This is a genomic window from Kluyvera intermedia (genome assembly GCF_021440345.1).
GTDB classification, from domain to species: domain Bacteria; phylum Pseudomonadota; class Gammaproteobacteria; order Enterobacterales; family Enterobacteriaceae; genus Kluyvera; species Kluyvera intermedia_A.
In genome coordinates this window covers 1-57,671 of the sequence record NZ_JAKCNS010000014.1, presented here as the reverse complement: position 1 = coordinate 57,671, position 57,671 = coordinate 1, and the positions used below count along the sequence as shown (strand labels likewise).

The following is a 57,671-nucleotide window of genomic DNA, read 5'->3' as shown; positions in this document are numbered from 1 at the left end:
CATCCGCGCCATGGTAAACAGCGCAATCCCGGTTAACAGGTTCAACAGCAAAGCATTGAGTACCAGAATACGAATACGTTCCAGTACCGCATCCAGCGGCACCGAGTAGACAATACTCAGCGATGAAGGCGAAAGGGTTTTCTTCAGCACCAGCTCGCGATAGCCAGCGGTATAACCAAACCACAGGCGTTCCTGTAGCGCTCGCGTCGCGATATGCAGTTTGTTGTCCGGCCCGGAGAGCGAAATCAGCGTATTGCCATTATCATCAAGAATTGATACCCCCATTGGCATACTGCCTGGGGTGAAGAAGTTCTCCATGCGAATGGTCTGTTCAACGCCCAGCAGCGCCTGCAGGCGATTCGCCAGATACACCGGCGTCAAAGCATAGAAATAACCGACGCTGTGACGCGGCCCCTGCCCAACCCAGAACAAGTTGCCGCCACGCTCATCCTGCGGCGCATCGCGATAGGCCATAATGCGTTCGTGCAGCGAGTTAAGGGCTTCACTACGTTCAACCGGCATTTCACGCAGGCCAAAGTTAGCCATGCAAAGGTTATCGCTGCCGATTAAATAGACGCGGTTAAGATCGTAGGCAGCGGAGAAATTCTCCCGCCAGTAGCGCAGATACCACGACAGCGACTCCAGCGGGCCACGCCAGGTGGTATCGAGGTTGCCGCAGTCTGAATCCGGGAACAGCGGCTCAAAGTCGGGGATGTCGGCGCTATCTTTGATAGCACCGGTCGGCAGCGTACCATTCGCCGCGGTCAGCCGGTTTTCGGCGATATACTTCAGCTCCTTAATCACATCGGAGGTTCGCTGGAAATAGCGCTGGGCCTGATCGGAGTTAAGATTAAATTCCTGGCGGATTTCCGATTCTTTCTGATGCAGGGCATTCACAATATAGAATACCGAAATCAAGGCGATAAGCAGCCAAAGCAGCAATGCCAACGCGCGGAACAGGTAGCGTGAAACTTTCAGCGTGGTGCGAAAGGAGACAAGATATTTCAAAGTGGCGAAACTCCGCCGTCAAAGGCTAACAGGATGTGGTTAAGGTAGCGGGAAAAGCCCTTTACCGCAATGTTAATACATACAGAACAGCCGCCCGGACGCGCGCTGCAATGCTGAAAACAGCCAAACCGCAGATAAAAAAAGAGCCGGTATTCACCGGCTCTTTCATGCGACATAAGACGACGAATTACTCGTCTGCGTCTTCCGCAACATCATCATCGCTTTCGGTTTCCGGCGCGATATCATCATCGCCTTCCGCCACGCTACCGTCGATAGCGTCCAGCTCTTCGTCATCCACTGGCTCAGCAACACGTTGCAGACCCACGACGTTCTCATCTTCCGCAGTACGGATGAGGATAACGCCCTGGGTGTTACGTCCAACCACGCTGACTTCCGACACGCGGGTACGCACCAGCGTACCGGCATCGGTGATCATCATTATCTGGTCGCTGTCATCAACCTGTACCGCACCAACAACGGAGCCGTTACGCTCGGTCACTTTGATGGAGATAACGCCCTGAGTTGCACGCGACTTAGTTGGATACTCTGCCGCAGCGGTACGTTTACCGTAACCATTCTGCGTCACGGTCAGGATTGCACCTTCACCGCGTGGAATAATCAGAGACACCACTTTGTCTTCACCCGCCAGTTTGATACCGCGTACGCCGGTCGCAGTACGACCCATGGCACGAACGGCATCTTCTTTAAAGCGAACCACTTTGCCTGCGGCAGAGAACAGCATCGCTTCGTCAGAACCGGAGGTCAGGTCAACGCCAATCAGCTCATCGCCTTCGTTGAGGTTAACCGCAATAATCCCGGCAGAACGCGGACGACTGAACTCAGTCAGCGCGGTTTTCTTCACGGTACCGCTGGCGGTTGCCATGAAGACGTTCACGCCCTCTTCGTATTCACGAACCGGCAGGATCGCGGTGATGCGTTCGTTCGCTTCCAGCGGTAGCAGGTTGACGATTGGACGTCCACGTGCGCCACGGCTAGCTTCCGGCAGCTGATAAACCTTCATCCAGTACAGGCGACCGCGGCTGGAGAAGCACAGGATCGTATCGTGGGTGTTGGCCACCAGCAGGCGGTCGATAAAGTCTTCTTCTTTAATACGTGCCGCTGACTTGCCTTTACCACCACGACGCTGTGCTTCGTAATCGGTAAGCGGTTGATATTTGACGTAACCCTGGTGAGACAAGGTCACAACAACATCTTCCTGGCTAATCAGGTCTTCGATATTAATGTCGGCGCTGTTGGCGGTGATTTCAGTGCGACGCGCGTCACCGAACTGTTCACGTACCAGTTCCAGTTCTTCACGGATCACTTCCATCAGGCGCTCTGCGCTACCGAGGATGCGCAGCAGTTCAGCGATCTGCTCCAGCAGCTCTTTGTACTCGTCGAGCAGTTTTTCATGCTCAAGGCCGGTCAGTTTCTGCAGACGCAGATCCAGGATAGCCTGGGCCTGCTGCTCGGTCAGGTAGTACTGACCATCGCGCACGCCAAATTCAGGTTCCAGCCATTCAGGACGCGCTGCATCATCGCCCGCACGTTCCAGCATCGCAGAAACGTTGCCCAGATCCCATGAACGCGCAACCAGGCCTGCTTTCGCTTCGGCCGGAGTTGGCGCATGACGGATCAGTTCAATGATAGGATCGATGTTTGCCAGCGCAATCGCCAGTGCTTCAAGGATGTGCGCACGATCGCGAGCTTTACGCAGTTCAAAGATAGTACGGCGTGTCACCACTTCGCGACGGTGACGTACGAAGGCGGCGATAATGTCTTTCAGGTTCATGATCTTCGGCTGACCATGGTGCAGTGCCACCATGTTGATACCGAAGGAAACCTGCAGCTGAGTCTGGGAGTAAAGGTTGTTGAGAACCACTTCCCCGACCGCGTCGCGTTTCACTTCAATCACGATGCGCATACCGTCTTTATCAGACTCGTCGCGCAGCGCGCTGATGCCTTCAACGCGTTTGTCTTTAACCAGCTCGGCGATTTTCTCGATCAGGCGCGCTTTGTTCACCTGATAAGGAATTTCGTGGACGATGATGGTTTCACGACCGGTTTTCGCGTCAGCTTCCACTTCCGCGCGAGCGCGAATGTACACTTTGCCACGACCGGTACGGTAGGCTTCTTCAATGCCACGACGACCATTGATGATCGCAGCCGTTGGGAAGTCTGGGCCAGGAATGTGTTCCATCAGCCCTTCGATGGTGATGTCTTCATCATCGACGTAAGCCAGGCAGCCGTTGATCACTTCCGTCAGGTTGTGCGGCGGGATGTTGGTTGCCATACCTACTGCGATACCGGAGGCACCGTTAACCAGCAGGTTAGGAATTTTGGTCGGCATCACATCTGGAATACGTTCGGTACCGTCGTAGTTATCGACGAAATCTACCGTTTCTTTTTCCAGGTCAGCCATCAGCTCGTGGGCGATTTTCGACATACGGATTTCCGTATAACGCATCGCTGCGGCGGAGTCGCCATCGACAGAACCAAAGTTGCCCTGGCCATCTACCAGCATGTAACGCAGTGAGAATGGCTGAGCCATACGGACGATAGTGTCATAAACCGCGGTATCACCATGAGGGTGATATTTACCGATTACGTCACCCACGACACGGGCTGATTTTTTATAGGCTTTGTTCCAGTCATTGCCCAATACGTTCATGGCGTAAAGTACGCGACGGTGTACCGGCTTCAGGCCATCTCGGACATCTGGCAGCGCACGGCCAACAATGACCGACATCGCATAATCCAGATAAGAGTTCTTTAACTCTTCCTCGATGTTGACCGGTGTAATTTCTCTCGCAAGGTCGCTCATCTAACCGCTATCCCTCTACTGTGTCCCGGATTCAAAGGTCGAAAATTATAACACATCCGCGTAAAGACAGGTAAACCCAATAGCACCCGCCAGACGCTTTATTCGCTCGTCGGTGCTGATATACTCGCAGACAATAATGAAATAAGGAGCAGGAACACCCATGAATGCCGAAAAAGCTGCGGTAGCGCACAACGTTGACCACGAAGAGATTGCCAAATTCGAGGCCGTCGCGTCACGCTGGTGGGATCTGGAAGGTGAATTCAAACCTTTGCACCGTATTAACCCGCTGCGCCTGGGCTATATCGCCGAGCGCTCCAACGGTCTGTTCGGCAAAAAAGTGCTCGATGTCGGCTGCGGTGGCGGTATTCTGGCAGAAAGTATGGCCCGTGAAGGCGCAACGGTGACTGGGCTTGATATGGGCTTTGAGCCGTTACAGGTTGCGAAACTGCACTCACTGGAAACCGGTATTCCGGTCGATTACATTCAGGAAACGGTAGAACAACATGCGGCGAAGCACGCCCAGCAGTATGACGTCGTCACCTGCATGGAAATGCTTGAGCACGTTCCCGACCCGCAGTCGGTGGTGAAAGCCTGCGCGCAGTTGATCAAACCCGGTGGGCAGGTCTTCTTCTCGACCCTGAACCGCAACGGCAAATCCTGGCTGATGGCGGTCGTTGGCGCGGAATACATTCTGCGCATGGTGCCAAAAGGCACGCACGACGTGAAAAAATTCATTAAGCCTGCTGAACTGCTGAGCTGGGTTGACCAAACCGTGCTGAAAGAGCGTCACATGACCGGCCTGCACTACAACCCGCTGACCAACACATTCAAACTCGCACCGGGTGTGGATGTTAACTATATGCTGCACACCACCGCCAAAAGCGAATAGCCCGCCGCAGGCGGTGTAGGCCCGATAAGCGAAGCGCCNNGCTTCGCTTTTCGGGCCTACGCGTCACCTACTAATGATCGGGATATAGCCACAACAAAATTGCGCTACATCATATTGCGCAACAACGCCCTTCGACGAAGAAATCAGCACTCGATCAAATTTTCATTTTTTTTTGCAAATTATTGACATCCTCGCCAGCCCTTACGTGCCGTGGACTTAGCGTTTTTTACCCTTTCACAACCTCAATTCAACATCAAAATCAACTCTTGTACTCAAAAGAATCCCTACTAGAATAACTCACCATATAGCGTTCAATTAATCAACGACCCCCTACATATAGTATTTATCCACAGGTTTTCACACCACCGGTAATTGTGGATAAGCAGGGGACATTTTTCTTTTCACGGACAGGTAAAAATCACATGAATCAGAGTCTGCTGGTGACGAAGCGTGACGGCCGCACAGAGCGCATTAACCTCGACAAAATTCATCGCGTGCTGGATTGGGCTGCTGAAGGGTTGCATAACGTTTCTATTTCTCAGGTTGAGCTGCGTTCCCACATCCAGTTCTACGACGGGATGAAAACGTCCGATATTCATGAAACCATTATCAAGGCCGCCGCAGACCTGATCTCTCACGACGCACCGGACTACCAGTACCTGGCCGCACGCCTGGCGGTATTCCACCTGCGCAAAAAAGCCTACGGCCAGTTCGAGCCACCGGCGCTGTTCACCCATGTCAAACACATGGTCGATCTGGGTAAATACGACAATCATCTGCTGGAAGACTATACGGAAGAAGAGTTCAAGCAGATGGACTCGTTCATCGTTCACGACCGTGACATGACCTTCTCCTACGCCGCCGTGAAGCAGCTGGAAGGTAAATACCTGGTACAGAACCGTGTGACTGGCGAAATTTACGAGAGCGCTCAGTTCCTCTATATTCTGGTGGCCGCGTGCCTGTTCTCTAACTATCCACGTGAAACGCGCCTGAGCTATGTCAAACGCTTCTATGATGCGGTCTCCACGTTCAAAATTTCGCTGCCAACGCCAATTATGTCCGGCGTGCGTACCCCAACGCGTCAGTTCAGCTCCTGCGTTCTGATCGAGTGTGGCGACAGCCTCGACTCCATCAACGCCACCTCCAGCGCAATCGTGAAATACGTCTCCCAGCGCGCCGGTATCGGTATCAACGCCGGTCGCATCCGTGCGCTGGGTAGCCCAATTCGCGGCGGTGAAGCCTTCCACACCGGCTGTATCCCGTTCTATAAGCACTTCCAGACCGCAGTGAAATCCTGCTCTCAGGGCGGCGTGCGTGGCGGTGCGGCCACCCTCTTCTATCCAATGTGGCACCTGGAAGTGGAAAGCCTGCTGGTCCTGAAGAACAACCGTGGCGTTGAAGGCAACCGCGTTCGTCATATGGACTACGGCGTGCAGATCAACAAACTGATGTACACCCGTCTGCTGAAAGGCGGTGACATCACTCTGTTCAGCCCGTCCGACGTCCCAGGCCTGTACGATGCGTTCTTCGCCAATCAGGACGAATTCGAACGTCTGTACACCCAGTATGAAAACGACGACAGCATCCGTAAGCAGCGCGTGAAAGCGGTTGAGCTGTTCTCGCTGATGATGCAGGAACGCGCCTCAACTGGCCGTATCTATATTCAGAACGTGGACCACTGCAACACCCACAGCCCGTTTGATCCAACCATCGCGCCGGTACGCCAGTCTAACCTGTGCCTGGAAATCGCCCTGCCAACCAAACCGCTGGACGATGTAAACGACGAAAACGGTGAAATCGCCCTGTGTACGCTGTCAGCATTCAACCTTGGCGCGATTAAGAGCCTCGACGAACTCGAAGAGCTGGCGGTGCTGGCAGTACGCGCGCTGGATGCCCTGCTCGACTACCAGGACTACCCAATCAAAGCGGCAGAACGCGGCGCGATGGGCCGTCGTACCCTGGGTATTGGCGTTATCAACTACGCCTACTGGCTGGCGAAAAACGGCAAGCGCTACTCCGATGGCAGCGCCAACAACCTGACTCACCAGACTTTCGAAGCAATTCAGTACTACCTGCTGAAAGCCTCTAATGAGCTGGCGAAAGAGCAAGGCGCGTGCCCGTGGTTCAACGAAACCACCTACTCTCAGGGTATTCTGCCGATCGATACCTATAAGAAAGACCTGGATGCGATTACCAGCGAGCCGCTGCACATGGATTGGGAAGCGCTGCGTGAGTCGATTAAGACCCACGGCCTGCGTAACTCCACGCTCTCTGCCCTGATGCCGTCCGAGACCTCTTCGCAGATCTCCAACGCCACCAACGGCATCGAGCCACCGCGCGGCTATGTCAGCATCAAAGCATCGAAAGACGGTATTCTGCGTCAGGTGGTTCCAGACTACGAACATCTGAAAAACGCCTACGAACTGCTGTGGGAAATGCCGAACAACGACGGCTACCTGCAGCTAGTTGGCGTCATGCAGAAGTTTATCGACCAGTCGATTTCGGCGAACACCAACTATGACCCGACGCGCTTCCCGTCTGGCAAAGTGCCGATGCAGCAGCTGCTCAAAGATTTGCTCACCGCCTATAAATTTGGCGTGAAGACCCTGTACTATCAAAACACCCGTGACGGTGCGGAAGATGCGCAGGATGACATGGTGCCGTCCATTCAGGACGACGGCTGCGAAAGCGGCGCATGTAAAATCTGACAACGATTGCCGGGCAGCGCTGCGCTGACCCGGCCTTTGATTTCCGTTATTACCGGGTAGCGCCGCAAAAGTCTTACCCAGAACACGGATTTATACACTCAATCATGCGGGTTGCATTAAAATGCCGCAGACGAGATGACGTGTATATTTGCAACGATATTGTAAGCAGGTAAGTAAACGCCATCCGGCATTACTCTCCAGACAGGATTGACATCAATGGCATACACCACTTTTTCACAGACGAAAAACGATCAGCTCAAAGAGCCGATGTTCTTTGGCCAGCCGGTCAACGTGGCACGCTACGACCAGCAGAAATATGACATTTTCGAAAAGCTGATTGAAAAGCAACTCTCCTTCTTCTGGCGTCCGGAAGAAGTGGACGTTTCCCGCGACCGTATCGATTACCAGGCGCTGCCAGAACACGAAAAGCATATCTTCATCAGTAACCTGAAATATCAGACTCTGCTGGACTCCATTCAGGGCCGCAGCCCGAACGTGGCGCTGCTGCCGCTGATCTCCATTCCAGAGCTGGAAACCTGGGTGGAAACGTGGGCGTTTTCTGAAACCATCCACTCGCGCTCTTATACGCATATCATCCGTAACATCGTCAACGATCCGGCGATTGTGTTTGACGATATCGTCACCAACGAACAGATCCAAAAGCGCGCGGAAGGCATCTCCAGCTATTACGATGAGCTGATTGAGATGACCAGCTACTGGCATCTGCTGGGCGAAGGTACGCATACCGTGAACGGTAAAACCGTCACCGTGAACCTGCGCGAGCTGAAAAAGAAACTGTATGTCTGCCTGATGAGCGTCAATGCGCTGGAAGCGATTCGCTTCTATGTCAGCTTCGCCTGTTCTTTCGCCTTCGCCGAGCGCGAACTGATGGAAGGCAACGCCAAAATCATTCGTCTTATCGCCCGCGATGAAGCTCTGCACCTGACCGGCACCCAGCATATGCTGAACCTGCTGCGCAGCGGCGTGGATGATCCGGAAATGGCGGAAATTGCCGAAGAGTGCAAACAAGAATGCTATGACCTGTTCGTGCAGGCGGCGGTGCAGGAAAAAGAGTGGGCAGACTATCTGTTCCGCGACGGTTCGATGATTGGCCTCAACAAAGACATTCTGTGTCAGTACGTTGAGTACATCACCAACATCCGTATGCAGGCCGTTGGTCTGGATCTGCCGTTCCAGACGCGTTCGAACCCTATCCCGTGGATCAACACCTGGCTGGTGTCCGATAACGTGCAGGTAGCGCCGCAGGAAGTGGAAGTCAGCTCGTATCTGGTTGGGCAGATTGACGCGGAAGTCGATACTGACGATCTCAGCAACTTCCAGCTCTAATGAGCCGCGTTATTCTGCGCATCTCTGGCACGCGCTTGCTGTGCCAGGATGAACATCCGTCACTGCTGGCGGCGCTGGAATCTCACAACGTTGAGGTGGAATACCAGTGTCGCGAAGGCTACTGCGGCTCCTGCCGTACCCGGCTGGTGTCCGGCCAGGTTGACTGGCTGACCGAGCCGCTGGCCTTTATTCAGCCGGACGAAATTTTGCCCTGCTGCTGCCGGGCAAAAGGTGACATCGAAATAGAGATGTAACGGTGAGCGCGCCGTGCGTGCGCTCACTTCCACTTCAATCCTTCCTTCAACTCATCCCTCTACAAATAATCACCGCCATAACCGCCGGCAAAAGGCGATATACGCCACAAAACCCGGCATCATATTTTCGATTAACGCGCGAATATGTTCGATATCAAACAAAAATACGCATTCATGTGACTTAATGATCTCAAAACGAACATTGAGGACACAAAATGGACAGCGCCTCTGCACATGAATATGACGCGATTATCATCGGTGGCGGTGCTACCGGTGCCGGGATCGCCCGCGACTGCGCGCTCCGTGGCCTGAAGGTCGCTCTCGTTGAGCGCTTTGATATCGCCACCGGCGCAACGGGCCGCAATCACGGCTTGCTGCACAGCGGCGCGCGGTATGCAGTGACCGACGGTGAATCCGCCCGCGAATGCATCAGTGAAAATCAGATCCTGCGGCGCATCGCCCGTCACTGCATCGAACCCACCAGCGGGCTGTTTATCACTCTGCCTGACGATGACTTCGGCTATCAGCAAACCTTTATCAATGCCTGCGCCAGCGCGGGCATTCTGGCCGAAGCGATTGACCCGGCGCTGGCTCGACGTATTGAACCGGCGGTCAATCCCGCGTTGGTCGGCGCCGTTCGCGTGCCGGATGGTACCGTCGATCCTTTCCGTCTGACCGCCGCCAATATGCTCGACGCCCGCGAACACGGCGCCACGATTTTCACCGGACATGAAGTCACCGGCCTTATCCGCCAGGGCGACCGGGTACGTGGCGTCACGCTGTATCATCACGCCAACGGGCAAACGCGCGATCTGTATGCACCGGTGGTAGTCAACGCCGCCGGGATCTGGGGGCAACGCATTGCCGAATATGCGGATCTGAAAATCCGTATGTTCCCGGCCAAAGGTTCGCTGCTGATTTTCGAAAGCCGCATTAACCAGCACGTTATCAACCGCTGTCGCCCCCCGGCCGATGCCGACATTCTGGTGCCCGGCGATACCATTTCGCTTATCGGCACCACTTCCACGCACATCGACTACCAGGATATTGACCGCTGCCGCGTCACCGCCGATGAGGTTGATATTCTCCTGCGCGAGGGCGAAAAGCTGGCGCCCATCATGGCTAATACGCGCATTTTGCGCGCCTACTGCGGCGTGCGCCCGCTGGTCGCCAGCGATGACGACCCAAGCGGACGCAACGTCAGCCGTGGCATCGTATTGCTCGATCACGCCGAGCGTGACGGTCTGGAAGGCTTTATCACCATTACCGGCGGCAAGCTGATGACCTACCGGCTAATGGCCGAATGGGCCACCGATGCCGTGTGCCGTAAACTCAATCACGATCACCCCTGCACTACCGCCGACACGCCGCTGCCCGGCTCGCAGGAACCGGTCGAGAAAACGCTGCAACGGATGATTTCCCTGCCCGCACCGCTGCGCGGTTCCGCCGTCTATCGCCACGGCGACCGCACCCCGACATGGCTGGGCAACAGCCGTCTGCATCGCAGCGTTGTCTGCGAATGTGAAGCCGTCACTGCGGGAGAAGTTGAGTATGCGGTCGAAAATCTGGCGGTGAGCAATCTGCTGGATCTACGCCGCCGCACCCGCGTCGGCATGGGCACCTGCCAGGGAGAGCTGTGCGCCTGTCGGGCCAGCGGTTTGCTGCAGCGCTTTAACGTCACCACCTCGACACAATCTCTGGCGCAGCTTTCAAACTTCCTCAATGAGCGCTGGAAAGGCGTGCAGCCGATTGCCTGGGGCGATGCGCTACGCGAAAGCGAACTGACCCGTTGGGTCTATCAAGGACTGTGCGGGTTACAAAAGGAGCCAGAAGATGAAATTTGATAGCGTTATTGTCGGCGGCGGCCTTGCCGGGCTGCTGTGCGGACTCCAGCTGCAAAAGTCCGGTTTACGCTGCGCCATCGTCAGTCGGGGCCAGAGCGCGCTGCACTTCTCTTCAGGTTCTCTGGATCTTCTGAGCGCCCTGCCGGACGGGAAACCGGTCACCGATATCGCCCAAGGGCTGGCGGCATTGTCGCAACAATCCCCCAATCATCCTTACGTCCGCGTGGGTACCGACAATGTGCTGCACTATGCTCGTCAGACGCAGACGCTGCTGACGGAATGCGGAGTCAACATGCACGGCGATGTCCAGCAGGTTCATCAGCGCATCACACCGTTAGGTCTACAGCGTGCCGCCTGGCTAAGTCCGCTTGAGGTCCCCGTCTCACCGCTGTCCCAGGGGCATATCCGGGTGGTCGGTATCAGTGGTTTTCTCGATTTCCAACCGCATCTGGTCGCCGGTTCACTGCAACAGCAGGGGCTCAGCATCGATATCGCCGAAATCGATTTACCGGAGCTGGATGTGCTACGTGAAAACCCGACCGAATTTCGGGCGGTGAATATTGCCCGAGTGCTGGATGAGAAATCACTGTGGCAGCCGCTGTATGAAGCGCTGCTACCGCTGTGCGAAGGCTGCGATACGCTGCTGATGCCGGCCTGCTTTGGCCTGCGCGATAGTTCGCTGTTTGACTGGCTTAACGCTCATCTTCCCTGCTCACTCTCTCTGCTCCCCACTCTGCCACCTTCAGTACCGGGAATGCGTCTGCATTCGGCCTTACAAAGGCAGTTTATCGCCCAGGGCGGTACCTGGATGGCAGGTGATGAAGTGGTTCGCATAAGCCATAGCAACGGTGAAATTAGTGAAATCTGGACCCGCAACCACGGGGATATTCCGCTGCGTCCGCGCTTTGCCGTACTCGCCAGCGGCAGCTTCTTCAGTAACGGTCTGACCGCCGAGCGCGAATGCATTCGCGAAACGATTCTGGGGCTGGATATTCTCGCGCCTTCGCCGCGCGCACAGTGGTATCAGCAGGACTTTTTTGCCTCACAGCCGTGGCAACAGTCCGGCGTCGTTGTTGACGATGCCCTGCATCCTTCGCTGCACGGGGTTACGCTGTCCAACCTGTTTGCCATCGGTTCAGTGCTGGGTGGATTCGATCCTATCGCGCTGGGCTGTGGCGGCGGGGTTTGCGCTATCAGCGCCATGCATGCCGCACAGCACATTATTACGTTAGCCGGAGGTGAGGCATGAGCCAGCAAAGCTTCGAAAACTGCATTAAATGCACCGTCTGCACCACCGTCTGCCCGGTAAGCCGGGTGAATCCCCGCTATCCGGGGCCGAAACAGGCCGGGCCGGACGGTGAACGCCTGCGGCGTAAAGACAGCGAACTGTACGATGATGCGCTGAAATACTGCATTAACTGTAAGCGCTGCGAAGTGGCGTGCCCATCCGATGTCAAAATTGGCGATATCATCCAGCGCGCCCGCGCCGACTACGGCAACACGAAACTGGGGCTGCGCGACACCATTCTCAGCCATACCGATCTCATGGGCACCCTTTCCACACCGTTTGCCCCCATCGTTAACGCCGCCACCGGCCTGAAACCGGTACGCCAGCTGTTGGATACGGCGCTGAAAATCGACCATCGCCGCAGTCTGCCCAAATATTCTTTTGGCACCTTCCGCCGCCGCTATCAGCGCATCGCCAAAAGCCAGGCGCAGTATGCCGAGCAGGTCGCCTTCTTTCACGGCTGCTATGTGAATTACAACCACCCACAGCTGGGGCTGGATATGATCCGCGTGCTTAACGCACTGGGTATTGGCGTTCAGCTACTGAGTAAAGAGAAGTGCTGCGGCGTGCCGTTAATTGCCAATGGTTTCTTTGATAAGGCGCGGCGTCAGGCGCAAAGCAATGTGACATCGCTGCGGGAAGCGATTGTTGAAAAGCACATTCCGGTGCTGGCGACTTCGTCCACCTGTACGTTCACGCTACGAGATGAATATCCGCACCTGCTGGATGTTGATAATCATGACCTGCGTGACAGCATTGAGCTCGCTACCCGCTGGATTTGGCGCAAGCTGGATGCGGGTGCAGAGCTGCGGCTAAACCCGCTGCCGCTCAAAGTGGTCTATCACACGCCGTGTCATATGGAGAAAATGGGCTGGTCGCTGTATACGCTGGAATTACTGCGGCGCATTCCGGGGCTGGAACTGCAGGTGCTGGAGTCGAACTGCTGCGGTATTGCCGGGACCTACGGCTTTAAATCCGAAAACTACCCGACATCGCAGGCGATAGGCGCCCCGCTCTTCGCACAGATTGAAGCCAGCGGCGCAGACCTCGTCATCACGGATTGTGAAACCTGTAAATGGCAGATTGAGATGTCCACCAGCAAGCGCTGTGAACATCCCATTACGCTGCTGGCGCAGGCGCTTACAGCACCAGCGAATCAACCACGTTAATCCAGCCGTGTTCGCTGGCGACCGGGCGACCGTTCAGCCAGCGACGCAGCATGTTTAACGCCATCATGGCACACACCTCCTGGCGCACCACCAAACCGTGGCGCGTGTTGCTGAACTTCAGCTGAAGCGCGTAGGTTTTGTCGGAAGTGGAAAGCGCCACATTGATGTGTTCCGATTCTAGCCCACTCACCGCCAGCGCCAGCCCGGCAAAATGGTTAATCCGCCGCTCTTCCGCCCAGCGCGCGGTTTGTGCCAGGGTTTCATCCTGGGCGGGAACCACTTCACTGGCCAGTAACGGCGCACCGGCGCGGGAAAGCTGAAGCGCCAGCAGACCGCTGGTGAACTGCTCGCTTAGCGTCAGGCTCAGCTGCTTTTCTTTCAATACGCGGGCAATCTGCGCGGGCAGACCTTCGGTGCCTTCAAAAATCAGACTTTCGCCAGCCACTTTCTGCACTTCCGGCCACAGCGCCAGCATTGCATCGCGATGTTCAGCAGGCCCGGTGAGCTTCAATTCGATAATCGGCATTGACGAGCGGTAGCCCATGGTAACGCCCGGCGGCAGGTCCAGATGTTGCAGACTCTGGGCGAGGTCGCTTTCGGAACGCCCAAAGGTGGTCAGACGCAGACAGACCGGCGGTTCCCCTACGGGATAACGCTGGCGAATACGCGGCAGGATCTCTTTTTCGACCATCACTTTAAATTCGGACGGTACGCCAGGAGTGAAGAACATCAGGCAGCGATTGAGTCGTACGGCAAAACCGCAGGCGGTACCAACCGGGTTATCGATAAATTCGGCGCTGGCGGGGATTTCCGCCTGCTTGCGGTTGCTTGGCGCCATCACGCGGCCACGTTCGGTAAAAAAGCGCTCCATGCTGGCCAGCCACTCTTCATGCAGAATCAGCGATTCGCCCTTCGCCGTCGCGGCGGCCAGCGCGCTTAAGTCATCGCTGGTTGGGCCCAGACCGCCGTTGACAATTAAGACATCAGCCTGCGTGCTACGCTCCCGCAGGATAGCCACCAGATCGTCCAGGTTATCGCCTACGGTGTTACGCCGTGACAATGGAATGCCCTGCTGAAAACAAAAATCGGCAAGCCAGGCCGCGTTTGTATCGACAATCTGTCCCGATAAAACTTCGTCGCCCGTTGACAGCATCTCAACCGTTATCATTACTTACTCCAGTAAAAAGAGAACGGTTTACTATAGCGCAAGGTAGGGATTTAAAAAGGGAAAACTGGCGCAGCAGGGCTGCTGCGCCGGGGGATATTAGAACGAAGCGCTCACGCCAACATATGGGCCATCGGCCACGGTGTTGTCACGGTGACCGTCTTTACCCGCGAGGTTCAGGTAACGGTAACCGGCTTCAATGCTGATTGGACGCATGATCGTGTAGCGTGCGCCAGCATTCGCTTCGGTGTAGCTTTCGATGCCGCTGGAGAGTGAGTCTGGAGAGTAGTAGTACTCACCAAACAGACGCAGGCTATCGCCGATTTTCCACTGCAGGCCGCCGCCGACCGCAGCCGCATAGCCGGAATCGCTGTCGTTCGGATCGGTGTAAAGCGCCTTACCACCAACCGTTGCCATCAACGGCCCCAGAGGGATATTCAGACCCAGCCCCAGGCCGGCAACGTCGCCGTCATCGTCGCTGTGCGTCCAGTTACCGGTTAACGCCAGGCCCGATGTTTCGGTGCCAACGCCAAAGCCGAGGTTGGTATAATCTTTACCCGCCTGGCCATTAAAACTGATTGCACTCGCTGACGCTGAGACAAACATCAAACCTGCGAGGCCAAATAACACGCTCTTTTTCATCTTAATCCTTTCACGCAAACGCAAAAAATAAATGCCCATAAACAGCTGAATTGTACTGGGATACAGTCAGGATTCAATGTCCTGAACGGGCAATAAACGATGGGATTGTAACCAAGTACAACCCCATATCCGGGACAATGATAATTGATATTTATTCAATAATGCAGAACTATTATACGCTACGGGATTTGTTGACTAACCCACAGCTTAAGCTGATGGCGAGAGACTTTAATTCCCGTTCCCTTCATCGCGTCGGGTAACACCAGCCAGCGGTAGGGTTGCTGAAATCCTGCCAGCTTATCCTTCACCCATATGGCTATTTCGGACAAATCCAGCGTAGTTTCAGCATCCACGACGGCAACCGGGCGCTGCCCGAATTCAGGGCTGTCAACCGGCACCACAAAGACCTGCGATACCGCCGGATGCTGAGCAATCACCTTCTCCACCGTTTCGGGCTGAATGCCTTCGCCGCCGCTGAAAAAGAGATTATCCAGCCGCCCTATCACCCGCAGCTTGCCCTCACATATTTCACCGCGGTCGCGGGTGGCGAACCAGCCTTGTTCATTCACCAGCGCGACTAACTCTCCGTTGCGCCAGTAGCCTGCCGCCATGCTCGTTGCCCGCAGCCAGATTTCGCCGTCCACCAATCGCAGTTCGCGCCCCGGAAGCGGCGCGCCAACATCATCACCACCGTTGGCCTCCCGCGCACATACCGTAGAGGCAAACTCGGTCAGGCCATAGCCGCAAAAGGTGCGAATCCCCTGCTGCGCCGCCCGGGTGGTTAGCTCAGCAGGAATGGCGGCCCCGCCAAGCAGTACGGCTTTCAGGCTTAACGGTTGGTTATCGTTGAGCAACCGCCACAGCTGCGTGGGGACTAACGAGGCATGAGAGCAACCGGCCAGCGCCTGCGCCAGCGGATGTTCGCTAATTGCCATCTGCCCGCCCGCCAGCAGCCAGCGCCAGAAAATACCCTGCCCGGAGACATGAAACAGCGGCAGCGACAGCAGCCAACAGTCGTTTTCACTAAAGGGGATCAGGCTTAACACCCCATCTGCGCTGGCCAGATGCGCCGCGGCGCTGTGCACGGCGGCCTTGGGTAGCCCCGTCGAGCCGGAGGTGAGCGTCATAGAAACATAACGCTGTGCCTGCCAGTCGACATCGGCATATCCGGATGTCAAATGCAGGCGTAACGGTGCCAAACCGTAGTGCTCGTCTGCTTCAAGGTTCAGAAAATAATGCAGCGTTAAACCCGGCAGCAGTTCACTAACCAGCGCCGACGGTAAACGTGGATTCAGCGGCAGAATACGCGCCCCGCACTGCAGCAGCGCCAGCCAGGCCAGCACCGCTTCAGGGCGGTTTCGCGCGCACAGCGCAACGCCATCGCCAACGTTAACGCCTTGCGCCTGAAAGCCCGCGGCCAACTGGTCGATACGCTGGCACAGCGTCGACCAGCTTAGGGTTTCATCATCCAGACGTAGCGCGGGCGCCTCGCCGCGCAGTGCTCGCCAATGCCGCCACGGCCAGGTAGCAAACATCACAGCAGCGGCTCCATATCCTCTATCGCCCCGCACGGCAGCGAACTTTGCGGCCAGCAGCGAATCAGCTGAGTCTGCATCAGATTTAGCGTATCCAGTCCAGGCATGGTCTGCGGCGTTAGCCAGGCGGCAATCCGCGCCAACTGGGTTAAGCCAAGGCTCGATTCAAGGGAAGAGCTGATCACCGCCGTCAGGCCGAGCGCGTGCGCGGCGGCTACCTGCTCTTTCACGCGTGCCAGGCTACCGGTGAGCGTGGGTTTTATCACCACCGCCCGAAGGCCCGGTTCGGCTTCAAAGCGGAAATCCGCTTCACGCAGGCTTTCATCCCAGGCGATAGCGATACCCGTTTCGCGGGCAAAGGCGCGGGAATCGTCGCGGGTTTTGCACGGTTCTTCGAGGAAGTCAATACGTGCGCGGTGATCCGGGTTGACGTATTTGGCGAACTGCTGGGCTTTAAGCGGCGTCCAGGCGCGGTTGGCGTCAAGGCGAAGCGTCAGATCGGGAATGGCTTCCAGCAGCAGGTTCACCACCATGCCATCGCGCACCGCTTCGTAGAGCCCCACTTTCACCTTGGCCACCTTCTCGCCGGACATTTCAGCCAGCTTCAGCACCAGCTCGTCCGGGTCTCCGGTGCACAGCGGCGCCGCGCGATAGTCCGCTGCCTGCGGCAGTTCACCGTTAAGCTCCGCCAACGCGCAGCTAATGCCGAAAGCCACGGAAGGCAGCGCAGGCAGAACAAGAGCATCGCCCTGCCGCCAGCTTGCAGCCCAGGCGAGCAGTGCCGCCTGCGCCTCATCCAGCGTTTCCAGGCTGAATCCCGGCAGGGGGGAGATTTCTCCCCACCCATCGCGCTCGCCGTCACGCAGGTAGACGAATAACCCGTCGCGGGTTTTTAGCCGCCGCTCGCGCAGAACCACACCCGCGTCCATCGGGATCTGCCAGCGGTAAACCTGCGCGCTACGCATTACGGATTCCGTTTGTATTTGCTGAAGTCAGGCTGGCGTTTTTCGTTGAACGCATTACGCCCTTCCTGGCCTTCTTCGGTCATGTAGAACAGCATGGTGGCGTTACCGGCCAGCTCCTGCAGCCCCGCCTGACCATCGCAGTCGGCGTTAAGCGCCGCTTTCAGGCAGCGCAGCGCCATTGGGCTGTTTTGCAGCATTTCACGACACCAGCGGACGGTCTCTTTTTCCAGATCTGCCAGCGGTACCACGGTGTTCACGAGGCCCATATCCAGCGCCGCTTTCGCATCGTACTGACGGCACAGGAACCAAATCTCACGCGCTTTTTTCTGGCCGACGATACGCGCCATGTAGGATGCGCCCCAGCCGCCGTCGAAGGAGCCGACTTTCGGGCCAGTCTGACCGAAGACCGCGTTTTCCGCCGCGATAGTGAGGTCACACATCATGTGCAGCACGTGACCACCGCCGATGGAGAAGCCAGCCACCATAGCAACAACTGGTTTTGGACAGGTACGAATCTGACGCTGGAAGTCCAGCACGTTCAGGTGGTGAACGCCGCTGTCGTCCTGGTATCCGCCGTAATCGCCGCGAACTTTCTGGTCACCGCCGGCGCAGAAGGCTTTATCGCCCGCGCCGGTCAAAATAATCACACCGATGTTGTCGTCATAGCGCGCATCAGACATCGCCTGAATCATCTCTTTCACCGTCAGCGGACGGAACGCGTTGCGTACCTGCGGGCGGTTAATGGTGATTTTGGCAATACCGTCGGCGGATTTCTCGTAAAGGATATCGGTAAAACCTTCAGAACAGTCGTGCCACTCGGCAGGGGCGTACAGCATAGCTTCATCAGGATAAATCATAACGTGTCCTATTATCAGAGAGGCAAAATCTGCGCCAGGCACGCAACCACGCCCGCGGGATTTTCCCGGTGCGCGTTGTGCCCGGCATCACGAATAATGCAGCAAGGGAGCGAGAGTTCCTCCGCGATGGCGCGAAACTTAGCGTCGCGCTCGCCGCAGAGATACCAGAAAGGAGTATGACAACGACGCAGCGCCGGACGCAGATCGTCCTGCACCGAAAGCGACGTCGCCAGCAGCATGGCGGCCAACGCGCCGCCGTCGTTGCGCTGACGCAGCGTCACCAGCGCATCGCGCTGACCCGCCGTCAGGCTGGAAAATACCGGCTGTTGATACCAGTCATGAAACACATCCACCAGCGGCTGAGTGGCAAAGCGCTGCGCCCATTGCTGGTCGTTGCCCAGGCGTTGCTGACGTGCGGTGGCATCCGTCAGCCCCGGATGGGCACCTTCGACAATCACCCCTGCCAGGCCTTCTGGCCGCGAGCAGCAGGCGTAATACATTGCAATCCGTCCGCCCAGCGAGTACCCCACCAGCCAGTAGTTGAGTATGTTGTAACTAAGCAGCGTTGCTTTGAGCATTTCCGCCACGCCGTCAAAACCGTCAACCCGCAGGGAGGCAGAACCCCCGTGTCCAGGCAGATCGACATACAGCCGATTGGCATGGGGAAAAGCGTCGCCGACCGTCTGCCATTCGCGGTGGTCGCCAGAAAAACCGTGCAGAAAGACCAGCCAGGGCTGCGTCGGATCTCCACGTTCGGCGACGGCGTGCAAAATCATAGCTGGCTGACCTGCGCCAGAAGATGCTGCAAGGTTTGCGCGCCGTCGGTGTCGTTCACCACCAGTTCAATCACCGTGGTCGCTGGGGTACACCATGCGGTGCTCAGCGCGGACTCCAGTGCGTCCCAATCCTGCGGCTGCTGGTAGCGTAGGCCAAACATCTTCGCCGCGTGCTCAAACTGCACGTTCTGCGGCATGGCGTAAAAGCGTTCGCGCTCGGATACCGGCGTTGGTAACAGGGAGAAAATCTGCCCGCCGTTGTTGTTGACGATAATCAGCACCATCGGCGCCGAGACCTGACGCAGTAGCGCCAGCGCGTTGAGATCGTACAACGCAGAGAGATCGCCGATGATAGCCAGAGTCGGCCGAGCGCTGGCGCGCTGTACGCCCGCCGCGGTCGAGATCAGCCCGTCAATACCGCTGGCACCACGATTGCTGTATACCGGGTATCCCGCAGGAAGCTGGCCTAAGGCATCAATCAGGCGCACCACCAGGCTGTTGCCGACAAAAAGCTGGCCCTGATCCGGCAAGTAACGGCGAATCCGGTGCGCCAGCTGCGCTTCACCAAAGTGGTCGCTCTGCTCGGCCACCGTTTGCCAGGCCTGCTCGGCCAGAGTGGGAATGACTTTGGTCCACGGGGTGCGTTTTTCCGCCGGGTGTTGCTCCAGCCAGCGGTCAATATGGCACACCAGACGGCGCCCGCGATGGTGCGCCGGGTCAAGGCGACCGGGAAGATTATCCACCAGCCAGTATTCATCGGGCTCACATGACGACTGCCATTGCAGCACCCGTTTGCCGGTTAAGCTGCTGCCAAGCTGCACCACAATCTGTGCCTGCTCCAGTTCGCTTATCGCGGCAGGATTCCCTAACCACAAATCAGCGCACGGCAGCGGTTGCCCGGTTTGCGAGAGCACATCGCCAATCAGCGGCCAGCCCAGCGTTTTCGCCCAGGCCGCAACCTGTTTGCCCTCTTCCGCGCTCATGCGCCCGGCAACCACCACGCCGCGCTTCTGTCGCCAGAAGAACCAGTCACGCTGTGCCACGCTCTCCTGATGCAGCGCCTCGCGCAGCCAGGGTTTATCGCTCTGCCACCAGTCGCCCAGCGCCTGCTGCCAGCTCAGCCCGGTTTCATCCATATCGCCGTACAGCGGTTCAGCAAACGGGCAATTGATGTGTACGCCGCCGCTGTGGAGGGAACCTAATGCGTCATCCACCACCGAGACCAGCCAGCGCGCCGGAATATCCTGGCTTGGGCGCGGCAGCGAGACGGTTTGTGAAGGATGAGAAGCAAACATGCCCGGCTGGCGAATAGCCTGGTTCGCACCGCAGTCAATCAGCTCCGGCGGGCGATCCGCCGTCAGTAGAATAATTTTTTCACCGGTTAAACCCGCTTCAATCAGCGCGGGATAAAGATTGGCTACAGCCGTACCGGACGTGACAATCACCGCCACCGGCTGCTGGCTGACTTTGGCCAGCCCTAATGCCAGGTGCCCCAGACCGCGCTCGTCGAAATGGGTGTGGTGAATAAAAGTGCGATTCTCCGCCGCCGCCAGGGTAAGTGGCGTCGAGCGTGATCCCGGCGCAATGCAGATATGCCGCACGCCGTGACGGGTTAATGCTTCAAGGATCACCGCCGCCCAGCGTCGGTTAAATGCGCTTACTGACATGAAATTGTCCGGTATCAAATATTGCGGCTCAGTATAAGTTCTACGAAAGAGTAGGATCTTGATATGAGTCGATAATGTTTTATTCAGAGAACAGTAATGAACGGAGTCCCGCCGCTTTGTTTTCGATTTCCTGCCATTCCTGTTCGGGATCGGAGCCTTCCACGATACCGGCGCCGGCATACAGCCGTAGCGTATTACCTTCGACCATCGCCGAGCGCAGCGTGACGCAAAACTCGCTCTGACGACGGGAGAGAATTCCAGCCGACCCGGCATACCATTGCCGGGTAAAGGGTTCTTCGCGTTCGATAAAATCCAGCGCCGCCGCTCTGGGCAGCCCCGCCACCGCCGCGGTGGGCTGCAGCTGCAGCAAACAGCGCGTATCATCCGGCGTATCCAGCTCGGCCTGAATACGGCGACGCAGATGCTGGACCTTGCGTAGGCGTACGATTTCAGCCGGTAACACATCCAGCGTTTGCGTCATGCCCTGCAGGCGCTGACAAATATCGTCCACCACCAGGCCGTTTTCACGCTGATTTTTATCATCAGCCATCAGCCAGTGGCCTAAACGTTGCGCGGCGGCGTCATCATCATGCCCGGCCACGGTGCCAGCCAGCGCTTCGGTCTCAAGCTGAAGTCCGCGCCGACGCCATAAGCGCTCCGGCGAGGAGCCGAGAAATGTCCGCTCCGCGTCGAAGGCCATATAGAAATGATAGCAAGAGAAATTAACCCGGCGACTGGCCGCCATGAGCGCACCGGCGTTAGGCGCACTGGCGAAAATAAGATCCGTTGCCCGCGCCAGCACCACTTTGCTGAATTCGCCGCTGCGAATCGCCTGCGTGGCCTGAGTAATCAGTCGGCACCAGCCCGCTTTGTCAGGACGATGAATTTCGCGTTCCTGCTGCAAGGTGAATTCGGTCGAGGAGTGATGTGCAGAGAGTGCGGCCAGGCATTGACGGGCGTGCTCAGCATCCTGTTGTAGCGACGTGGCGCTCCACAGATTCAGCCTAAGCACCGCTCGCCCTGCTTCCCGTCGCCAGGTCAGTCGCGGCAAAAACAGCATGCCGTGCTGCGGGTCAAAGGCATTGACGCCGCACAGCCGAATGTCGTCGCGTTCCTGTGTCGCCAGAAAATCGTTGGCCTGCGCCAGCGACGAAAAGGTTTTCACCGCGCCAATGGCGGCTATTTCTTCGTGGCCACTACGCTGCTGCCAGTAAAACTGCGGCCACAACGACTGGGCGGTCAGCCAGGCCAGCGGGTCGAAAGCATCGCTTAAAGGGAATGAGACTTCAAAAATTCGCGTACCGGGCAATGCTGGAAAATCGTCTGTCAGATGCCCTGACAGGCTCTGCAACGCCGCTAATATGGATCGCACGCGAACCTCCCTATCATAAAAACCACATAGTATACGGGGTACTAAGGATAAAAAGCAGTACCCACGATGAGGGAGCGAAGGACTAATAAGGCAATATCGCACTGAAAAACAACGCTCTTTGCCTTTACTATAGACGCTAATAATTGGGGTTGCCGGATGGCGGCAAGGAGAATTATTAGGGGGCTACGCGCTTAGGCTTGCTGAACCTCGCGCGCCATCCCGACGTGTGCAATACCGTCTTCGTCATAAACGTCGGTCACGGTAACGAAACCAAAATGGGCATAAAAACCGCAAAGATGCGCCTGCGCACCGAGATAAACGGCGCGGTTTGGCCAACGCTGCTGGCAGGTAGCAAGTGCGCGCTCCATCAGCTGGTACCCCAGACGTTCACCGCGTACCGCGGGGCTGACGATCACCCGGCCAATGGTCACCGGTTCAACCTCTTCTTCACTAACCAGAATACGGGCATAGGCCACCAGCGTATCGCCCTGCCAGCCGAGAATATGGCGATTCTCACCGAGCAGGTCGTCGCCATCGATATCGAGGTAAATGCAGGTCTGTTCGACCACGAAGACTTCGCTACGCAGCTTCAGCAGGGCGTACAGTTCCGGGACGGTGAGTTCAGAATGGTGCAAATCTTGCCAGCGAATCATGGTAGGCTCCTTAGACCTTTTTTACCGCCAGGGGCGCGGCGCTATGCAATTGACGTTTTTAGGCACATCCGCGGGCGTGCCAACCCGAACCCGCAACGTAACAGCAATGCTGCTGCATCTGCAACATCCAACGCAGCCGGGGCTGTGGCTTTTTGACTGTGGTGAAGGCACCCAGCACCAGTTGCTGAACACCGCGTTTCATCCGGGAAAAATCGATCGCATTTTTATTAGCCATTTACACGGCGATCACCTGTTCGGCCTCCCCGGCCTTATCTGTAGCCGTTCGATGGCTGGAAACATCCAGCCGCTGACCATTTACGGCCCGACGGGTCTGAAAGAATATGTCGAAACCAGTCTGCGGCTAAGCGGTTCGTGGACCGATTTCCCGCTGGAAGTGATTGAAATCAGCGCAGGCGAAATACTTGACGACGGCCTGCGCAAAGTGACCGCCTATCCGCTAAACCATCCGGTGGAGTGCTACGGTTATCGTGTCGAAGAGCACGACAAACCCGGTGCGCTCGATGGTAAACGGCTGATTGCCGCCGGCGTCCCGTTCGGCCCGCTGTTTCAGCGGCTCAAAGCCGGTGAGTCCGTCATGCTGGCCGATGGGCGTACGATTGACGGTAAAGACTATATCGCCCCGGCAACGCCCGGCAAAAAGATCGCCATTTTTGGTGATACAGCGCCCTGTGAGTCCGCGCTGGAATTGGCCCGCGATGTCGATTTGATGGTGCATGAAGCCACCCTTGAAGCCGCGATGGCAGAAAAAGCCAACGGTCGCGGTCACTCATCAACCGAGCAGACCGCCCAGCTGGCGCGGGCCGCCAACGCTAAACGACTTATCGTCACCCACGTCAGCTCACGCTACGACGCCGAAGGCTGCCGTCGCCTGTTGGCCGAGTGCCGCAACTATTTCCCGGAATGCGAACTGGCGGAGGATTTTGCCACCTTCACGCTGGCATAACGTTTTGCCCTTTGGTGCCGATAACTCTGCTATCGAGATTACGCTTTACCACGCTGAGGGCACCATGGATAACTTCCAGAAAGAGATCGACGACCGGGCTAACCTGACGCTGTCCAACCGTTTTGAGCTGCTGCTCTTCCGGCTGGGCGCAGCGTCACAGAGTGACGCCTCCGAGCTTTACGGCATTAACGTCTTTAAGCTGCGGGAAATTGTCCCGATGCCGAACTTCACCCGCCCTGCCGGAATTAAACCGCCGCTGATGGGAATGGTGAACATTCGTGACCAGATAATCCCGGTTATCGATCTCGCCGCCGTGGCGGGCTGCACGCCTAAAAACGGGCTGAATATTTTGCTTATCACCGAGTATGCCCGTAGCGTGCAGGCGTTTGCCGTCGAGTCCGTTGAGAACATCACCCGTCTGGACTGGACGCAAATCCATACCGCTGAAAAAGCGGTAAACGGTAAATACATCACCAGTATCGCCTGCCTCGACGAGCACGTGGAGAGCAACAATCTGGCGATGGTTATCGATGTGGAACAGATTCTCTACGACATCACGCCAGCCAACCATGACCTGCACGCCAAAGAGCTGAGCCCGCGCAAATTCAATATCAAACCGGGTGCCACCGCTATCGTTGCCGAAGACTCAAAAGTGGCGCGCGCCATGCTGGAAAAAGGTCTGAAAGCAATGGATATCCCGGCGCAGCTGCATGTGACCGGCAAAGAGGCGTGGGAGAAAATCGAACTGCTGGCCGAGGAAGCCGCGAAGGAAGGTATTCCGGTGAGCGATAAAATCGCGCTGGTGCTAACCGATCTCGAAATGCCGGAGATGGACGGCTTCACCCTCACCCGCAAGATCAAAACCGATCCGCGACTGAAAAATATTCCGGTGGTAATCCACTCATCTTTGTCGGGGAACGCCAATGAAGATCATATCCGTAAAGTGAATGCCGACGGCTATGTCGCCAAGTTTGAAATTAACGAACTGGCGTCAGTTATCGAGCAGGTGCTAAATAAGGCCAGCACCAAAGGAACAGGCCCACTGCACGCAGTGCGGTAATTAGCAGGAAGGAAGCCGCCGGGAGTAACTGGCGGCTGTCGATAATACCGGGCGCAGCGAATAAAGATGTAAGAAACCAATAAATCCGGGTGGCCTATTTGTTTTCTACGCAAAAATAGCCTGTGCGGCTAATGCTCACATCATCATGACCACGTCCCGCAACCGCGCGATAAAGAGCCCCCTCTTTATCCCCAAGGTCTTTAAAGTTAATACCTAAGAAGTCAGCATCTTTACCGAGATCCGCCGCGTTTTGCCGGGTCGAGAATAAGATGAAATCTTCATTATTCTCTTGCTGCGTCTTCGTCATTGCTTTGAAATAAGTCATCCCCGGCTTAACATCACCATCTTTAGATAAATACTTCGTCACTGCGTATCCCATGTTATCGTCCGACGCTTTCACATCAACCAGCATGGCGCCGCGCAGAGATGTCTGATTATTAAAATCGGACTCTGCAACACAGGCTAAGCTGACAAGCAGTTTATCCGCCATCGCCGCAGGTGACGCGAGCACAAGCAGAACCAGAAAGAGTTCTCTGTTCATTAATATCTCGTTTTTATTTTTACTTTCACTACACCATTATAACCGCGGTTCGAAAGGCATCGTCATCTACCAAATTACAGTGCGGTTTGCACTTCATCGGAGAAATGTCACCCGGCCTCCAGCATGCCGAAGCTGACGATCCGCGAGCGCCCCAGCTCTTTCGCGCGATAGAGCGCCACGTCGGCAGCGCGCAGCAGGTTATCGCTCTGCACATGCTGCGGGTAGCTGGCCACGCCGATAGAGACGTCAACGTGTCCCACATCCACCCCGCCAAAGCGTAGCGGCATCTCGCGCACCCCGTTGAAGATAACCGACGCGCAGCGATTAGCGGCCTCTTCATCCATATTGGCCAGCAGAACCAGGAACTCTTCGCCCCCGTAGCGGAAAGCGATACCGCCTTCACGGACCACGCGCTGAATAATGGCGGCGACGCTTTTGATAACCCCATCGCCCACTTCATGACCGAAACGGTCGTTGATGTTTTTGAAGTGATCAATGTCGATCATCAAGCAGCTTATTGGTTGTTTATTACGGATTGCCTCGCTCATCTGAGTACCCATAATATCTTCCAGATGATGACGGTTACGCAGACCGGTCAGCGGATCGTAAAGCGCTTTTTCCAGCAGGGCATCACGCAGACGCTGGTTGGCTAACGCCAGCCCAAGCGCCTCAGCCATCAACTCCAGATAGCCGCGAAAAGAAGTGGTTTCTTCGTTGATATTCTGGAATGACAGCAGACCGATGGCCTCACCTTGAGCAATGAGCGGTACGCACAGGGTATCTTTCTGACACGACTCTGGCAGGTGATAACAGATGATATCCGGCTCACCGTGCTCCGGGGGATGGCCCTGCCCACGCCGCACCGCCCAGCATTCGTCCGGATGGAATGGCTCATCGCTGCCCTGCGGTGAAAGCCACTGTGCAACGCAGCGCATCTGCCAGGGTTCTCTATCAAGTATATAGAGCCGCCCGGCAACGCCTGGAGCGATATTCGGCGCGAAAAGCTCTGCCACATTAATAACATCGGCAAAGTTTTCGCATCCCTGCAAACGCTGGGTCATACGTGCCAGCAGTTCACGTATCGCCCAGTTGGCGTCTCGCTCTTTCTCGAGCTGCTGCCGCGCCAGGCCATTTTCGCGAAAAATACGGATGGCCTGCGCCATATCGCCGATTTCATCAATCTGGTTAAAATTAGGTGTTTCAACAGCGTAATCCTGCGAAGCCAGGCGATGAACCACATCGCTCAGGCGGACCACCGGGCGCAGTACGCGGCGTTTTAAGATGAAGCCGAGGACGAACAAAAAGAGCAGCGCAGTCAGCCCGACCATCACTTCTGACAGGGTGCGCAGCGTACGAGAAGCCTTGGTTGCATCGATAATGGCGTCACGCGCACGGTTGTCCAGCATCTGGCGGAAATGGTCTATCCGTTCCTGTACGCGCTCCAGCTCCTGTTCATAGGCTTTTCCATAGAGCAGCGCTACCGCCTCTTTGTCTTCTCCCCGCGCTACGCTTTCGAACGCTGTTTTCTGCTCATCCAGCAATTCATCGACAATCTGCAGCCCTTCATGCAGTAGCGTCAGCTCCTCCTGGGTGGCACCAGAATCTTTCAGTTTCGATAACCGATATTCTATTTTTTTCTGGGACGCGGCTTTCTGCTGATAATCATTCAATACATCGGGATCTTTCGCCAAAACGTACAGGCGCGCCAGGTCAGATAGCTCCCAGGCATCCGTTTCTACTTCGTTGGTAAGCTTATCGAAAACCTGCCGCTGTTCTACCGCCTGGCGTTCGGTATTATCTGCGTTGGACGCCATCACCATGACGATGCCGGAGATAATCGTCAGGCATACCGTCGCGCTATAGGCCCAGTTCGTGATTGTGGCTATTCGCACCTGTTGATTCCTTCTGCGACAGATAATAAATAAGCATTACTGAAATTATAGGAAATGCATGATTTCGCGTAAAAATAAAAAGGCGGCCCCAAGGCCGCCTTCTGTTATCGTCTTCTCACTATAAATCTGGAGGGTTTTTCCCTTCCTCAATAAACTCTTCGTCCAGCCCTTCTACGTTACCGGCATGATCGCGCCCGGAGAACAGGTTCCAGCAGGCCAGGAACAATGCTGCGATCAGCGGGCCGATAACAAAACCGTTGATGCCGTAAATTTCCATACCGCCCAGGGTGGTAATCAGGATCAGGTAGTCCGGCATTTTGGTGTCTTTGCCCACCAGCAGCGGACGCAAAATATTGTCCACCAGCCCGACGATAATCACGAAGAAGCCGACGATAAACAGCCCTTGCCACAACTGCTGCGTGGCGAAAAGGAAAATGGCCGCAGGTACCCAGATAATCGCCGAGCCGACGGCAGGCACCAGTGAGAGAAACGCCATCAACGCGCCCCACAAAACGCTGCCGTCGATACCGACAATCGCGAAGGCGATGCCGCCGAGCGTGCCTTGAACTACCGCTACCACCGCCGTACCTTTTACCGTCGCACGCGTCACGCCGACAAATTTGGCGAACAGATGCTGTTTGGCAAAATCAGAAAGCGGCAATGAATCCAGAATCTGGCGCACCAGAAACGGCCCGTCTTTGAGCAGGAAGAACAGCAGATACAGCATGATGCCAAAGCTGATAGCAAAGCCGAAGGTCCCCTTGCCGATAAGAAAGGCACTGCCCGCCAGGTACTGTCCACCCTGCAAGGCAAATTCCGAGAGTTTTTTCTGGATCTGCGCGGCATTATCCAGATTGTGCTCGACCAGAAATCCTTTGGCCCATCCCGGAAGATGAGAAAAAATACCGGCGACCACTTCAGGAAACTGGGTGTTGTTCTGCTGCAGTTTGGTATCGACCACGCTCAACTCAAGCGCCAGCGAGGACAAAATCACCATTAAAGGAATAAAAACAATCAGGCAGATAATGCCGATGGTGAGCAATGACGCCAGCCCATTACGGTCGCCCAGCGCGCTGCGCAGCTTATTTTTAACCGGGTTAAAGACCACGGTTAATACCGCAGCCCATAAAATAGCGGAGAAATAAGGAGAGAGAACATCGAAGAATGCCCAGGTCACGAGGGCAAGAATAAAAATGAAAAAACCTTTGGCCAGTCCGTTAAAGCGCATTGGTGGATCCTGTAGCGTGGAAACTGTCTCGACTATAGAGGCGTTTAGCCGGATTTACCAACCTGGACACTGACTTTAAATCCGAATGGTCTTTTTTCCGGATATTTCACCCTGGCCATCAATTCCCGGGGATATCCACCCACACCGCTACGATAATTTCTGCCTTTGCCGGCTTTGCCGATAAATAGCCAGCGCGGGCAGCGTATGGATAAGTAGCATGCGGACCAGATGATTGGCCATCACAAATCCCGCATCGGCCTTTAGCATCAGAGCGGCAAAAGACATGGTTTCGACGCTGCCGGGAACCCAGGAGAGCAGCAATAAATAGAAGGGATAATCCACCAGCAAAGAGGCCACCCAGGCCATCAGCACGGTGATACCCAGCCCTATCGCAATAAGCTGGAGCGAAGACCACAGGTGGCGACCAAATTCATGTAATGAAAAAAGGGTGAAATGATGGCCTAGCAGCATCCCCATCAGCACCATGCTCAGCTGATTGAGGACATCTGGGAAATAGAGCGTTTCTGCGGCCAACGGATGCAGCGCGGCGGCGCAAAACAGCGAAGTCAGCATAAACGGCGCGGGGAAATGATAGCGCTCAAGCAGCTTTCCCAGCGCATAGCCTGCGGCAACAATCGCGGTCAGCCACAGCAAATTATTCACGGAATAAAAAGCGGCCGAAGCCGGTACTACACTACCTTCCGCGCCACCACGTGAAATAAAGCCGGCCAGTAGAGTCAGCACAATCAGCCGCAATGAATGCGAAATCACAATTTTTTGCGGCGGCGTTTTGATATGCGAGGCCAGCGCCAGCACCGCGGCCATCGCCCCCGGAACGGCACCCAGCAGGGCCTCGTCTTTACTCCAGCCTAATTTTCGCTGACACCAGAAGTAACAGAGCGTGAATTGTAACGATAAACAGAGCAGCAAGAGGCCGAAAAACAGTCCAATCTCCAGCCCTTCGCTAAAGGAAAAATGGCGCATTAACAGCCCAATCGATGTTCCCAGCGAGAGCTGTATCAAGGTAATGCTACCGGATAGCGTTGGCACTGCGCCAACGAAGCGCGTGAGCAGAAAAACCGTCATTAGCGAACCAAACATCATGCCAAGTGGTATATGGCACAGGACAAAAACCTGACCAACCAGGATGCATAAGATGAAGCTTAACAGCCATTTCATACGAGGCCCCGATGAATTCGACCGATCACGATTTCAGCTCGCTGCACAATCAATACAGATTAGCGTAGTGCTGATAGAATAAAACGGGCTACGTATTCATCACCCGGTTATTCATTCTATGGCGTTATTGGCTTATTTTACGTAATTCAGTGACGGGTACACCGCCAATCCCCCAGTTATCAGTTTCAACCTCATCAATCACCACAATCGTGGTGTTGGGGTTTTTATTCAGGACATCCACCAGTAACTGGGTAACGCCAGCCATGAGCCGTTTTTTCTGCTCATCCGTTGCGCCTTCTTTGGTAATTTTTATATTGACATAAGGCATGTCCATTTCTCCTGTAGGGTAGAGGTGGGGGTTATTTTGCTAAATATTAAAATACGCAGAGGCGGTTATGATTTTGTTTTTCGGTATTGTAAATGGCTAATACCCGCCGCGACAAATAATGCTCCCGCGCCGAGTAGAGTCGGCCCGGTAAGACTCTGCCCGCGGCTCTCAAATACGCTAACCATTAGCGGCCCGGCAATTTGCCCCACGCCATAGGTTAGGGTCACAAGGCCAAGCAGATTCACTTTTTGCGGTGCGTTAAGTTTTTTCGCCAGCGGCATCACCAGTGAGCTGGTGCCCATAAATGTCGCGCCAAAGCCGATACAGCCTAGCGTGAGCAGAATAGAAGAATGGGTCATCGCCGCCAGCACCACGCAGCAGGCCTGGACAATCAGATTAATGCTCAGGCACGGCAGGAGCTTCCATTTACCGGCAGCCCATAGCCAGCCGTAGCAGCCGGGAATCACCGCCAGACCCACAACCGACCAGATATGTCCGGCGATAAAGGTCTCCCCCAATCTTTTTGCCATCACCGGCAAATAGGTGGCGACAATAATATAGCCAAACCCAGCCAGGCCATATAACATGGCCAGTAGCCACCATTGAATACTGTTGTCAGCTTTTACTGACTGGGTCATCGTCCTGGGAATATGAGCATCGCGGGGTAATAAAACCCACATGGCTATCAGCAATACGCCTGAAATAAAAGAAGCCCCTAGCCAAAGCGTTTTTGCACTCAGCAGATACGCGACGCCGGCGATGACATATTCATTACCGATAAAAATTCCGACGCCAACGCCGGAAAATAACGAGGCAACCACCGCAGGATGATGGCTGTGCTGGAGAACCAGCATGGCGCCAAATATCATCATTCCCGCACTCGCCACGCCGGCGAGGAATCGGATGAGGATGACCACTTCAGGTATCGTGACGACCGCCATCAATAAAATCAGCAGCCCGGTGATCAGCGCAACCGCCAACATCATGGCCTTGAGATGGGCCAGACGATTAAAAACGCCAAACGAAAATAGCAGGCTGCCAAAAAGGTATCCCGCATAGTTGGCGCTCGCAATCAGCGACAGCTGCGAAAAGGTAAAAAGCCCTTCATGCAACATAACGGGCAGCATCGGCGTATAGAGAAAACGTCCGATCCCCATCCCCAGCGTCAATACGACCATGCCAAATACCGCAGTACGAATTTGGTGACACCGCGCGTCTTTGTGATCAGGCTCCATTTTTAGCACTCAATCCGGCAATTAACTTGATTGTTATCTTACATGAGCAAATGATTATAAAAAGTTAATAAAACAGACCAGATCGTTCACTTTGAGTAACAGTCACAATGAACAGTACCGCGCTTAACTTATTCAAAACGGTAGCAGAAACGGGCTCGATATCCGCAGCAGCCCGGCAACTTCACTGCGTATCATCCAACGTCACGACCCGTCTTAAACAGCTGGAGACCAGCCTCGACGTCTCGCTGTTCATTCGCGAGAAAAACCGTCTGCACATCACCCCAGAGGGCCAACTTCTGCTGCGCTATGCCAATAAAATCATGGCGCTATTGGAAGAAGCCCAGCTCTCGATGCAGGGAACAAAGGCCGCGGGCCCGCTGCGAATTGGCGCCATGGAGACGACGGCAGCGATTCGCTTGCCGCCATTGCTGGCCAGTTTTCACCGCGAAATGCCCGCCGTCGAGCTGAATTTAAAGACCTCGCCAACGGAGCTGCTGATGCAACAGGTGAGCAATAACGAACTGGATGTCGCTTTTGTTGCCGACCACCAAAAGCTGCATGATGAAAATTCTTCACTACAATCACAGATCTTATGCCAGGAGACGCTGGTGTTGGTGACGGCGGCCGAGCATCCGGCGGTCACTCAGGGTACCGACCTTCTGGTGACAAAACCGCTGGTGTTTGTGAAAGGCTGTAATTATCGTTCCCGCCTGGAGCAATGGCTTGAATCTCTGGGTGTGGAACATTCAACGCCACTTGAATTTGGTTCATTTCAGGCGATTCTTGGCTGCGTCAGCGCTGGAATGGGGATTGCGCTACTGCCCGAAAGCGTTGTCAGGCAGTATGAAACCAGCTTCAGTATACGCAGCCACGCGATTTCCCCGCAGATTGGTAACGTGAATACGATGGTCGTCTGGCGCAAGAACCGTGAGATAAGCCCGGTGGTCAACTGCTTTATCTCGTTTATGACAGGTGGACAAGCGCGCAGCGCATAACGTCCGCAGACTGAACGCAGCTCCCGGTCACTTCCCTGCAATAAATAAATAGCCTGATGAAAAACATCAGGCTATTTTATTAATCAAATATTCTTTATATCGACAACGAGTTAATGTTCTCAGTGATTATATTTGTTTCGTATCGATATCAAGCTTACATTTAAAGAATATAATAAAGTCCCGACAGTGCACCGTCGCTGTGCTGGTCACCAGCACATTTTTTGTCGATGGCTGTACGGGAATTCTTACCTGTTTTGACGCGCCAACATTCACACAACCCTGTAATAATGTCGTGAGAACCAAGAGTACATAACCTATTTTTTTCATTATAAACCTCTTAATATCTCATTTCGCTTAACTTTATATTCGTCAACGCTGATAAGCTGTTTCTTTTTTAACTCATCCAGTTCAGTCAGTCGCGATGAAGCACTGTCTTTAGCTGTAGTGCCGGTTGATGTCGCCTTTGCTAATGGAGCTGTAGCTATCGTGGAGTCAACGCCACCAACAGGTGTCATCTCAACGTTAAGACGGCAGGTAATGATAAAGAAAATATCCTTACATCGTGCAGACGCGTTGGTATCTACAACGATATGATCAACCCCAGGTTGTGGAATAACCTCAATCGTTTTTGTTGTTGAAACAGTCGCGCATCCTGCTAATAACAATGGTAATAACAATAGCGTCAAATATCGCATAGAGTCCTCATTATAATAATTTTGCTGGCTACTTTACGTCAAAATGCATCCCAATCCTTAAAGGTAAAGGCTTAGATGAAAACTATTAACAGCGATAATATCGCGATTAAAAGAGTGCAATGAGATATTTTACCGAGCAATTAACGCAGCATAAATTAAACATTTTCGACTATCGTATGTTGATCTACGTCACACTTATAGCTGTCAGCAATGATTTATCTATCATTCATACACCACACCAATATTTGATGAGTAAAAACGCGATTGCGTAGAGGCATCTCATGATACAGTATTATGAAACACAGTTTCATTCAGACGTTATCCCTAACACAGACCCCTTATCACCATGAAAACGAATAATAAAAAAGGGCACGCTTTTCACTTTAGTGCTTTCCGCCACCTCTTTTTTGCGCGCCTGCTGACCGTACTCGGCAACGGTATTGCCCCCATCGCGCTGGCGTTTGCGGTACTGGATATCGGCGGGTCGGTCTCCGACCTCGGGATTGTCGTCGCCTCCCGCTCTCTGTTCAACGTGGCCTTTTTACTGATTGGCGGCGTCTTAGCCGACCGCTACTCCCGCAGCCGCGTGCTCGTCTCCTCTTCTCTGGTTGCCGCAATCTCACAGGCCATCGTGGCGTGGTTAGTCCTTGAGGGTTCCGCAACGGTCATGAGCCTGGCCCTGCTGGGTACGCTTAACGGCGCCGCTGCGGGTATTGCGTTACCGGCCTCCTCGGCGCTGGTTCCTCAAACGGTTCCCGCGCAGAATCTGCGTCAAGCCAATGCGCTTATCCAACTGGGTATTTATAGCGGTACGGTCATCGGCGCGTCGCTTGGCGGGATCCTGATAGCTGCCGTTGGCCCCGGCTGGGGTCTGGCGATTGATGCTCTCGGCTTTGCATTCGCCGCGCCGCTGTATCGGTTGATTCGCGTGGCAGCCATCAAAGTGGGTGAAGCACAAAGCAATATCCTGCTGGATTTAAAAGAGGGCTGGAAAGAGTTCGCCAGCCGGGCGTGGGTATGGTCGATTGTCGTCCAGTTCACCATTATCAATGCGGCGTTCAGCGGTATTGTGATGGTGCTGGGCCCGGTGATTGCCGACGCCTCTTTTGGCCGCGCCAGCTGGGGGATAATCATTGCGGCACAAAGCGTTGGCCTGATTGTGGGCTCATTCCTTGCCCTGCGCTGGCGCCCTCGGCGCGATCTGTTTATCGGCGCAATGCTGGTCGCACTGTGCGCTGTCCCTATCTTCCTGCTAAGCCAACCGGCATCAGCGCCGTGGCTGGTTGCCGCCTTTTTCACGGCCGGTGTCGCCTTTGGCCTTTTTGGTGTCTCGTGGGCTCACTCGCTGCAAACCCATATCCCGCCCGAAAAACTGGCCCGCGTTTATGCCTATGATGCGGTCGGCTCATTTGTGGCGATTCCCTTTGGTGAACTGGTTGCCGGGCCGCTGGCCGCGCGTTTTGGCACCAGCGACGTGCTGCTGGTTGCCGCGTTGGCGGTCGTTGTCGCCACCGCCGGCGTGGGTCTGGTTCCCGCCATCAGGCGGCTCGATAACGCTGCACAGAGTAAACCGCACGCCGTGTAATTCTACGCCCGTTTGTCTCCCCCACTCCGGCGCCCATTCCTCGGGCCCGGAGATTTAGCGCCCCACCAAAATCGATCATGAAGATGACTCATGTTGTTATGAAATTAAGTCGCTTTCCCTCATCCGGCGGCTCTGGCATAAATTAACTCATCTTAACTTATCAGCAACATGAACGCTGCTAGATGGCAACCCAGAGTTTTCTGGTGAGACCAGAAACAGGCACACTCTTCATGTCAGAACTCAGGATGCCAAGAGCGATGAATAAAGAATTTACCTTCACTATTTCCAGCAGTATTTTCGACGAGAATTATAACCCTTCGGAAAATACGCGTATTACCACCAACTTCGCCAACCTGGCTCGGGGAGAAAACCGTCAGGAAAACTTACGCAATACGCTGGCGATGATTGATAACCGCTTTAATACGCTGGCGCATTGGGATAACCCAAAAAGCGATCGTTATTCCGTCGAACTTGAAATTATTTCAGTGGAGATGAATATTGATGACCAGGCTGATACCTTCCCGGCCATTGAAATTCTGAAAACCAATATTATCGATAACAAGACTCACGAGCGTTTTGAAGGGATTGTCGGGAATAACTTCTCGTCTTACGTCCGCGATTATGATTTCAGCGTATTGCTGTTGGATCATAATAAGCAGCAGGCGCAATTTAGCATCCCTGAGAACTTTGGCGATTTGCACGGCAATATCTTCAAACATTTCGTCAACTCTGCTGAATACCAACAGAATTTTAGCAAAGCGCCGGTCATCTGCCTGAGCGTGTCGAATAAAAACACCTATCAGCGGACCGGCAACCAGCACCCAGTTTTAGGTTTTGAATACCAGCAAAATGGTACCTCTTTGACGGAAACCTATTTCGGCAAGATGGGGCTAAAGGTGCGCTATTTCATGCCGCAGAACAGCGTCGCGCCGCTGGCATTCTTCTTCACCGGTGATTTGCTCAGCGATTACACCAGCCTTGAGCTGATTGCGACCATCAGCACGATGGAGACGTTCCAGAAGATTTATCGTCCTGAAATTTATAATGCCAACTCGGCCGCCGGGCTGTGTTATCAACCGAACCTGAATAACCAGGATCACTCTTTAACCAAGATTGTTTACGATCGCGAAGAGCGTAGCCAGTTGGCTATTGAGCAAGGGAAGTTCACAGAAGAGAACTTCATCAAACCATACAAGAACATTCTTGAGCAATGGTCTGCTAACTACGCTTTTTAACGCATTCGCCAGATAAGGTCACCTATTATGAAAACACTGCTTCCGACATCCACTGCTGGCAGCCTGCCGAAACCGTCCTGGCTGGCACAGCCGGAGACGCTGTGGTCCCCGTGGAAATTACAAAACGAAGAATTAATCGAAGGCAAACAGGATGCGCTGCGCCTTTCTCTAGCGGAGCAACAGCTGGCCGGTATTGATATCGTTAGCGACGGTGAGCAAACCCGTCAGCACTTTGTGACCACCTTTATTGAACATTTGAACGGTGTCGATTTTGAAAAGCGCGAGACCGTGCGAATTCGTAACCGTTACGATGCCAGCGTCCCAACGGTTGTCGGTGCCGTCGAGCGTCAAAAACCGGTGTTTGTTGAAGATGCAAAATTCCTGCGTCAGCTGACCAAGCAGCCGATTAAATGGGCGTTGCCGGGGCCGATGACCATGATCGACACGCTGTATGATAACCACTACAAAAGCCGCGAAAAGCTGGCCTGGGAATTCGCCAAAATTCTTAATCAGGAAGCGAGAGAATTAGAGGCTGCAGGCGTCGATATTATCCAGTTCGATGAACCGGCCTTTAACGTCTTCTTTGATGAAGTGAATGACTGGGGCATCGCCACGTTAGAGCGCGCCATTGAAGGGCTGAAGTGCGAAACCGCAGTGCATATTTGTTACGGCTACGGTATTAAAGCCAATACCGACTGGAAGAAAACGCTGGGTTCGGAGTGGCGACAGTACGAAGAGGCTTTCCCTAAGCTGCAGCAATCGAACATCGATATCATCTCGCTGGAATGCCATAACTCTCGCGTACCGATGGATCTGCTGGAGCTTATCCGCGGTAAAAAAGTGATGGTGGGTGCCATCGACGTTGCCAGCAACACTGTGGAAACCGCAGAAGAAGTGGCCGATACGCTGCGTAAAGCGCTGCAGTTTGTCGATGCCGATAAGCTTTATCCGTCAACCAACTGCGGCATGGCTCCGCTGGCACGTCACGTTGCGCGCGGCAAACTGAATGCGTTAAGCGCGGGCGCTGAGATTATTCGTCGGGAAATTCTGGCGAAGTAACGCGGCGCATCGGCCGGATATTCTAAGGCTACGCGTTCGATCTCAGGCGATCTCACTCATCGCCTGAGATCTATTAAATGTCATTTTCTGTTAGTCGATAGTCACACCAACCACTTTGCGGCTATCCACATCCTGGTTGAGGAAGGCATTGAATCCGGCCTTCTGGAACGTCACACCGTCTTTACCCACTCGCTTCCATCCCTGTTGGGTCATCACCTTAATCGCTTGAGCGAGATCCTTATCGCGAACCTGCGGCAATATTTCCGCCTGCACCGCCCGTGCTGCCTCCGGGTCCGCTTTGCCGTGGCGCTGGCTCGCTTGTGGCTGTGCGGCAGCCTGATTCTGCGCTTTTGACTTATGGATATCGCAGCCATTGCCGTCGGTTAGCTGCGTACAGCCCGAACGTTCAAGCTGGGCACGATAGGCTTCGCTGATAGCGTGCGCCGGGAGTACGGTAAAACCCGCCAGCGTGGTGGCAGCAAGAATGACCATCGCGATCGTTTTTTTCATCATGGACCCTGTCTTCATCTCGTTTGACGCGGGGAGAAGCATCAAGCGTAGCTCCCCACATAGCGTCTGTTATCACCCATTATCCCTGACGGTTGACCTTGCCTGAACTGAGCGTCATTTCAGGCCCTGTAATATGGGGGATGCGGCATCGTTGATACGTTGACGTCTATCAAGAATAGATGACACATTCCGCACGGTTCAAATGAGGCAACGCTAAATCTGATTATTCCTGCCCGGCTGAAATTGCGGTAACGTAGCTAACCTCTTCCCTTTTGGCTCACCCGTATGCCCACGACAGAAACATTCCTCACTTTCCTCGTCGCCTTAGCCCTGCTGGAGATCTCGCCCGGCCCCGACATGATGCTCACCATCGCGCGCGGCATTGGTCAGGGGCGACGAATCGCGCTGCTGACCGTGCTCGGCAACGTCTTTATTGCAGGCACGATTCAGGTTTCGTTTCTGGTCTTCGGGCTGGTGGCCGCCGTCCACGCCTGGCCGCTGGCGCTGGACGTCCTCCGCTGGGTGGGTGCCGCTTACCTGATATGGCTCGGCGTCAAGATGCTCGCGACCTCAGGGGCCGACACGCGGATCGGCAAAACCGTCAAAATATCAGGCCGAAGAGCGGTTAAGGAAGGGGCGATTAACAGTCTGACCAACCCCAAATCGCTGCTGTTCATGTTCGCCTTTCTCCCACAGTTTGTCGACCCGGCCGTCGGCCCTATCTGGCTACAGCTGCTTATTCTTGGCAGCATTCAAAAACTGGCCGGCATCCTGTCGCTGGGGTCGGTCGCCCTCGCCTCAGGCACCTTCGGCAACTGGCTTAGCCAGCATCCGGGCTTTTTAAAATGGCAGGAGCGATTCACCGGTGTGGTGATGATTGGGCTGGGTATTCGCATGCTGTTTAGCGGCGGTATGCCGCAAAACTCAGTGAAGTAAGGGCCTGGCTGCGGCCAGGTATTCAGGTTGTACTTTCACCCAAACATTCACGCATACAGTCGATAAAGATTTTCATCGCTGGGCTGACGGTTCTGTCGGCATGATAGGCGCAGAGCGCGGTAATGGACGGCGGATTGGAAGAAAAAGGCAGCGCTTTGAGTTCGCCGGACTCCAGTTCCTGTGCCACGCTAAAGTATGGCAAGAATGACACTCCGAGATTACTGGCCACGCATCGTTTAATGCTCTCAATGCTCCAAAGCTCAATGGTGTTCTCCAGCGTTATTTTTCGCTCACGCAGCGTGGATTCGAATATTTGCCGGAAGATGCACTGTGGCTCATTGATAATAAAACTGACCGGAATGTGCTGCTCTACCCTCGTAAAATCAAAATCTTCGAGCTGCGCAGAGGCAACCAGCACTAACTCCTGCTGGCCAAAATATTCCATGTGAAGCGCATCATCGTGCCCTACCCGATAAAAAACGCCCAAATCAGTATTATCGGCAAGCAGGGAATCCCGGATGGAATAACAGTTTACCGACTGCAAAGACAGCCGAACTTTTGGTGCTTTAAGCCGAAATAACCTCAGCACTTCCGGCATTTTATAAGCCAGTAGCGTCTCGCCGACCATTATCCGTAAGTCTCCCGCGATCTCTTCCTCACTGGCAGAGATCTCACGGATCCCTTCCAACACGCGCGTTAACTCCCTCACTTTTGGCAGCAGCAGTTTTCCCGCCGGCGTCAGCACCATGCGACGGCCGACTTTTTCGAATACCGGGTATGAGAGTTCCTGTTCCAGCTGTTGGATCTGGAAGGTGACGGTCGATTGCGTGCAGCACAGCTTGCGGGCAGCCTGCGCAAAAGACCCCTCTTCCACAATCGTTTTAAAGGTGATGAAACGCCGCAAATCCATAAAGCCACTCCGCATTAAACACATCGAAAAATTAGAAGTGAGAGATTGAAAACATTCGCTTTTTTGAATGTATATCGCTGGCTAATATGCGCTGACAACAAGGAGAATACAAGTGACACCAACAATAATCAGTGGCTTTCTCACCTATACATTAATCACTGCGCTGACCCCCGGCCCCAATAATATTCTGGCGCTAAGTTCAGTGAACCAACATGGTTTTCGCCGCAGTTTGCGCGTGCTGGCAGGAATGAGCGCTGGCTTTTTGGCGCTTATGCTCATCTGTGGCGTTTTTACCTATACGCTTATCAGCGTACTTCCTTCCCTCACGCATTGGCTGGTATGGGTTGGCGCGGCCTATATTCTGTGGCTCGCGTGGAAGATAGCCAATAGCTCACCGGCTACTGATGACAGCAGCGAAAGGCCCCTGAGTTTTTGGTTGAGCTTCTGGCTTCAATTTGCCAACGTGAAAATTATTCTGTACGGCATTACGGCGCTCTCCGCCTTCGTGCTGCCGTATACGCAGAATATTCTCTCCGTGACCGCGGTCAGTATTCTGCTCGCCGTTATTGGCTGTCTGGGGAATCTGGTGTGGGCATTAGCCGGCCATCTGTTCCAGTCGATTTTTCGCCAATATGGTCGGCTGGTTAATCGGGTGCTGGCCCTGTTACTGATTTACTGTGCCGTCAGGATGTTTTTCTAAAACGGTCTATAAGCACAACCATCAATATTTTCCATCGCCAAACCAGGTAGCCCGTAGTCACTCTGCGGGCTATTTTGCGAAAAATAAGCGACATAGAATTAGCTTAGGGCGTGTAATCCAACATGATAAATTTGCCGCGAATTTCGGCCGGTGCGTCGGGATATTCCACGTTATCCAGCGCTATTAAGGCGGCTTCACAGGTTTTCGTTTTCGTGTGATTAAGCGCGATGACAGTGGTGACATTTCCCTTCTTATCCATCATCAAACCCAGCGGACACGTCGTTCCTTTCAATGTCTCATACCCTTGCGCATAGTCATTTATGGCTTTACTCAATGACATCGCATAATTCTGGACGTCTTGCGAGTCCTCTTTCGAGACAAACCAATACTCTTTGACAACCTGTGGGCGAGCCTGAGCCATAGGAACCAGCGAGACAGATAAAAGAATAAGAAACAGTAGCCGCATCATGCTTTACAGTGCCTTTTTGAATTTAGGTTGAAAGGCGATTATTCGTGATTATGTATAAAAATCAATAACCCCTATTATAACTAGTGGCAGACACATTCGGGGCAGAGAAGTCCCCTGCGCCCTATTCCCATCTTAACCCCATAAAAAAACCGCCGATAAATCGGCGGTTTTTTCTTAGAGCCACATCGCTTACATCAGTGGCATCGCTTTTTGCACAATGCTAATCAGCGGCTGCGGATAGATACCCAGCACCAGCACCAGCAGCGCCGAAATCAGCACCACGATACCGCCGGCGCTGTACTGCCAGTTCGACGGTGCATCGCGGTTAGGTTTTTCCGGAGCAGACAGATACAGGCTCACGGCCACGCGCAGGTAGTAGTACAAACCAATCGCGGAGCCCACAACCACGGCACCGACCAGCCACCACAGATGCGCCTGAACACCGACTGCCAGCACGTAGAATTTACCGATAAAGCCCAGCGTCATCGGGATACCGGCCAGAGACAGCATCATCACGGTCATCACCGCGGCCAGAATCGGACGGTGCCAGAACAGGCCACGGTAAGCAAACAGCGACTCGGCATCCGGGCCACGGTATGGGCTGGACATCAGGCTCACCACGCCAAAGGCGCCGAGGCTGCTGAACAGGTAACCGGCCAGGTAAACACCGACGGTCTCCATCGACATCTCACCATTTTGCAGCGCAATCATCGCCACCAGCAGGTAGCCGAGGTGGGAGATAGACGAGTAGCCGAGCAGACGTTTGATATTGGTCTGGCTAAGCGCCATCAGGTTACCGAAGATGATAGAGGCGAAGGCGATAAGGCCCAGCACCACGCGCACCGCTTCACTGTCGCCCACCGGAGCGTACAGGAACAGACGCATCACCACGGCGAAAATCGCAATCTTGCTGGCGGTTGCCAGGAAGGTTGAAACCGGCGCAGGCGCACCCTGATAAACATCCGGGGTCCACAGGTGGAAAGGCACCAGCGAGAGCTTGAAGCCCAGGCCGACAATCATCATACCGAGGCCAGCCAGCAGCAGCGGTTCGTGCAGCATGTTATCGCCGAGGCTCTTACCGAGCGCGACGAAGGACAGGTTGCCGGACTGCGCGTACAGCAGCGCCATACCAAACAGCAGGAAGGACGATGCAGCTGCGGACAGAATGGTGTACTTGATGCTCGCTTCCAGTGAACGTTTCTGGCGGAATGCATAGCCCACGAGGCCAAACAGTGGCAGAGAAATCAGTTCAATACCGAGGAACAGCGCCGCCAGGTGGTTAGCGTTCGCCAGCAGAATACCGCCGAGAGCAGCAATCAGCACCAGCAGGTAGAACTCTTCCCGGTTATCGGTATAACCCTCAAGCCACGGGTAGGCAAAGGTACAGGTGGCAAGACTCGCCAGCAGCACCAGCCCGGTGTAGAACATGGCATACGCGTCAACGCGCATCAGCGGCGTGACGTCCATTGCGCCCGCCTGGCCAACAAACCAGAGCGAAACCAGCGCGGCGTTAAGCCCAATGACCGACAGCGTGGCATTGAGGAAGTGATTGCGTCGCCACGCAATGGAGAGCATCACAACCACCACCGTCAAGCCGACGATCAGCAGCGGTAACAGCGCGATCAGTTGTTGTGGAGTTATTGTCATGGCGAATTACGGCCTTGTAGTTGGAACAGAATTAACAAACCACTGCTGGATGTTACTCATCGCAGAATGTGACGTGTCCAGGATAGGCTGCGGGTAGAAGCCCAGCAGAACCAGAAGCACGACCAGCAACAGGACGATAAACAGCTCACGCAGCGACATCCCTGGCAGTTCTTGTGCCGCAATTTCACTTTTCGCTTTACCGAAGTAAGCGCGGTGCAGCATTGCCAGCGAGTAAACGGAGGCAAAGACCAGACCGAAGGTTGAAATCACCGTAATCACCGGAACCACTTTGTAGCTGCCGAAGAGGATCATAAATTCGCCAACGAAGTTACCGGTCCCCGGCATCCCCAGCGTGGCAACGGCGAAGAACATGGACAGCGCAGGCAACCATTTAATTTTGCTCCACAGACCGCCCATCTGACGCATATCACGCGTATGCAGACGCTCGTACAGCTGACCGCACAGGATGAACAGGCCCGCAGCCGACAGGCCGTGAGCAATCATCTGAATCACCGCGCCCTGGTACGCCAGCTGGCTGCCGGTGTAGATAGCAATCAGCACGAAGCCCATGTGGGAAACGGAGGTGTAAGCAATCAGACGTTTAATATCGTACTGGGTGAACGCCATCCATGCGCCGTAGAAGATACCGATAACGCCCAGCCACATCGCGATAGGCGCGAATTCGGCGGAAGCATTCGGGAACAGCGGCAGCGCAAAGCGCAGCAGACCGTAGGCCGCGGTTTTCAGCAAGATACCGGCGAGGTCAACGGAACCCGCGGTTGGTGCCTGGGAGTGCGCGTCTGGCAGCCAGCCGTGCAGTGGAACCACCGGCATTTTCACCGCGAAGGCGATGAAGAAGCCCAGCATCAGCAGATATTCTACGCCGTGAGACATTGGCGTTTTCAGCAGGTCTTCGTAGTTGAAGGTCCATACGCCAGTTGCGCCGTGGTGAACAAACACCAGGCCCAGAATGGCAATCAGCATCACCAGACCACTCGCCTGGGTGTAGATGAAGAACTTGGTCGCCGCCGTGATACGCGTTTTACCGTCAGAGGCTTTGTGGCCCCACAGCGCTATCAGGAAGTACATCGGTACCAGCATCATCTCCCAGAAGAAGAAGAACAGGAACATGTCGATGGCCAGGAACACGCCGATAACGCCGCCCAGGATCCACATCAGGTTGAGGTGGAAGAAGCCCTGATATTTCTGGATTTCACGCCAGGAACAGAGTACCGCCAGCACGCCCAACAGCCCGGTCAGCACCACCATCAGCAGCGACAGACCGTCGAGCGCCAGGTGCACGGTGATACCAAAGCGCGGGATCCACGGCAGAATAAACTCAGACTGCCACTGCGGCAGGCCTGCGGATTGAGTCAGCGAATAGCCCCCCTGCAACCACAGTTGCAGAGACAGCGCCAGCGTCAGTCCCATGGTTATCAGCGCAATCCAGCGCGGCATCTTCACGCCAAAGCGTTCAGTCTGCCAGCAGAGGAAACCGCCGATAAAGGGAATCAGTATTAGCCAGGGTAATAACATGGCAATTCATTTCCTTATTCATCTATCCGGTGGCAACGACGCCAGCCGGAACAGGAAAACAGCACGACATTTTCATGGGGAGGAAATCCCTCCCCAACGAATTAACGCAACACCATCAACAGCGCCAGAACCACCACGGCACCAATGCTCATCGACGCAACGTACCAGCGCAGATATCCGTTCTCGCTCATCACCAGGCCTTTGCCTGCAAAGCGGGAGAGAATCGCCGGAAGGTTCATCAACGCATTGAGCGGATCGCTCTTCAGCAGCCAGGCAATGCCCAGGAACGGCTTAACGAACACTTTGTCGTACAGCCAGTCGAAGCCCCAGGCGTTATACCACCAGGTGCCCAGCAGACGGCCCGGCGCGCTATTAGCGATAGAGGTCACCAGCGTACGTTTGCCCAGCCACAGCCATGCTGCAATCAGGATACCGGCAATCGCCACCACACCGGAGGTGATTTCCAGCGTCAGCACGCGACCGTGCTCAAGCTCGGTGGTGGCTGGCAGTACGCCGTGCAGCGGTGGCACAATCATCGCGCCGATAAAGGTCGACAGCACCATCAGCACAATCAGCGGCAGGTGATGAGTAATCCCCTTCCCTGCGTGGGCGTGAATCTGCTCTTTCCCGTGGAAGACGATAAAGATCATCCGGAAGGTATACAGGGAGGTCATAAACGCACCGACCAGACCGGCAACCATCAGATTGATATGACCGTTGGCCATTGCACCCGCAAGGATTTCATCTTTACTGAAGAAGCCCGCGGTAATCAGCGGCAGCGCGGACAGCGCGGCACCACCGACCAGGAAGCAGGCATACACCAGCGGAATCGACTTACGCAGGCCGCCCATCTTGAAGATGTTCTGCTCGTGGTGGCAGGCAAGGATGACCGAGCCGGACGCCAGGAACAGCAGCGCTTTGAAGAACGCATGCGTCATCAGATGGAAAATCGCCGCATCCCACGCCTGAACGCCCAGCGCCAGGAACATGTAGCCAATCTGGCTCATGGTGGAGTACGCCAGAACGCGTTTGATGTCGGTCTGTACCAGTGCGGCAAAGCCTGCCAGCACCAGCGTAATCGCCCCGACAATCCCAACCAGATGCAGTACTTCCGGCGTCAGCAGGAACAGGCCATGAGTACGAGCAATCAGGTAGACACCAGCAGTTACCATCGTCGCGGCGTGGATCAGCGCAGAAACCGGCGTTGGGCCAGCCATTGCGTCCGCAAGCCAGGTCTGCAACGGCAGCTGCGCCGATTTACCGACCGCACCGCCCAGCAGCATCAGGGTTGCCCACATCAGCATGTCATTACCCGCAGCGAAGTGCGCCGGCGCCAGTTCAACCATCTCGCGGAAGTTCAGCGTGCCCAGCTCGTTGTAGAGAATGAACAGCGCGAACGCCAGGAAGACGTCACCGACACGGGTCACCACGAAGGCTTTCATCGCCGCCGCGCCATTCTTCGGATCGGTGTAGTAGAAACCGATCAGCAGATAGGAGCACAGGCCCACGCCTTCCCAGCCGAGGTACATCAGCAGCAGGTTATCCGCCAGCACCAGCACCACCATGCTCGCGATGAACAGGTTGGTGTAAGCGAAGAAGCGGGAGTAGCCCTCTTCACCGCGCATGTACCAGGAGGCGAACATGTGGATCAGGAAGCCTACGCCGGTAACAACGGACAGCATGGTCAGCGACAGGCCGTCCAGCACCAGGTTGAAGCCGATGTTGAAATCACCGACCGACATCCACGTCCACAGCGGCAGGCTAAATGCCTGTTTGCCGTTGGCGAAGAAGTCCATGCCGACAAACGCGGTAACCAGTGCAGACAGACCAATCGACCCCATACCGATGGTGGCGGACAGGTTTTCCGACCAGCGTCCACGGGAGAAGGCCAGCAGGACAAAGCCGATTAATGGGAAAATAATGGTTAAGGCAAGCATGTTCATCCGCGCAACTCACTTACTGAATCGATGTTCAGGTTCTGGCGGCGACGATGGAGCTGCAGCAGCAGCGCCAGGCCAATACTCGCTTCCGCAGCCGCAAGAGTAATGGCGAGGATATACATCACCTGACCATCGGTCTGGCCCCAGTAGCTGCCGGCGACCACGAAGGCCAGCGCGGCGGCGTTAATCATGATTTCCAGCCCAATCAGCATAAACAGCAGATTGCGGCGGATAACCAGACCGGTCAGCCCGAGAACGAAGAGTATCGCGGCGAGGATCAGTCCATGGGTTAAGGGGATCATGCGTGCTCCTCCGTTTTTCTTTTCGCGCTATCGCCTACGCGATTGCTCAGCACTTCGCCCGCACGGTCTTCACGGCCGAGGTGGAAGGCCACTACCAGACCCGCCAGCAGCAGCATTGACGCCAGCTCAACCGCCAGAACGTATGGCCCGAACAGCGCAATACCCACTTCTTTGGCGCTAATCGCGTTACCGTCAATACCCTGGTCGTTAATGCCGAGGATGGCATACACCATCACCGCCAGCAGCACGGCGGAAAGAATCGCCGGGCCAATCCAGATTTGCGGCTTCAGCCACTGACGTTCCTGGGCGATTTCAGCCCCGCCCAGGTTCAGCATCATCACCACGAAGACGAACAGCACCATGATGGCACCCGCATACACGATGATCTCCAGCGCACCGGCGAAATACGCGCCCAGCGAGAAGAACACCCCGGCAATCGCCAGCAGCGAGATGATTAAGTACAGCAGTGCGTGTACCGGGTTAGTGTGCGTAATCACTCGCAGCGTCGCGAGGACAGCAACAAGGCCACAGATATAAAAAGCGAATTCCATTGCCCCTCTCCTTACGGTAACAGGCTCTTGACGTCGATAGGCTTGGCTTCGTTCTCTGCTTCGCCCTTATCTTTGCCGTCGATTGCCATACCCGCCATCCGGTAGAAGTTATATTCCGGGTATTTGCCCGGACCGGAAATCAGCAGATCCTCTTTTTCGTACACCAGGTCCTGACGCTTGTATTCACCCAGTTCAAAGTCCGGGGTTAACTGAATCGCCGTGGTTGGGCACGCTTCTTCACACAGACCGCAGAAAATGCAGCGCGAGAAGTTAATGCGGAAAAACTCCGGATACCAGCGGCCGTCTTTGGTCTCTGCTTTTTGCAAAGAGATACAGCCTACCGGGCAGGCTACCGCGCACAGGTTACAGGCTACGCAGCGCTCATCGCCGTCCGGGTCGCGCGTCAGCACGATACGGCCACGATAGCGCGGCGGCAGGTAGACCGGCTCTTCCGGGTACATTTGCGTTTCACGTTTAGCGAACGCATGCAGGCCGATCATCCAGATACTGCGTACCTGGGTACCGAAACCTACGATAATATCTTTTAAGGTCATGGTCTCATCGCCCCTTATGGCTGCTGCCAGAGAATGACAGCCGCCGTTACCAGCAAGTTGATTAGCGTCAGCGGCAGGCACACTTTCCAGCCGAAGGACATTACCTGGTCATAACGCGGACGCGGTAATGAGGCGCGAATCAAAATGAACATCATCATGAAGAACGCCGTTTTAATCGCGAACCAGATGAATGGTGGTAAGAACGGGCCTTGCCAGCCGCCGAAGAACAGCGTCACGATAAGCGCCGACACGGTAACAATACCGATGTATTCACCGACGAAGAATAGACCGAACTTCATGCCGGAATATTCAATGTGGTAGCCATCGGCCAGCTCCTGCTCGGCTTCCGGTTGGTCAAACGGGTGACGGTGACACACCGCTACGCCCGCAATCGCAAAGGTCACAAAGCCGAAGAACTGAGGAATGACGTTCCACAGGTGTTCCTGGTTATTGACGATGTCGGTCATATTGAATGAACCGGCCTGCGCCACCACGCCCATCAGGGAGAGGCCAAGGAACACTTCGTAGCTCAGCGTTTGCGCGGAAGCACGCATCGCCCCCAGCAGGGAGTATTTGTTGTTGCTCGACCAGCCGGCGAACAGCACCGCGTACACCGCCAGACCCGCCATCATCAGGAAGAACAGGATCCCGATGTTGAGGTCGGCGACCACCCAGCTTGGGCTGACCGGCACAATGGCGAAGGCCAGCAGCAGCGAGGTGAAAGCGATAACCGGTGCCAGAGTAAAGATCATGCGGTCCGAGAATTTCGGGACCCAGTCCTCTTTGAAGAACATTTTGATCATGTCGGCCACCAGCTGGAGCAAACCGCCCCAGCCGACACGGTTTGGCCCGTAGCGGTTCTGGAACAGACCCAGCAGGCGACGTTCGCCGAAGCTCATGAACGCACCGCAGGTGACGACCACCAGCAGGATGACCACGGCTTTGATGATGCTAATCAGGATCTCAATCAGATCCGGCGTTAACCAACTCATTGCTGTGCCTCCTGCAGATTTTCAAGACGCGCGCCCGCCAGTACAGGAGCAATGCCCGGCATGCCCATCGGCAAACCAACCTGCCCTGCCACCAGCCCGCTGGAAATCACCAGCGGCAGCGTGACCGTCTGACCGTCGTAGCTGAACGCCATCTTCGCACCCGCATTCACGCCAAGCGCCGCGGCATCTGCCGGGTTGAGCTTGAGGTAAGGCTGCGGCATACGCGTCTGGAATACCGGTGCGCGCTGTGACATTTCGTCGCTGCCGAACAGGTGATAGTACGGTGCCACGCGCCATTTGCCCGCTTCCGCCTGGAAGCTTGCCGGTACGGTGGTGAAGTAATCCAGACCGTTTTCCGACGCTTCAATCAGACGGACGCCCGGGTCACCGTGACGCAGTTTACCGCCCACTTCAGCCTGAAACTTGTTCCATGCCTGCGGGGAGTTCCAGCCTGGAGCCCATGCAAATGGGATCTGCGAGCGCGGTGCGTCCGGCTGATTGTTCCCTTCCATCGAGAAGGCGAACATGGTGTCTTTATCCTGCGGCTGGCGCGGTTCGTGCACGCTGATATTGGCGCGCATTGCCGTACGACCGCTGTAACGGTGCGGTTCACGTGCCAGTTTCTGGCCGCGAATACGGAACGACGCATCCGGTGCAGCATCTTTAATGCCAGCCAGCTGCGGCAGCGCAGCAACGGCAGCATCAATCACGTGATCCAGCTGAGTCCAGTCAACCTGACGGTTTTCCAGGGTGCTGTGCAGCGAGTGCAGCCAGCGCCAGCTTTCCAGCATGATGGTTTTGCTGTCGTAGTAGCTTGGGTCATAAACCTGGAAGAAGCGCTGTGCACGGCCTTCGTTGTTAATCACCGTACCGTCGCTTTCCGCAAAACTTGCTGCCGACAGCACCAAATGCGCGTGATCCATAATCGCCGTGCGCTGATGGTCAATGACCATCACCAGCGGCGCTTTGTCCAGCGCGGCATTCACGCGGCTAGCGGAGGCGTGACGGTGCAGGTCGTTTTCCAGCACGATAACTGCATCAGCGGCACCGCTTTCCAGCTCGTTCAGCGCGTCATCAAGTGAACCGCCGCCAATCATGCCGAGACCGACGCTGTTCACCGCGCGGGCAATCATGGTGACGCCAACGTCTGAACCGCGAGCCTTCAGCGCTTTCGCCACGTTTGCGGCAGCCTGAATCACCTCAGCGCTACCGGCGTTAGTACCGGAAACAATCAGTGGTTTCTTCGCCCCGGCCAGCGCCTGGACGATAACGTCGATTTTGCCCTGCAGGTCGCGGTCAATGCCGTCGACTGCCGGTGCACTGTCATCCAGCGCGTGCGCAATCGCGAAGCCTAAACGCGCCTGATCTTCTACCGGTGCGCGGTAAGTCCACGCGGCGATATCGTCCAGACGGGTGTCATCGACGTTGGTCACAAACAGCGGATGTTTGGCACGCTGGCCGATGTTGAGGATTGCCGCAATCTGCCAGTCAGCCACTTTCTGGGCCGCCGCCATTTCGCGCGCTTTACCTTTCACCGCCTGGCGAACCGCCAGCGCAACGCGAGCACCGGTCTGAGTAATGTCTTCACCCAGCACCAGCACCGCATCGTAAGATTCAATATCACGCAGCGCAGGCGTATGAATACCGCCATCACGCAGCACTTTCAGCGCCAGTTGCAGACGTTCCTGCTCACCTTTGGCGATACCGGTGTAGAAGTTATCCGCACCCACCAGTTCGCGCAGCGCGAAGTTGCTCTCAACGCTCGCACGTGGAGAACCGATACCAATCACTTTCTTCGACTGACGCAGAATATCCGCCGCGCCCTGCATCGCCTGTTCGGCGTTGAGGGCTATCAGATCGTTACCACGACGTTGAACCGGCTGACGCGGACGGTCTTTCAGGTTCACATAGCCATAGCCGAAACGGCCACGGTCGCAGAGGAAGTAGTGGTTGACGGTACCGTTATAACGGTTTTCGATACGACGCAGCTCACCGTAGCGCTCGCCCGGGCTGGTGTTACAGCCAATGGAGCACTGCTGGCAGATGCTTGGCGCAAACTGCATGTCCCACTTACGGTTGTAGCGCTCGGAGTGCGTTTTATCGGTGAATACGCCGGTTGGGCAGATTTCAACGAGGTTACCGGAGAATTCGCTCTCCAGCGTACCGTCTTCCGGACGACCGAAGTAGACGTTGTCGTGCGCGCCGTACACACCCAAATCGGTGCCGTCTGCGTAGTCTTTGTAATAACGCACGCAGCGGTAGCAGGCGATGCAGCGGTTCATTTCGTGAGAGATGAACGGCCCCAGATCCTGGTTACGGTGGGTACGCTTAGTAAAGCGATAGCGACGGAAGCTATGACCGGTCATGACGGTCATATCCTGCAGGTGGCAGTTGCCGCCCTCTTCACAGACCGGACAGTCGTGCGGGTGGTTGGTCATCAACCACTCCACCACGCTTTCGCGGAACTGTTTTGCTTCTTCGTCATCAATAGAAATAAAGGTGCCGTCAGATGCCGGAGTCATACAGGACATCACCAGGCGACCACGCGTGTCTTCCGCGTTTTGATATTGCTTCACCGCACACTGGCGGCAAGCACCGACGCTGCCTAGCGCCGGGTGCCAGCAAAAGTATGGAATATCAAGGCCGTGAGAGAGACATGCCTGCAGCAGGTTGTCCGCCCCATTAACCTCGTATTCTTTGCCGTCTACATGAATCGTAGCCATTAGCGTGCTTCCAAAATAAATAAATCTTTAGATTACCAGCGCGTCTTAAGCAGGTTCGGCTGAATCCCATGAATAGCGTGGGTGTTGCTGAACTGCTGCTTAATGCCTGCCTCGAATTCGTCGCGGAAATATTTAATTGCGCTCTGCAGCGGTTCCACCGCGCCAGGCGCATGCGCACAGAAGGTTTTCCCCGGGCCTAAGAATCGACACAGTTGCTCAAGTGTCTCGATATCGCCAGGCTGGCCTTCACCCCGCTCAATAGCGCGCAGAATTTTCACGCTCCACGGCAGACCGTCGCGGCACGGCGTACACCAGCCGCAGGACTCGCGGGCGAAGAACTCTTCCAGGTTACGCACCAGGCCCACCATGCCAATTTCATGGTCAACGGCCATCGCCAGTGCGGTCCCCAGACGGCTACCCGCTTTACCGATGCTTTCAAACTCCATCGGCAGGTCAAGGTGCGCTTCGGTCAGGAAGTCGGTCCCCGCACCGCCCGGCTGCCAGGCTTTAAACTTCAGGCCATCACGCATGCCGCCCGCGTAGTCTTCAAGGATTTCACGTGCGGTGGTACCAAATGGCAGCTCCCACAGGCCCGGATTTTTCACGCGGCCAGAGAAGCCCATCAGCTTGGTGCCAGCATCTTTGCTGGTAGAAATGTTCTGATACCACTCAACGCCGTTGGCCAGAATCGCCGGGACGTTACACAGGGTTTCCACGTTGTTGACGCAGGTCGGTTTACCCCATACGCCGGAGCTTGCCGGGAACGGCGGCTTTGAACGTGGGTTGGCGCGACGGCCTTCGAGGGAGTTAATCAGCGCGGTCTCTTCGCCGCAGATGTAACGCCCTGCCCCGGTGTGCACGAACAGTTCGAAATCGAACCCGGTGCCCATGATATTTTTGCCAAGCCAACCGGCTTCGGTGGCTTCGGCAATGGCGCGGCGCAGGTGCACAGCCGCTTCAATGTATTCACCGCGCAGGAAGATGTAACCGCGGTACGCTTTCAGCGCAAACGCGGAAATCAGCATGCCTTCCACCAGCAGGTGCGGCAGCTGCTCCATCAGCAAACGGTCTTTATAGGTGCCCGGCTCCATTTCATCGGCGTTACACAGCAGGTAACGGATGTTCATGGATTCGTCTTTCGGCATCAGGCTCCACTTCAGACCGGTGGAAAAGCCCGCGCCGCCGCGCCCTTTCAGGCCAGCGTCTTTTACCTGGTTGACGATTTCGTCCGGTGCCAGTCCGGTCAGCGCTTTACGCGCACCTTCATAGCCGTTTTTGCTACGGTATTCATCCAGCCATACCGGCTGTTTGTCATCGCGCAGACGCCAGGTCAGCGGATGCGTTTCGGGAGTGCGGATCACGGTTTTCATTATTTATACCGCTCCAGTAGGTCAGGAATGCCCTCCGGGGTCAGATGCGCGTGAGTGTCCTCATCGATCATCATGCTCGGCCCTTTATCGCAGTTCCCCAGACAGCAGGTCGGCAGCAGCGTAAAGCGACCGTCGAAAGTCGTCTGCCCCGGTTTGATGTCGAGTTTTTTCTCAAGCGCAGCCTGAATGCCCTGGTAGCCATTGATGTGGCACACCACGCTGTCGCAGTAGCGGATCACGTGACGGCCAACCGGCTGGCGGAAGATCTGGCTGTAGAAGGTCGCAACGCCTTCAACGTCGCTTGCTGGAATATCCAGTAAGCCGGCGATCGCGTGGATCGCGCCGTCCGGCACCCAGCCACGCTGTTTTTGAACGATCTTCAGCGCTTCGATGGACGCCGCACGCGGGTCTTCGTAGTGGTGCTTCTCGTGCTCAATGGCTTTACGCTCTACCGCACTCAGCTCAAAGGCCTCGGATTGTGGTTGTTGATTTTCGTGCATAATTAGCGGTCCACGTCTGACATAACAAAATCGATACTACCCAAGTGAACGATCAGATCGGACACCAGGCTGCCGCGCACCGCGACCGGGATCTGCTGCAAATGCGCATAGCTCGGTGTACGGATACGAGTACGGTAGCTCATGGTGCTGCCGTCGCTGGTCAGGTAGTAACTGTTAATACCCTTGGTTGCTTCCACCATCTGGAACGATTCCTGCGCCGGCATAACCGGGCCCCAGGAAACCTGCAGGAAGTGGGTGATCAGGGTTTCGATATGCTGCAGCGTGCGCTCTTTCGGTGGCGGCGTGGTCAGCGGGTGATCCGCTTTGAACGGGCCTTCCGGCATGTTTTTGAGGCACTGCTCAAGGATACGCAGGCTCTGACGCAGCTCTTCCACTTTCAGCATCACGCGGGTGTAGCAGTCGGATACGCCGCCGCCAACCGGGACTTCGAAGTCGAAGTTTTGGTAGCCAGAGTATGGACGCGCTTTACGCACGTCGAAATCAACGCCGGTCGCACGCAGCGCGGCACCGGTACAGCCCCAGTCCAGCGCTTCTTTCTTACCGTAGGCGGCAACGCCCTGCGAACGGCCTTTCAGAATGGTGTTACGCAGCGCGGCTTTCTCGTAGGAATCCAGACGCTTCGGCATCCAGTCGAGGAAGTCACGCAGCAGCTTGTCCCAACCACGCGGCAGATCGTGTGCTACGCCGCCGATACGGAACCAGGCCGGGTGCATACGGAAACCGGTAATCGCTTCAACCACGTCATAAATTTTCTGACGGTCGGTGAAGGCAAAGAAGACCGGGGTCATCGCGCCGACGTCCTGAATAAACGTCGAGATGTACAGCAGGTGGCTGTTGATACGGAACAGTTCAGAGAGCATGACGCGGATAACGTCAACGCGTTCTGGAACGGTGATCCCCGCCAGTTTTTCAACTGCCAGCACATAAGGCATTTCGTTCACGCAACCGCCGAGGTATTCGATACGGTCGGTATACGGAATGTAGCTGTGCCAGGACTGACGTTCGCCCATCTTCTCAGCGCCACGGTGGTGGTAGCCGATGTCCGGTACGCAGTCGACGATCTCTTCGCCGTCCAGCTGCAGGACGATACGGAATGCACCGTGGGAAGACGGGTGGTTAGGACCGAGGTTCAGGAACATGAAGTCCTCGTTCTCGGTGCTACGCTTCATGCCCCAATCTTCTGGTTTGAAGGTCAGCGCTTCCATTTCCAGATCCTGCTTGGCTTTGGTCAGCTCAAACGGATCGAATTCGGTGGCGCGTGCCGGGTAGTCTTTACGCAGCGGGTGGCCTTCCCAGGTCGGCGGCATCAGCAGACGCGTCAGCTGCGGGTGGCCATTGAAGGTAATGCCAAACATCTCCCAGGTTTCACGCTCATACCAGTTGGCGTTCGGGAAAAGTTTAGTGATAGTCGGCACATTCAGATCGTTTTCAGACAACGCCACCTTGAGCATAATGTCGCGGTTGCGGTCCATTGAGATCAGGTGATAGAAAACGGAAAAGTCCGCGGCAGGTAATCCATCGCGGTGTGTGCGCAGACGTTCGTCCATGCCGTGCAGGTCGAACATCATGACGTAAGGTTTCGGCAGCTTCTTCAGGAAATCGATAATTTCCAGCAGCTGTTCGCGCTTAACCCATACGACAGGTACCCCGGTGCGGGTGGCCTGAACGGTAAATGCATCCGGCCCAAAACGGTTGCGCAGTTCGCCGATGACCGGATCATCAAGATGATCGCGGGTTTGCCATGCAGCTACTTCTTGCGCAGTTAAATCGGTCATATTGTTCACCATTGCAAAAGGTCCGTGGTGACTGCCGGGCGTGGCTTCGCGCTGTTGTATGTTGATTTGCGAAGTAAAAAAATGCCACTGCCCGCAGGCGCAAATTAAATCTCGTCTGGAGAGCGGAGATTCGTCACAGCAATGCGTTCGCCGCGTTTACGCTCGCGTTCCGACTGCATGTTGGCGCGATAAACGCCCTGGTCGCCAACCACCCACGAGAGCGGGCGACGTTCTTTACCAATCGATTCCTGCAGCAGCATCAGCGCCTGCATGTAAGCTTCCGGGCGCGGTGGGCAGCCAGGAATGTACACATCAACCGGAATAAATTTATCGACACCTTGCACCACGGAGTAGATATCGTACATGCCGCCGGAGTTTGCACAGGCGCCCATGGAGATAACCCACTTCGGTTCCAGCATCTGATCATAAAGACGCTGAATAACCGGTGCCATTTTGGTGAAACAGGTACCGGCCACCACCATCAGGTCGGCCTGACGCGGAGAGGCACGCAGTACTTCTGCCCCAAAACGCGCAACGTCATGCACCGCAGTGAATGACGTCACCATTTCAACGTAGCAGCAAGAAAGGCCGAAGTTGTATGGCCAGATTGAGTTCTTACGACCCCAGTTGACCATGTCATGCAGCGCGTGTTCGAGTTTCCCCATATACACGCTTTTATTCACCTCTTGCTCCAGGGGATCGGTCACAATCTCCTGTTTTTGCAGGGGGTAACGGTCGTTCTCACCGTTAGGATCTATGCGGGTGAGCGTATAATCCATCTTATTGCCTCGCTTTTACTGCGTATTACGGTTAGTGACGCTGTCGGATTCTGGGTTAACCATCGTGCGGCGAGAACGCGCAGGCGTCCAATCGAGCGCGCCAATGCGAACGAGGTAAACCAGACCGGCCAGCAGCACAAATATGAAAATGGCGGCCTCAATAAAGCCAACCCAGCCGCTTTCGCGAATCGAGGTTGACCAGGCGTAAAGGTAAAGCGCTTCCACGTCGAAGATGACGAAGAACATGGCGACCAGATAAAACTTAGCCGACAGGCGCAGACGAGCGGTGCCAACAGAGTCGATACCTGACTCAAACGGGGTGTTTTTGCTTCTGGCGCGCGCGCGACCACCAAGGTACCAGCCGCCGATTAACATCAGGCAGCAAAGGCCAATGGCAATGATCAGAAAAATAGCGAATGCCCAGTGATGAGCGATGATTTCAGTGGATGTTGACATACGCATTGCTTAACCAAATAGGTAGCATTACCACCTCTGCTCTTACCGGCAGATGGACGCTACATGATTCATGGGGAGGATTAAAAAACCTACAAACAGCCCAATTCAAAACATAGACCGCAAAATGTTGAGGTTTTTTACTCCTTTCTATAACCTTTTGTCAACTTTAACAAAAGTTTCCTCACATTAGTTTACATCAAAAGCATTTCATTAACATTACGTGCCCTTTGATTCGATTCGCTTCAGTTCGCCTTACGGTTTACCTGTTGTTGAATCGTGTCCGTTTTGTAGCAATAACAAGAATAAGCCATCTATTTTGACAGGATTTTCTGATGATTCCTCCCCCCATTGAGGAGTATTTTCTTGATCTAAGACACGCTTTTGTTAATTCGACCCGAAAAACGGCAACAAACCATCCGTTTTTTTAACATTAGCAGCTGATGTGAGATTGCGTTTGATGATAACGCATTAGAATTGTGCATTAATGATAATTACATGATTATTATCACATTTTTGAATTTATTTTTTGGATTTAGCCACGAAAGCGCAAAAAAAGAACCGCAAACTGTGTTTTCTTCGTCTACGATTCTTTTTTGCACTTACATTTTGTTACTACATTTCGGTCACAATGTTAATCGAAATCCCTTTCATGTATAAGGGGATTATCCCCCTCTTCAGGGGTATATGTGCCCGTCTGCGGCCACGGCGCGAGACGCTGTACCTGGGACTGAAAAATCATCTGCGCCATTTCGTTTTCACTTTGCGGATTATAGGTCAGCATATACTCCGTTTCCGGTAGTTCAGGCATACCGTCAGCCTTACCTAATGCCCGGAGGTCGGGGCTCATCATTTCAACCGGACGTCCTGTGACCCCAAGACCCGCTTTTACTGCCGCACGAACGGCTGAAAGCGTAGAAGCCACGTAGGCCAGACGCCACGGCATCCCGACCGCATCCAGCGTTTTAATAATCGTATCGCGGAAAGGACTAGGGTTATCGAGCAGCACCAGCGGTACCGGATCTTCAGGGCGCAGCGTAAACTCAGCGGCGCAGTACCAAAGCGTAGGTGACGAGCGCAGGACTGTCGACTCAAAGCCTTCCAGCGGATGGGTGGTGAGTGCCAGATCCACTTCCCTGTTTTTCAACATATCCGCCATCACGTTGTGACGTTTAACCCGCACATCAAGTGCCAGCTTCGGATAAGCCGAACTGATCCGGTTTAATAAGAAAGGTAAAATGGTGTCGGCTGATTCATCTGACGAGCCCAACGTCAACTGCCCTTGCAGGGAGCTAAACATAAGCGATGTGCATGCTTCGTCGTTAAAACGCAAAATTTTCCGCGCATAACCCAGCAGCTGGATACCATGTTCAGTCAGCAACTTATTACGCCCGTGACGAGCGAAAAGCTCTTTGCCCACGAGTTGCTCCAGACGTTGCATTTGCTGGCTAACAGCAGATTGAGTACGACAAACCGCTGAGGCCGCTGCAGCAAACGTGCTCAGGTCAGCCACCGCGACAAAGGTTCTCAGCAGATCGAGATCGAGATTTAGTATCGGACGATTGGCATTTATCATATAAATCCACTTACAGGTTCGGAAACCGAACTGCCTTATTGATGCTGCACTCTAATAATACAAGCTAATCCTTTAATTTGTCTTTCACCTCATAGCGATGAATGACTGCCTGCTGAGTGTCAGTATTAAAAATTGTCTACCACTGCAAACAGTGACAGTTCCTTTTACAATATATCCTTTAGCCCTAAGGCTATTTATCTGGCTCCCGCTAAGCGGTATCCCGCGTAAGGAGTCGTAGATAACAATGCTGCTTTAACGCATCAGGGGGAAAACGGTGTTTTTAACTGAAGCCAATAAATCCAATAAGTAACATTACGTTACACCGCCCACACTGATAACCATCAGCAAAGATGGTCAATACAGTCGGTAAACGTCATAACATATTAACTGAAAACCATAAGCTTTATAAGCTTTAAGTAAGCTCATTCTTAAACAAGAAAAGGTTTAGAATCAAAACAATTTAAGGAT

Annotated in this window: 50 protein-coding genes (1 of these 50 running past the window's edge); 15 read left to right on the top strand and 35 right to left on the bottom strand. The window is 54.9% G+C overall.

What is annotated here, in order from left to right; all coding sequences use genetic code 11:
- Both rcsC and gyrA read right to left on the bottom strand, forming a co-directional pair.
- On the bottom strand, window positions 1–1,008 hold the start of the coding sequence (rcsC, locus tag LZ634_RS04545; RefSeq protein ID WP_234502629.1) for a two-component system sensor histidine kinase RcsC. The gene continues 1,839 nt to the left of window position 1, outside the view; 1,008 of the gene's 2,847 nt are visible here — the first part of the coding sequence; it begins with the start codon at window positions 1,006–1,008; its stop codon lies off the left edge, out of view.
- Window positions 1,009–1,195: 187 nt separating this feature from the next.
- On the bottom strand, window positions 1,196–3,832 hold the full coding sequence (gene gyrA / locus LZ634_RS04540) for a DNA topoisomerase (ATP-hydrolyzing) subunit A (RefSeq protein ID WP_234502628.1): 2,637 nt from the start codon (window positions 3,830–3,832) through the stop codon (window positions 1,196–1,198).
- A gap of 160 nt (window positions 3,833–3,992) precedes the next feature.
- Here gyrA and ubiG point away from each other — a divergent pair, with 160 nt between their 5' ends.
- The 7 genes from ubiG to glpC all read left to right on the top strand — a co-directional run bounded on the left by ubiG (window position 3,993) and on the right by glpC (window position 13,331).
- Window positions 3,993–4,721: a bifunctional 2-polyprenyl-6-hydroxyphenol methylase/3-demethylubiquinol 3-O-methyltransferase UbiG gene (gene ubiG / locus LZ634_RS04535; protein ID WP_234502627.1), complete on the top strand. Its 729-nt coding sequence runs from the start codon at window positions 3,993–3,995 to the stop codon at window positions 4,719–4,721.
- 422 nt (window positions 4,722–5,143) lie between these two features.
- Window positions 5,144–7,429, top strand: a complete 2,286-nt coding sequence (nrdA, locus tag LZ634_RS04530) for a class 1a ribonucleoside-diphosphate reductase subunit alpha (protein WP_234502625.1) — start codon at window positions 5,144–5,146, stop codon at window positions 7,427–7,429.
- Between the two features lie 216 nt (window positions 7,430–7,645).
- The gene (gene nrdB, locus LZ634_RS04525) at window positions 7,646–8,776 is read left to right on the top strand and encodes a class Ia ribonucleoside-diphosphate reductase subunit beta (protein ID WP_234502623.1); all 1,131 of its coding nucleotides are present in this window, start codon (window positions 7,646–7,648) and stop codon (window positions 8,774–8,776) included.
- Complete coding sequence (yfaE, locus tag LZ634_RS04520) at window positions 8,776–9,030, top strand: class I ribonucleotide reductase maintenance protein YfaE (protein WP_052285100.1); 255 nt, start codon at window positions 8,776–8,778, stop codon at window positions 9,028–9,030. The genes nrdB and yfaE overlap by 1 nt, the downstream gene beginning before the upstream one ends.
- A gap of 215 nt (window positions 9,031–9,245) precedes the next feature.
- Entirely contained in the window at window positions 9,246–10,874 is a 1,629-nt protein-coding gene (gene glpA, locus LZ634_RS04515; RefSeq protein WP_234502621.1) for an anaerobic glycerol-3-phosphate dehydrogenase subunit A, read from the top strand.
- The gene (gene glpB / locus LZ634_RS04510; RefSeq protein ID WP_234502619.1) at window positions 10,864–12,123 is read left to right on the top strand and encodes a glycerol-3-phosphate dehydrogenase subunit GlpB; all 1,260 of its coding nucleotides are present in this window, start codon (window positions 10,864–10,866) and stop codon (window positions 12,121–12,123) included. Before glpA ends, glpB begins: the two co-directional genes overlap by 11 nt.
- On the top strand, window positions 12,120–13,331 hold the full coding sequence (glpC, locus tag LZ634_RS04505; protein ID WP_234502616.1) for an anaerobic glycerol-3-phosphate dehydrogenase subunit GlpC: 1,212 nt from the start codon (window positions 12,120–12,122) through the stop codon (window positions 13,329–13,331). Before glpB ends, glpC begins: the two co-directional genes overlap by 4 nt.
- Here glpC and LZ634_RS04500 read toward each other — a convergent pair.
- The 9 genes from LZ634_RS04500 to LZ634_RS04460 form a co-directional block, all read right to left on the bottom strand.
- Window positions 13,303–14,499 carry a nicotinamide mononucleotide deamidase-related protein YfaY gene (locus LZ634_RS04500; RefSeq protein WP_234502614.1) on the bottom strand — a complete coding sequence of 399 codons (1,197 nt, stop codon included), beginning with the start codon at window positions 14,497–14,499 and terminating at the stop codon, window positions 13,303–13,305. The two genes, glpC and LZ634_RS04500, sit on opposite strands and share 29 nt — an antisense overlap.
- A gap of 96 nt (window positions 14,500–14,595) precedes the next feature.
- The gene (locus LZ634_RS04495) at window positions 14,596–15,138 is read right to left on the bottom strand and encodes a YfaZ family outer membrane protein (RefSeq protein WP_234502612.1); all 543 of its coding nucleotides are present in this window, start codon (window positions 15,136–15,138) and stop codon (window positions 14,596–14,598) included.
- Window positions 15,139–15,317: 179 nt separating this feature from the next.
- Entirely contained in the window at window positions 15,318–16,676 is a 1,359-nt protein-coding gene (gene menE / locus LZ634_RS04490) for an o-succinylbenzoate--CoA ligase (RefSeq protein ID WP_234502609.1), read from the bottom strand.
- Window positions 16,673–17,638 carry an o-succinylbenzoate synthase gene (gene menC, locus LZ634_RS04485; protein WP_234502607.1) on the bottom strand — a complete coding sequence of 322 codons (966 nt, stop codon included), beginning with the start codon at window positions 17,636–17,638 and terminating at the stop codon, window positions 16,673–16,675. Before menC ends, menE begins: the two co-directional genes overlap by 4 nt.
- Window positions 17,638–18,495, bottom strand: coding sequence for a 1,4-dihydroxy-2-naphthoyl-CoA synthase (menB, locus tag LZ634_RS04480; RefSeq protein WP_234502605.1), 858 nt, complete (start codon window positions 18,493–18,495; stop codon window positions 17,638–17,640). The genes menC and menB overlap by 1 nt, the downstream gene beginning before the upstream one ends.
- 14 nt (window positions 18,496–18,509) lie before the next feature.
- Window positions 18,510–19,271, bottom strand: a complete 762-nt coding sequence (gene menH / locus LZ634_RS04475) for a 2-succinyl-6-hydroxy-2,4-cyclohexadiene-1-carboxylate synthase (RefSeq protein ID WP_234502603.1) — start codon at window positions 19,269–19,271, stop codon at window positions 18,510–18,512.
- Complete coding sequence (gene menD / locus LZ634_RS04470; protein ID WP_234502601.1) at window positions 19,268–20,938, bottom strand: 2-succinyl-5-enolpyruvyl-6-hydroxy-3-cyclohexene-1-carboxylic-acid synthase; 1,671 nt, start codon at window positions 20,936–20,938, stop codon at window positions 19,268–19,270. The genes menH and menD overlap by 4 nt, the downstream gene beginning before the upstream one ends.
- 79 nt (window positions 20,939–21,017) lie before the next feature.
- Window positions 21,018–22,310 carry an isochorismate synthase MenF gene (gene menF, locus LZ634_RS04465; protein WP_234502599.1) on the bottom strand — a complete coding sequence of 431 codons (1,293 nt, stop codon included), beginning with the start codon at window positions 22,308–22,310 and terminating at the stop codon, window positions 21,018–21,020.
- Between the two features lie 191 nt (window positions 22,311–22,501).
- A complete protein-coding gene (locus tag LZ634_RS04460; protein WP_234502596.1) occupies window positions 22,502–22,963 on the bottom strand; it encodes a GNAT family N-acetyltransferase in 462 nt (153 codons plus the stop codon).
- Window positions 22,964–23,006: 43 nt separating this feature from the next.
- Between LZ634_RS04460 and rbn the strand changes: the two genes are divergently transcribed.
- Both rbn and LZ634_RS04450 read left to right on the top strand, forming a co-directional pair.
- Window positions 23,007–23,927: a ribonuclease BN gene (rbn, locus tag LZ634_RS04455; RefSeq protein ID WP_234502594.1), complete on the top strand. Its 921-nt coding sequence runs from the start codon at window positions 23,007–23,009 to the stop codon at window positions 23,925–23,927.
- 64 nt (window positions 23,928–23,991) lie between these two features.
- A complete protein-coding gene (locus tag LZ634_RS04450; RefSeq protein WP_234502633.1) occupies window positions 23,992–24,987 on the top strand; it encodes a chemotaxis protein in 996 nt (331 codons plus the stop codon).
- 94 nt (window positions 24,988–25,081) lie between these two features.
- On the opposite strand, the gene LZ634_RS04445 is transcribed toward LZ634_RS04450, so the two are convergent.
- The 6 genes from LZ634_RS04445 to LZ634_RS04420 all read right to left on the bottom strand — a co-directional run bounded on the left by LZ634_RS04445 (window position 25,082) and on the right by LZ634_RS04420 (window position 31,390).
- On the bottom strand, window positions 25,082–25,528 hold the full coding sequence (locus LZ634_RS04445; RefSeq protein ID WP_234502592.1) for a hypothetical protein: 447 nt from the start codon (window positions 25,526–25,528) through the stop codon (window positions 25,082–25,084).
- A 107-nt stretch (window positions 25,529–25,635) separates the two neighbouring features.
- A complete protein-coding gene (locus tag LZ634_RS04440) occupies window positions 25,636–27,420 on the bottom strand; it encodes a diguanylate cyclase (RefSeq protein WP_234502591.1) in 1,785 nt (594 codons plus the stop codon).
- Window positions 27,421–27,538: 118 nt separating this feature from the next.
- Window positions 27,539–28,648, bottom strand: coding sequence for an AI-2E family transporter (locus tag LZ634_RS04435; protein ID WP_234502590.1), 1,110 nt, complete (start codon window positions 28,646–28,648; stop codon window positions 27,539–27,541).
- A 147-nt stretch (window positions 28,649–28,795) separates the two neighbouring features.
- The gene (locus LZ634_RS04430) at window positions 28,796–29,827 is read right to left on the bottom strand and encodes an AbrB family transcriptional regulator (protein WP_234502589.1); all 1,032 of its coding nucleotides are present in this window, start codon (window positions 29,825–29,827) and stop codon (window positions 28,796–28,798) included.
- 124 nt (window positions 29,828–29,951) lie between these two features.
- Entirely contained in the window at window positions 29,952–30,155 is a 204-nt protein-coding gene (locus tag LZ634_RS04425) for a tautomerase family protein (RefSeq protein ID WP_234502588.1), read from the bottom strand.
- 65 nt (window positions 30,156–30,220) lie between these two features.
- Window positions 30,221–31,390, bottom strand: a complete 1,170-nt coding sequence (locus tag LZ634_RS04420; protein WP_234502587.1) for an MFS transporter — start codon at window positions 31,388–31,390, stop codon at window positions 30,221–30,223.
- 107 nt (window positions 31,391–31,497) lie between these two features.
- On the opposite strand from LZ634_RS04420, the gene LZ634_RS04415 reads away from it, so the two are divergent.
- Window positions 31,498–32,385 (top strand): LysR family transcriptional regulator, encoded by an 888-nt coding sequence (locus tag LZ634_RS04415; protein ID WP_234502586.1) that lies wholly within the window; start codon window positions 31,498–31,500, stop codon window positions 32,383–32,385.
- A 326-nt stretch (window positions 32,386–32,711) separates the two neighbouring features.
- Here LZ634_RS04415 and LZ634_RS04410 read toward each other — a convergent pair whose 3' ends face one another.
- Entirely contained in the window at window positions 32,712–33,080 is a 369-nt protein-coding gene (locus tag LZ634_RS04410) for a hypothetical protein (RefSeq protein ID WP_234502585.1), read from the bottom strand.
- A 346-nt stretch (window positions 33,081–33,426) separates the two neighbouring features.
- Here LZ634_RS04410 and LZ634_RS04405 point away from each other — a divergent pair, with 346 nt between their 5' ends.
- From LZ634_RS04405 to LZ634_RS04395, 3 genes are all read left to right on the top strand, one after another.
- Complete coding sequence (locus LZ634_RS04405; protein ID WP_234502583.1) at window positions 33,427–34,665, top strand: MFS transporter; 1,239 nt, start codon at window positions 33,427–33,429, stop codon at window positions 34,663–34,665.
- A 257-nt stretch (window positions 34,666–34,922) separates the two neighbouring features.
- Window positions 34,923–35,900 (top strand): DUF1852 domain-containing protein, encoded by a 978-nt coding sequence (locus tag LZ634_RS04400; RefSeq protein ID WP_234502581.1) that lies wholly within the window; start codon window positions 34,923–34,925, stop codon window positions 35,898–35,900.
- A 27-nt stretch (window positions 35,901–35,927) separates the two neighbouring features.
- Window positions 35,928–36,959 (top strand): methionine synthase, encoded by a 1,032-nt coding sequence (locus LZ634_RS04395; RefSeq protein WP_234502578.1) that lies wholly within the window; start codon window positions 35,928–35,930, stop codon window positions 36,957–36,959.
- Between the two features lie 90 nt (window positions 36,960–37,049).
- Here LZ634_RS04395 and LZ634_RS04390 read toward each other — a convergent pair whose 3' ends face one another.
- The gene (locus LZ634_RS04390; protein ID WP_414467729.1) at window positions 37,050–37,469 is read right to left on the bottom strand and encodes a hypothetical protein; all 420 of its coding nucleotides are present in this window, start codon (window positions 37,467–37,469) and stop codon (window positions 37,050–37,052) included.
- Window positions 37,470–37,754: 285 nt separating this feature from the next.
- On the opposite strand from LZ634_RS04390, the gene LZ634_RS04385 reads away from it, so the two are divergent.
- Window positions 37,755–38,405 (top strand): LysE family translocator, encoded by a 651-nt coding sequence (locus tag LZ634_RS04385; RefSeq protein ID WP_234502576.1) that lies wholly within the window; start codon window positions 37,755–37,757, stop codon window positions 38,403–38,405.
- A gap of 22 nt (window positions 38,406–38,427) precedes the next feature.
- Here the strand turns inward: LZ634_RS04385 and LZ634_RS04380 are convergent, their stop codons facing one another.
- Window positions 38,428–39,315, bottom strand: a complete 888-nt coding sequence (locus LZ634_RS04380; protein WP_234502574.1) for a LysR family transcriptional regulator — start codon at window positions 39,313–39,315, stop codon at window positions 38,428–38,430.
- Window positions 39,316–39,427: 112 nt separating this feature from the next.
- On the opposite strand from LZ634_RS04380, the gene eamB reads away from it, so the two are divergent.
- Window positions 39,428–40,015 (top strand): cysteine/O-acetylserine transporter, encoded by a 588-nt coding sequence (gene eamB, locus LZ634_RS04375; RefSeq protein ID WP_234502572.1) that lies wholly within the window; start codon window positions 39,428–39,430, stop codon window positions 40,013–40,015.
- A 103-nt stretch (window positions 40,016–40,118) separates the two neighbouring features.
- Here the strand turns inward: eamB and LZ634_RS04370 are convergent, their stop codons facing one another.
- The 15 genes from LZ634_RS04370 to lrhA all read right to left on the bottom strand — a co-directional run bounded on the left by LZ634_RS04370 (window position 40,119) and on the right by lrhA (window position 57,203).
- Entirely contained in the window at window positions 40,119–40,484 is a 366-nt protein-coding gene (locus tag LZ634_RS04370) for a hypothetical protein (RefSeq protein ID WP_234502570.1), read from the bottom strand.
- Window positions 40,485–40,673: 189 nt separating this feature from the next.
- Window positions 40,674–42,131 (bottom strand): NADH-quinone oxidoreductase subunit NuoN, encoded by a 1,458-nt coding sequence (nuoN, locus tag LZ634_RS04365; protein ID WP_234502568.1) that lies wholly within the window; start codon window positions 42,129–42,131, stop codon window positions 40,674–40,676.
- Between the two features lie 6 nt (window positions 42,132–42,137).
- Window positions 42,138–43,667, bottom strand: coding sequence for an NADH-quinone oxidoreductase subunit M (gene nuoM, locus LZ634_RS04360; protein ID WP_234502566.1), 1,530 nt, complete (start codon window positions 43,665–43,667; stop codon window positions 42,138–42,140).
- 101 nt (window positions 43,668–43,768) lie between these two features.
- Entirely contained in the window at window positions 43,769–45,610 is a 1,842-nt protein-coding gene (gene nuoL, locus LZ634_RS04355; RefSeq protein ID WP_234502565.1) for an NADH-quinone oxidoreductase subunit L, read from the bottom strand.
- Window positions 45,607–45,909 (bottom strand): NADH-quinone oxidoreductase subunit NuoK, encoded by a 303-nt coding sequence (nuoK, locus tag LZ634_RS04350; RefSeq protein ID WP_052284921.1) that lies wholly within the window; start codon window positions 45,907–45,909, stop codon window positions 45,607–45,609. Before nuoK ends, nuoL begins: the two co-directional genes overlap by 4 nt.
- Window positions 45,906–46,460, bottom strand: coding sequence for an NADH-quinone oxidoreductase subunit J (nuoJ, locus tag LZ634_RS04345; RefSeq protein ID WP_234502562.1), 555 nt, complete (start codon window positions 46,458–46,460; stop codon window positions 45,906–45,908). The genes nuoK and nuoJ overlap by 4 nt, the downstream gene beginning before the upstream one ends.
- 11 nt (window positions 46,461–46,471) lie before the next feature.
- Window positions 46,472–47,014 (bottom strand): NADH-quinone oxidoreductase subunit NuoI, encoded by a 543-nt coding sequence (gene nuoI, locus LZ634_RS04340; RefSeq protein WP_052284919.1) that lies wholly within the window; start codon window positions 47,012–47,014, stop codon window positions 46,472–46,474.
- A 14-nt stretch (window positions 47,015–47,028) separates the two neighbouring features.
- Window positions 47,029–48,006: an NADH-quinone oxidoreductase subunit NuoH gene (nuoH, locus tag LZ634_RS04335; protein ID WP_234502561.1), complete on the bottom strand. Its 978-nt coding sequence runs from the start codon at window positions 48,004–48,006 to the stop codon at window positions 47,029–47,031.
- Window positions 48,003–50,729 (bottom strand): NADH-quinone oxidoreductase subunit NuoG, encoded by a 2,727-nt coding sequence (gene nuoG / locus LZ634_RS04330; RefSeq protein WP_234502560.1) that lies wholly within the window; start codon window positions 50,727–50,729, stop codon window positions 48,003–48,005. The genes nuoH and nuoG overlap by 4 nt, the downstream gene beginning before the upstream one ends.
- A gap of 32 nt (window positions 50,730–50,761) precedes the next feature.
- Entirely contained in the window at window positions 50,762–52,099 is a 1,338-nt protein-coding gene (nuoF, locus tag LZ634_RS04325) for an NADH-quinone oxidoreductase subunit NuoF (RefSeq protein WP_234502559.1), read from the bottom strand.
- Entirely contained in the window at window positions 52,099–52,599 is a 501-nt protein-coding gene (gene nuoE / locus LZ634_RS04320) for an NADH-quinone oxidoreductase subunit NuoE (RefSeq protein WP_234502558.1), read from the bottom strand. Before nuoE ends, nuoF begins: the two co-directional genes overlap by 1 nt.
- Before the next feature lie 2 nt (window positions 52,600–52,601).
- Window positions 52,602–54,407, bottom strand: coding sequence for an NADH-quinone oxidoreductase subunit C/D (nuoC, locus tag LZ634_RS04315; protein ID WP_234502557.1), 1,806 nt, complete (start codon window positions 54,405–54,407; stop codon window positions 52,602–52,604).
- A gap of 92 nt (window positions 54,408–54,499) precedes the next feature.
- A complete protein-coding gene (gene nuoB / locus LZ634_RS04310; protein WP_052284914.1) occupies window positions 54,500–55,174 on the bottom strand; it encodes an NADH-quinone oxidoreductase subunit NuoB in 675 nt (224 codons plus the stop codon).
- Between the two features lie 15 nt (window positions 55,175–55,189).
- Window positions 55,190–55,636, bottom strand: a complete 447-nt coding sequence (gene nuoA, locus LZ634_RS04305; protein ID WP_052284913.1) for an NADH-quinone oxidoreductase subunit NuoA — start codon at window positions 55,634–55,636, stop codon at window positions 55,190–55,192.
- A 625-nt stretch (window positions 55,637–56,261) separates the two neighbouring features.
- A complete protein-coding gene (gene lrhA, locus LZ634_RS04300) occupies window positions 56,262–57,203 on the bottom strand; it encodes a transcriptional regulator LrhA (RefSeq protein ID WP_234502556.1) in 942 nt (313 codons plus the stop codon).
- Window positions 57,204–57,671 lie beyond the last annotated feature (468 nt).

What these genes read in the sequence shown, in the direction of transcription:
- LZ634_RS04385 (WP_234502576.1), top strand. Translation starts at nt 37,755, where the DNA reads ATGCCCACGACAGAAACATTCCTCACTTTCCTCGTCGCCTTAGCCCTG.
- LZ634_RS04445 (WP_234502592.1), bottom strand. Translation starts at nt 25,528, where the DNA reads ATGAACAGAGAACTCTTTCTGGTTCTGCTTGTGCTCGCGTCACCTGCG.
- menD (WP_234502601.1), bottom strand. Translation starts at nt 20,938, where the DNA reads ATGTCAGTAAGCGCATTTAACCGACGCTGGGCGGCGGTGATCCTTGAA.
- LZ634_RS04410 (WP_234502585.1), bottom strand. Translation starts at nt 33,080, where the DNA reads ATGCGATATTTGACGCTATTGTTATTACCATTGTTATTAGCAGGATGC.
- nrdB (WP_234502623.1), top strand. Translation starts at nt 7,646, where the DNA reads ATGGCATACACCACTTTTTCACAGACGAAAAACGATCAGCTCAAAGAG.
- nuoF (WP_234502559.1), bottom strand. Translation starts at nt 52,099, where the DNA reads ATGAAAACCGTGATCCGCACTCCCGAAACGCATCCGCTGACCTGGCGT.
- nuoJ (WP_234502562.1), bottom strand. Translation starts at nt 46,460, where the DNA reads ATGGAATTCGCTTTTTATATCTGTGGCCTTGTTGCTGTCCTCGCGACG.
- nuoG (WP_234502560.1), bottom strand. Translation starts at nt 50,729, where the DNA reads ATGGCTACGATTCATGTAGACGGCAAAGAATACGAGGTTAATGGGGCG.
- nuoA (WP_052284913.1), bottom strand. Translation starts at nt 55,636, where the DNA reads ATGCGTATGTCAACATCCACTGAAATCATCGCTCATCACTGGGCATTC.
- LZ634_RS04495 (WP_234502612.1), bottom strand. Translation starts at nt 15,138, where the DNA reads ATGAAAAAGAGCGTGTTATTTGGCCTCGCAGGTTTGATGTTTGTCTCA.
- LZ634_RS04415 (WP_234502586.1), top strand. Translation starts at nt 31,498, where the DNA reads ATGAACAGTACCGCGCTTAACTTATTCAAAACGGTAGCAGAAACGGGC.
- nuoH (WP_234502561.1), bottom strand. Translation starts at nt 48,006, where the DNA reads ATGAGTTGGTTAACGCCGGATCTGATTGAGATCCTGATTAGCATCATC.
- LZ634_RS04425 (WP_234502588.1), bottom strand. Translation starts at nt 30,155, where the DNA reads ATGCCTTATGTCAATATAAAAATTACCAAAGAAGGCGCAACGGATGAG.
- glpB (WP_234502619.1), top strand. Translation starts at nt 10,864, where the DNA reads ATGAAATTTGATAGCGTTATTGTCGGCGGCGGCCTTGCCGGGCTGCTG.
- menC (WP_234502607.1), bottom strand. Translation starts at nt 17,638, where the DNA reads ATGCGTAGCGCGCAGGTTTACCGCTGGCAGATCCCGATGGACGCGGGT.
- nuoC (WP_234502557.1), bottom strand. Translation starts at nt 54,407, where the DNA reads ATGGTGAACAATATGACCGATTTAACTGCGCAAGAAGTAGCTGCATGG.
- nrdA (WP_234502625.1), top strand. Translation starts at nt 5,144, where the DNA reads ATGAATCAGAGTCTGCTGGTGACGAAGCGTGACGGCCGCACAGAGCGC.
- LZ634_RS04400 (WP_234502581.1), top strand. Translation starts at nt 34,923, where the DNA reads ATGAATAAAGAATTTACCTTCACTATTTCCAGCAGTATTTTCGACGAG.
- yfaE (WP_052285100.1), top strand. Translation starts at nt 8,776, where the DNA reads ATGAGCCGCGTTATTCTGCGCATCTCTGGCACGCGCTTGCTGTGCCAG.
- LZ634_RS04460 (WP_234502596.1), bottom strand. Translation starts at nt 22,963, where the DNA reads ATGATTCGCTGGCAAGATTTGCACCATTCTGAACTCACCGTCCCGGAA.
- LZ634_RS04370 (WP_234502570.1), bottom strand. Translation starts at nt 40,484, where the DNA reads ATGATGCGGCTACTGTTTCTTATTCTTTTATCTGTCTCGCTGGTTCCT.
- menB (WP_234502605.1), bottom strand. Translation starts at nt 18,495, where the DNA reads ATGATTTATCCTGATGAAGCTATGCTGTACGCCCCTGCCGAGTGGCAC.
- nuoK (WP_052284921.1), bottom strand. Translation starts at nt 45,909, where the DNA reads ATGATCCCCTTAACCCATGGACTGATCCTCGCCGCGATACTCTTCGTT.
- LZ634_RS04390 (WP_414467729.1), bottom strand. Translation starts at nt 37,469, where the DNA reads ATGAAAAAAACGATCGCGATGGTCATTCTTGCTGCCACCACGCTGGCG.
- LZ634_RS04500 (WP_234502614.1), bottom strand. Translation starts at nt 14,499, where the DNA reads ATGATAACGGTTGAGATGCTGTCAACGGGCGACGAAGTTTTATCGGGA.
- nuoE (WP_234502558.1), bottom strand. Translation starts at nt 52,599, where the DNA reads ATGCACGAAAATCAACAACCACAATCCGAGGCCTTTGAGCTGAGTGCG.
- ubiG (WP_234502627.1), top strand. Translation starts at nt 3,993, where the DNA reads ATGAATGCCGAAAAAGCTGCGGTAGCGCACAACGTTGACCACGAAGAG.
- LZ634_RS04430 (WP_234502589.1), bottom strand. Translation starts at nt 29,827, where the DNA reads ATGAAATGGCTGTTAAGCTTCATCTTATGCATCCTGGTTGGTCAGGTT.
- LZ634_RS04435 (WP_234502590.1), bottom strand. Translation starts at nt 28,648, where the DNA reads ATGCGCTTTAACGGACTGGCCAAAGGTTTTTTCATTTTTATTCTTGCC.
- LZ634_RS04420 (WP_234502587.1), bottom strand. Translation starts at nt 31,390, where the DNA reads ATGGAGCCTGATCACAAAGACGCGCGGTGTCACCAAATTCGTACTGCG.
- rbn (WP_234502594.1), top strand. Translation starts at nt 23,007, where the DNA reads ATGCAATTGACGTTTTTAGGCACATCCGCGGGCGTGCCAACCCGAACC.
- glpC (WP_234502616.1), top strand. Translation starts at nt 12,120, where the DNA reads ATGAGCCAGCAAAGCTTCGAAAACTGCATTAAATGCACCGTCTGCACC.
- LZ634_RS04405 (WP_234502583.1), top strand. Translation starts at nt 33,427, where the DNA reads ATGAAAACGAATAATAAAAAAGGGCACGCTTTTCACTTTAGTGCTTTC.
- lrhA (WP_234502556.1), bottom strand. Translation starts at nt 57,203, where the DNA reads ATGATAAATGCCAATCGTCCGATACTAAATCTCGATCTCGATCTGCTG.
- nuoN (WP_234502568.1), bottom strand. Translation starts at nt 42,131, where the DNA reads ATGACAATAACTCCACAACAACTGATCGCGCTGTTACCGCTGCTGATC.
- nuoB (WP_052284914.1), bottom strand. Translation starts at nt 55,174, where the DNA reads ATGGATTATACGCTCACCCGCATAGATCCTAACGGTGAGAACGACCGT.
- gyrA (WP_234502628.1), bottom strand. Translation starts at nt 3,832, where the DNA reads ATGAGCGACCTTGCGAGAGAAATTACACCGGTCAACATCGAGGAAGAG.
- glpA (WP_234502621.1), top strand. Translation starts at nt 9,246, where the DNA reads ATGGACAGCGCCTCTGCACATGAATATGACGCGATTATCATCGGTGGC.
- menH (WP_234502603.1), bottom strand. Translation starts at nt 19,271, where the DNA reads ATGATTTTGCACGCCGTCGCCGAACGTGGAGATCCGACGCAGCCCTGG.
- nuoI (WP_052284919.1), bottom strand. Translation starts at nt 47,014, where the DNA reads ATGACCTTAAAAGATATTATCGTAGGTTTCGGTACCCAGGTACGCAGT.
- LZ634_RS04395 (WP_234502578.1), top strand. Translation starts at nt 35,928, where the DNA reads ATGAAAACACTGCTTCCGACATCCACTGCTGGCAGCCTGCCGAAACCG.
- nuoL (WP_234502565.1), bottom strand. Translation starts at nt 45,610, where the DNA reads ATGAACATGCTTGCCTTAACCATTATTTTCCCATTAATCGGCTTTGTC.
- LZ634_RS04380 (WP_234502574.1), bottom strand. Translation starts at nt 39,315, where the DNA reads ATGGATTTGCGGCGTTTCATCACCTTTAAAACGATTGTGGAAGAGGGG.
- LZ634_RS04450 (WP_234502633.1), top strand. Translation starts at nt 23,992, where the DNA reads ATGGATAACTTCCAGAAAGAGATCGACGACCGGGCTAACCTGACGCTG.
- nuoM (WP_234502566.1), bottom strand. Translation starts at nt 43,667, where the DNA reads ATGTTATTACCCTGGCTAATACTGATTCCCTTTATCGGCGGTTTCCTC.